At 43.5% G+C, this 57250-nt stretch carries 62 protein-coding genes and 1 riboswitch (1 of these 63 only partly in view); of the genes, 23 read left to right on the forward strand and 39 right to left on the reverse strand.

The features are described from left to right. A protein-coding gene (locus tag AS29_RS04480) for an amino acid ABC transporter permease (RefSeq protein WP_035409787.1) crosses the window boundary here: on the forward strand, positions 1-642 show its 3' portion. Its footprint begins 42 nt before the window's first position; 642 of the gene's 684 nt are visible here — the last part of the coding sequence; its start codon lies beyond the left edge, outside the window; its stop codon occupies positions 640-642. Between the two features lie 12 nt (positions 643-654). Beyond that, positions 655-1404, forward strand: coding sequence for an amino acid ABC transporter ATP-binding protein (locus tag AS29_RS04485; protein ID WP_035409790.1), 750 nt, complete (start codon positions 655-657; stop codon positions 1402-1404). A gap of 42 nt (positions 1405-1446) precedes the next feature. On the opposite strand, the gene AS29_RS04490 is transcribed toward AS29_RS04485, so the two are convergent. Further along, entirely contained in the window at positions 1447-2517 is a 1071-nt protein-coding gene (locus tag AS29_RS04490; protein ID WP_035409793.1) for a tetraprenyl-beta-curcumene synthase family protein, read from the reverse strand. Beyond that, positions 2514-3326: an alpha/beta hydrolase gene (locus AS29_RS04495; RefSeq protein ID WP_051860761.1), complete on the reverse strand. Its 813-nt coding sequence runs from the start codon at positions 3324-3326 to the stop codon at positions 2514-2516. The genes AS29_RS04490 and AS29_RS04495 overlap by 4 nt, the downstream gene beginning before the upstream one ends. Before the next feature lie 107 nt (positions 3327-3433). Between AS29_RS04495 and AS29_RS04500 the strand changes: the two genes are divergently transcribed. From AS29_RS04500 to AS29_RS04510, 3 genes are all read left to right on the forward strand, one after another. Beyond that, positions 3434-3961 (forward strand): gamma carbonic anhydrase, encoded by a 528-nt coding sequence (locus AS29_RS04500; protein ID WP_035409795.1) that lies wholly within the window; start codon positions 3434-3436, stop codon positions 3959-3961. Between the two features lie 226 nt (positions 3962-4187). Next, positions 4188-4748: a phosphatase PAP2 family protein gene (locus AS29_RS04505; RefSeq protein ID WP_035409797.1), complete on the forward strand. Its 561-nt coding sequence runs from the start codon at positions 4188-4190 to the stop codon at positions 4746-4748. Between the two features lie 35 nt (positions 4749-4783). Further along, on the forward strand, positions 4784-5926 hold the full coding sequence (locus tag AS29_RS04510) for a glycosyltransferase family 4 protein (protein WP_035409800.1): 1143 nt from the start codon (positions 4784-4786) through the stop codon (positions 5924-5926). Between the two features lie 51 nt (positions 5927-5977). Here the strand turns inward: AS29_RS04510 and AS29_RS04515 are convergent, their stop codons facing one another. The 10 genes from AS29_RS04515 to metK all read right to left on the reverse strand — a co-directional run bounded on the left by AS29_RS04515 (position 5978) and on the right by metK (position 17045). Further along, complete coding sequence (locus AS29_RS04515) at positions 5978-7390, reverse strand: dihydrolipoyl dehydrogenase family protein (RefSeq protein ID WP_035409802.1); 1413 nt, start codon at positions 7388-7390, stop codon at positions 5978-5980. 13 nt (positions 7391-7403) lie between these two features. After that, positions 7404-7985 carry a CDP-alcohol phosphatidyltransferase family protein gene (locus AS29_RS04520; protein ID WP_035409803.1) on the reverse strand — a complete coding sequence of 194 codons (582 nt, stop codon included), beginning with the start codon at positions 7983-7985 and terminating at the stop codon, positions 7404-7406. Further along, positions 7978-8640 (reverse strand): TVP38/TMEM64 family protein, encoded by a 663-nt coding sequence (locus AS29_RS04525; protein ID WP_231889903.1) that lies wholly within the window; start codon positions 8638-8640, stop codon positions 7978-7980. The genes AS29_RS04520 and AS29_RS04525 overlap by 8 nt, the downstream gene beginning before the upstream one ends. Then, positions 8624-9577: an ABC transporter ATP-binding protein gene (locus AS29_RS04530; RefSeq protein ID WP_051860763.1), complete on the reverse strand. Its 954-nt coding sequence runs from the start codon at positions 9575-9577 to the stop codon at positions 8624-8626. The genes AS29_RS04525 and AS29_RS04530 overlap by 17 nt, the downstream gene beginning before the upstream one ends. A 3-nt stretch (positions 9578-9580) precedes the next feature. Further along, a complete protein-coding gene (locus tag AS29_RS21690) occupies positions 9581-11239 on the reverse strand; it encodes an ABC transporter permease (RefSeq protein ID WP_231889904.1) in 1659 nt (552 codons plus the stop codon). Continuing rightward, on the reverse strand, positions 11220-12452 hold the full coding sequence (locus tag AS29_RS04540; RefSeq protein ID WP_035409807.1) for an ABC transporter substrate-binding protein: 1233 nt from the start codon (positions 12450-12452) through the stop codon (positions 11220-11222). The genes AS29_RS21690 and AS29_RS04540 overlap by 20 nt, the downstream gene beginning before the upstream one ends. 118 nt (positions 12453-12570) lie before the next feature. Further along, positions 12571-13713, reverse strand: a complete 1143-nt coding sequence (gene msrB, locus AS29_RS04545; RefSeq protein WP_442854515.1) for a peptide-methionine (R)-S-oxide reductase MsrB — start codon at positions 13711-13713, stop codon at positions 12571-12573. 2 nt (positions 13714-13715) lie between these two features. Next, positions 13716-14759, reverse strand: coding sequence for a sensor histidine kinase (locus AS29_RS04550; protein ID WP_035409809.1), 1044 nt, complete (start codon positions 14757-14759; stop codon positions 13716-13718). Further along, complete coding sequence (locus AS29_RS04555) at positions 14756-15445, reverse strand: response regulator transcription factor (RefSeq protein WP_035409811.1); 690 nt, start codon at positions 15443-15445, stop codon at positions 14756-14758. Before AS29_RS04555 ends, AS29_RS04550 begins: the two co-directional genes overlap by 4 nt. 406 nt (positions 15446-15851) lie before the next feature. Next, positions 15852-17045: a methionine adenosyltransferase gene (gene metK / locus AS29_RS04560; protein ID WP_035409813.1), complete on the reverse strand. Its 1194-nt coding sequence runs from the start codon at positions 17043-17045 to the stop codon at positions 15852-15854. A gap of 215 nt (positions 17046-17260) precedes the next feature. Further along, positions 17261-17390, reverse strand: a riboswitch (SAM riboswitch). Positions 17391-17602: 212 nt separating this feature from the next. On the opposite strand from metK, the gene AS29_RS21260 reads away from it, so the two are divergent. Together AS29_RS21260 and pckA are read left to right on the forward strand one after the other, a co-directional pair. Continuing rightward, entirely contained in the window at positions 17603-18127 is a 525-nt protein-coding gene (locus AS29_RS21260; protein ID WP_156505867.1) for a hypothetical protein, read from the forward strand. A 411-nt stretch (positions 18128-18538) separates the two neighbouring features. Next, positions 18539-20125, forward strand: a complete 1587-nt coding sequence (gene pckA / locus AS29_RS04565) for a phosphoenolpyruvate carboxykinase (ATP) (protein ID WP_035409817.1) — start codon at positions 18539-18541, stop codon at positions 20123-20125. Positions 20126-20184: 59 nt separating this feature from the next. Here the strand turns inward: pckA and AS29_RS04570 are convergent, their stop codons facing one another. From AS29_RS04570 to AS29_RS04580, 3 genes are all read right to left on the reverse strand, one after another. Further along, positions 20185-22656 (reverse strand): alginate lyase family protein, encoded by a 2472-nt coding sequence (locus tag AS29_RS04570; RefSeq protein ID WP_035409818.1) that lies wholly within the window; start codon positions 22654-22656, stop codon positions 20185-20187. A 167-nt stretch (positions 22657-22823) separates the two neighbouring features. Further along, positions 22824-23066: a DUF2584 domain-containing protein gene (locus AS29_RS04575; protein WP_035409820.1), complete on the reverse strand. Its 243-nt coding sequence runs from the start codon at positions 23064-23066 to the stop codon at positions 22824-22826. A gap of 42 nt (positions 23067-23108) precedes the next feature. Then, the gene (locus tag AS29_RS04580; protein WP_035409821.1) at positions 23109-23900 is read right to left on the reverse strand and encodes an alpha/beta hydrolase family protein; all 792 of its coding nucleotides are present in this window, start codon (positions 23898-23900) and stop codon (positions 23109-23111) included. A 150-nt stretch (positions 23901-24050) separates the two neighbouring features. On the opposite strand from AS29_RS04580, the gene AS29_RS04585 reads away from it, so the two are divergent. Genes AS29_RS04585 through AS29_RS04595 form a run of 3 tightly spaced genes read left to right on the forward strand, consistent with a single transcriptional unit; the run spans position 24051 to position 26598 of the window. Further along, the gene (locus tag AS29_RS04585) at positions 24051-25013 is read left to right on the forward strand and encodes an ABC transporter substrate-binding protein (RefSeq protein WP_197491576.1); all 963 of its coding nucleotides are present in this window, start codon (positions 24051-24053) and stop codon (positions 25011-25013) included. Positions 25014-25028: 15 nt separating this feature from the next. After that, the gene (locus AS29_RS04590) at positions 25029-25799 is read left to right on the forward strand and encodes an ABC transporter ATP-binding protein (RefSeq protein WP_035409825.1); all 771 of its coding nucleotides are present in this window, start codon (positions 25029-25031) and stop codon (positions 25797-25799) included. Continuing rightward, positions 25786-26598, forward strand: a complete 813-nt coding sequence (locus AS29_RS04595; protein WP_035409827.1) for an ABC transporter permease — start codon at positions 25786-25788, stop codon at positions 26596-26598. The genes AS29_RS04590 and AS29_RS04595 overlap by 14 nt, the downstream gene beginning before the upstream one ends. Positions 26599-26628: 30 nt before the next feature. Here the strand turns inward: AS29_RS04595 and ytkD are convergent, their stop codons facing one another. The 3 genes from ytkD to AS29_RS04610 all read right to left on the reverse strand — a co-directional run bounded on the left by ytkD (position 26629) and on the right by AS29_RS04610 (position 27968). Continuing rightward, a complete protein-coding gene (gene ytkD, locus AS29_RS04600) occupies positions 26629-27102 on the reverse strand; it encodes an RNA deprotection pyrophosphohydrolase (RefSeq protein WP_035409829.1) in 474 nt (157 codons plus the stop codon). Between the two features lie 68 nt (positions 27103-27170). Then, entirely contained in the window at positions 27171-27506 is a 336-nt protein-coding gene (locus AS29_RS04605; RefSeq protein WP_035409830.1) for a hypothetical protein, read from the reverse strand. Between the two features lie 63 nt (positions 27507-27569). Beyond that, positions 27570-27968 carry a phage holin family protein gene (locus AS29_RS04610; RefSeq protein WP_035409832.1) on the reverse strand — a complete coding sequence of 133 codons (399 nt, stop codon included), beginning with the start codon at positions 27966-27968 and terminating at the stop codon, positions 27570-27572. 117 nt (positions 27969-28085) lie between these two features. On the opposite strand from AS29_RS04610, the gene AS29_RS04615 reads away from it, so the two are divergent. Continuing rightward, on the forward strand, positions 28086-28289 hold the full coding sequence (locus AS29_RS04615; protein ID WP_035409834.1) for a hypothetical protein: 204 nt from the start codon (positions 28086-28088) through the stop codon (positions 28287-28289). Between the two features lie 113 nt (positions 28290-28402). Here AS29_RS04615 and AS29_RS04620 read toward each other — a convergent pair whose 3' ends face one another. The 5 genes from AS29_RS04620 to AS29_RS04640 are packed head-to-tail and all read right to left on the reverse strand — an operon-like array spanning position 28403 to position 32102. Continuing rightward, positions 28403-28846 carry a MarR family winged helix-turn-helix transcriptional regulator gene (locus AS29_RS04620; RefSeq protein ID WP_035409836.1) on the reverse strand — a complete coding sequence of 148 codons (444 nt, stop codon included), beginning with the start codon at positions 28844-28846 and terminating at the stop codon, positions 28403-28405. 35 nt (positions 28847-28881) lie between these two features. Continuing rightward, complete coding sequence (locus AS29_RS04625; RefSeq protein ID WP_035409839.1) at positions 28882-29229, reverse strand: hypothetical protein; 348 nt, start codon at positions 29227-29229, stop codon at positions 28882-28884. 16 nt (positions 29230-29245) lie between these two features. Further along, positions 29246-29770, reverse strand: coding sequence for an NAD(P)H-dependent oxidoreductase (locus AS29_RS04630; protein ID WP_035409840.1), 525 nt, complete (start codon positions 29768-29770; stop codon positions 29246-29248). A gap of 27 nt (positions 29771-29797) precedes the next feature. Next, complete coding sequence (locus tag AS29_RS04635) at positions 29798-31420, reverse strand: DHA2 family efflux MFS transporter permease subunit (protein ID WP_035409842.1); 1623 nt, start codon at positions 31418-31420, stop codon at positions 29798-29800. A gap of 43 nt (positions 31421-31463) precedes the next feature. Next, a complete protein-coding gene (locus AS29_RS04640) occupies positions 31464-32102 on the reverse strand; it encodes an efflux RND transporter periplasmic adaptor subunit (RefSeq protein ID WP_035409844.1) in 639 nt (212 codons plus the stop codon). Between the two features lie 349 nt (positions 32103-32451). On the opposite strand from AS29_RS04640, the gene AS29_RS04645 reads away from it, so the two are divergent. Beyond that, positions 32452-32913, forward strand: a complete 462-nt coding sequence (locus AS29_RS04645) for a MarR family winged helix-turn-helix transcriptional regulator (protein ID WP_035409846.1) — start codon at positions 32452-32454, stop codon at positions 32911-32913. Positions 32914-32955: 42 nt separating this feature from the next. Here the strand turns inward: AS29_RS04645 and AS29_RS04650 are convergent, their stop codons facing one another. Continuing rightward, complete coding sequence (locus AS29_RS04650) at positions 32956-33396, reverse strand: Dps family protein (protein WP_035409848.1); 441 nt, start codon at positions 33394-33396, stop codon at positions 32956-32958. 141 nt (positions 33397-33537) lie between these two features. Here AS29_RS04650 and ytzI point away from each other — a divergent pair, with 141 nt between their 5' ends. Continuing rightward, a complete protein-coding gene (gene ytzI, locus AS29_RS20935) occupies positions 33538-33696 on the forward strand; it encodes a YtzI protein (protein WP_082883732.1) in 159 nt (52 codons plus the stop codon). 98 nt (positions 33697-33794) lie between these two features. Next, entirely contained in the window at positions 33795-33938 is a 144-nt protein-coding gene (locus AS29_RS21265; RefSeq protein ID WP_156505868.1) for a lmo0937 family membrane protein, read from the forward strand. Positions 33939-34134: 196 nt separating this feature from the next. Here the strand turns inward: AS29_RS21265 and AS29_RS04655 are convergent, their stop codons facing one another. The 5 genes from AS29_RS04655 to AS29_RS04675 all read right to left on the reverse strand — a co-directional run bounded on the left by AS29_RS04655 (position 34135) and on the right by AS29_RS04675 (position 37281). Continuing rightward, positions 34135-35073: a manganese-dependent inorganic pyrophosphatase gene (locus tag AS29_RS04655; protein ID WP_035409850.1), complete on the reverse strand. Its 939-nt coding sequence runs from the start codon at positions 35071-35073 to the stop codon at positions 34135-34137. A gap of 161 nt (positions 35074-35234) precedes the next feature. Then, positions 35235-35570: a hypothetical protein gene (locus AS29_RS04660; protein ID WP_035409851.1), complete on the reverse strand. Its 336-nt coding sequence runs from the start codon at positions 35568-35570 to the stop codon at positions 35235-35237. Positions 35571-35600: 30 nt separating this feature from the next. Then, entirely contained in the window at positions 35601-35870 is a 270-nt protein-coding gene (gene rpsN / locus AS29_RS04665) for a 30S ribosomal protein S14 (protein ID WP_035409853.1), read from the reverse strand. 144 nt (positions 35871-36014) lie between these two features. Next, on the reverse strand, positions 36015-36464 hold the full coding sequence (locus AS29_RS04670; protein ID WP_035409856.1) for a FixH family protein: 450 nt from the start codon (positions 36462-36464) through the stop codon (positions 36015-36017). A gap of 343 nt (positions 36465-36807) precedes the next feature. Next, positions 36808-37281, reverse strand: a complete 474-nt coding sequence (locus AS29_RS04675) for an S-ribosylhomocysteine lyase (RefSeq protein WP_035409858.1) — start codon at positions 37279-37281, stop codon at positions 36808-36810. Positions 37282-37460: 179 nt separating this feature from the next. Between AS29_RS04675 and yidD the strand changes: the two genes are divergently transcribed. Further along, a complete protein-coding gene (gene yidD, locus AS29_RS04680; RefSeq protein WP_035409860.1) occupies positions 37461-37700 on the forward strand; it encodes a membrane protein insertion efficiency factor YidD in 240 nt (79 codons plus the stop codon). On the opposite strand, the gene AS29_RS04685 is transcribed toward yidD, so the two are convergent. Continuing rightward, positions 37681-38241 carry a beta-class carbonic anhydrase gene (locus tag AS29_RS04685; RefSeq protein ID WP_035409979.1) on the reverse strand — a complete coding sequence of 187 codons (561 nt, stop codon included), beginning with the start codon at positions 38239-38241 and terminating at the stop codon, positions 37681-37683. The two genes, yidD and AS29_RS04685, sit on opposite strands and share 20 nt — an antisense overlap. Before the next feature lie 388 nt (positions 38242-38629). On the opposite strand from AS29_RS04685, the gene AS29_RS04690 reads away from it, so the two are divergent. Together AS29_RS04690 and AS29_RS04695 are read left to right on the forward strand one after the other, a co-directional pair. Next, positions 38630-39604, forward strand: a complete 975-nt coding sequence (locus AS29_RS04690) for a metal ABC transporter substrate-binding protein (RefSeq protein ID WP_035409862.1) — start codon at positions 38630-38632, stop codon at positions 39602-39604. 623 nt (positions 39605-40227) lie between these two features. Continuing rightward, a complete protein-coding gene (locus AS29_RS04695; protein ID WP_035409865.1) occupies positions 40228-41859 on the forward strand; it encodes a M4 family metallopeptidase in 1632 nt (543 codons plus the stop codon). A 47-nt stretch (positions 41860-41906) separates the two neighbouring features. Here the strand turns inward: AS29_RS04695 and AS29_RS04700 are convergent, their stop codons facing one another. Both AS29_RS04700 and AS29_RS04705 read right to left on the reverse strand, forming a co-directional pair. Beyond that, positions 41907-42164, reverse strand: coding sequence for a type B 50S ribosomal protein L31 (locus tag AS29_RS04700; protein WP_035409867.1), 258 nt, complete (start codon positions 42162-42164; stop codon positions 41907-41909). Between the two features lie 184 nt (positions 42165-42348). Next, on the reverse strand, positions 42349-42996 hold the full coding sequence (locus tag AS29_RS04705; RefSeq protein ID WP_051860764.1) for a pentapeptide repeat-containing protein: 648 nt from the start codon (positions 42994-42996) through the stop codon (positions 42349-42351). 264 nt (positions 42997-43260) lie between these two features. Between AS29_RS04705 and AS29_RS04710 the strand changes: the two genes are divergently transcribed. From AS29_RS04710 to AS29_RS04720, 3 genes are all read left to right on the forward strand, one after another. Then, a complete protein-coding gene (locus tag AS29_RS04710; RefSeq protein ID WP_051860765.1) occupies positions 43261-44622 on the forward strand; it encodes a cytochrome ubiquinol oxidase subunit I in 1362 nt (453 codons plus the stop codon). A gap of 35 nt (positions 44623-44657) precedes the next feature. Beyond that, positions 44658-45704, forward strand: coding sequence for a cytochrome d ubiquinol oxidase subunit II (locus AS29_RS04715; RefSeq protein ID WP_035409869.1), 1047 nt, complete (start codon positions 44658-44660; stop codon positions 45702-45704). Positions 45705-45769: 65 nt separating this feature from the next. After that, the gene (locus AS29_RS04720; protein WP_066098953.1) at positions 45770-45931 is read left to right on the forward strand and encodes a DUF1540 domain-containing protein; all 162 of its coding nucleotides are present in this window, start codon (positions 45770-45772) and stop codon (positions 45929-45931) included. A 557-nt stretch (positions 45932-46488) separates the two neighbouring features. Here AS29_RS04720 and AS29_RS21270 read toward each other — a convergent pair. From AS29_RS21270 to AS29_RS04750, 7 genes are all read right to left on the reverse strand, one after another. After that, positions 46489-46662 carry a hypothetical protein gene (locus AS29_RS21270; protein ID WP_156505869.1) on the reverse strand — a complete coding sequence of 58 codons (174 nt, stop codon included), beginning with the start codon at positions 46660-46662 and terminating at the stop codon, positions 46489-46491. A gap of 130 nt (positions 46663-46792) precedes the next feature. Next, entirely contained in the window at positions 46793-47902 is a 1110-nt protein-coding gene (gene menC / locus AS29_RS04725) for an o-succinylbenzoate synthase (RefSeq protein WP_035409871.1), read from the reverse strand. After that, a complete protein-coding gene (locus AS29_RS04730; protein ID WP_035409873.1) occupies positions 47899-49359 on the reverse strand; it encodes an o-succinylbenzoate--CoA ligase in 1461 nt (486 codons plus the stop codon). Before AS29_RS04730 ends, menC begins: the two co-directional genes overlap by 4 nt. A gap of 93 nt (positions 49360-49452) precedes the next feature. Next, complete coding sequence (gene menB, locus AS29_RS04735; protein ID WP_035409875.1) at positions 49453-50271, reverse strand: 1,4-dihydroxy-2-naphthoyl-CoA synthase; 819 nt, start codon at positions 50269-50271, stop codon at positions 49453-49455. 13 nt (positions 50272-50284) lie between these two features. Beyond that, on the reverse strand, positions 50285-51088 hold the full coding sequence (gene menH / locus AS29_RS04740) for a 2-succinyl-6-hydroxy-2,4-cyclohexadiene-1-carboxylate synthase (RefSeq protein ID WP_035409878.1): 804 nt from the start codon (positions 51086-51088) through the stop codon (positions 50285-50287). Next, positions 51081-52832, reverse strand: coding sequence for a 2-succinyl-5-enolpyruvyl-6-hydroxy-3-cyclohexene-1-carboxylic-acid synthase (gene menD, locus AS29_RS04745; protein WP_035409881.1), 1752 nt, complete (start codon positions 52830-52832; stop codon positions 51081-51083). Before menD ends, menH begins: the two co-directional genes overlap by 8 nt. Beyond that, on the reverse strand, positions 52819-54231 hold the full coding sequence (locus tag AS29_RS04750; protein WP_035409883.1) for an isochorismate synthase: 1413 nt from the start codon (positions 54229-54231) through the stop codon (positions 52819-52821). Before AS29_RS04750 ends, menD begins: the two co-directional genes overlap by 14 nt. 247 nt (positions 54232-54478) lie before the next feature. Here AS29_RS04750 and AS29_RS04755 point away from each other — a divergent pair, with 247 nt between their 5' ends. The 3 genes from AS29_RS04755 to AS29_RS04765 all read left to right on the forward strand — a co-directional run bounded on the left by AS29_RS04755 (position 54479) and on the right by AS29_RS04765 (position 57082). Beyond that, positions 54479-55414 carry a 1,4-dihydroxy-2-naphthoate polyprenyltransferase gene (locus tag AS29_RS04755; protein WP_035409885.1) on the forward strand — a complete coding sequence of 312 codons (936 nt, stop codon included), beginning with the start codon at positions 54479-54481 and terminating at the stop codon, positions 55412-55414. An 86-nt stretch (positions 55415-55500) separates the two neighbouring features. Then, positions 55501-56244, forward strand: a complete 744-nt coding sequence (locus AS29_RS04760; protein WP_035409887.1) for a TraR/DksA C4-type zinc finger protein — start codon at positions 55501-55503, stop codon at positions 56242-56244. A gap of 373 nt (positions 56245-56617) precedes the next feature. Then, positions 56618-57082 carry a TspO/MBR family protein gene (locus AS29_RS04765; protein WP_035409889.1) on the forward strand — a complete coding sequence of 155 codons (465 nt, stop codon included), beginning with the start codon at positions 56618-56620 and terminating at the stop codon, positions 57080-57082. Positions 57083-57250: the final 168 nt, after the last annotated feature.

Below are 57250 nucleotides of genomic sequence, written 5' to 3' on the forward strand. Positions count from 1 at the left end.
ACCGAATCCTTTTTTCCGCTTTTAAAAGCAGGAATTGCCTTTACCATTCCTCTGACCCTGATCACTTTTGCCCTTGGTCTGATTTTAGCGTTTTTCGTTGCCCTAGCCCGCATGTCCAATATTCGGATCCTTACGGCCATATCAGGCTTCTATGTCTGGGTTTTCCGGGGAACACCGCTGCTCGTTCAGCTGTTTATCCTATTCTTTGGACTCGGAAGCGTTGGGATTACACTGGATCCATTCACAGCCGCGGTCATTGGATTTACCCTTAACAAGGGGGCTTACACCTCGGAAATCATCCGGGCTGCTATTCTCTCTATTCCAAAGGGCCAATGGGAAGCAGCCTATTCAATTAATATGACTAGAGCGCAGGCAATACGGAGAATCATTCTTCCGCAGGCGGTGCGTGTATCCATTCCTCCGCTTGGGAACTCGTTTATTAGTCTTGTTAAAGATACATCGCTTGCAGCAACCATCACGGTTACGGAAATGTTCCAAAAGGGGCAGCAAATCGCGGCCGTATACTATGAACCGCTTTGGCTGTATATCGAAGTAGCCTTTATCTATCTTATTTTCAGCACCGTACTTTCCTGGCTGCAAACCAAACTGGAACGCCGTTTTGAACGCGGCATTGCCAAATAAGGAGGGGCTGTCATGATTAGAATAAGCAATCTTTATAAACGCTTTGGGGAACTCGAAGTTCTAAAAGGGATTGATTTGACGATTGAAAAAGGGAAAACAGCTGTCATTATCGGTCCTTCCGGTTCCGGCAAAACGACTTTGCTGCGCTGCCTGAATCTGCTCGAGGTACCGAATGCAGGAACAATTGAGCTTGGTACGGAAACCATTCAGTTCTCGGAAAAGCAAAAGCTGAAGACAAGCACGGTGGCAGGGTTCAGAAAGCAAACCGGAATGGTCTTTCAAAGCTACAACCTATTTCCGCATCTAACGGCTGTGCAAAACGTGATGGAAGGCCAGGTTGTGGTTAAGGGATTGTCTAAAGACGAAGCAAGGAAGAAGGCCCTTCTCCAGCTTGAAAAGGTTGGCCTTTTGGACAGAGCTGACATGTACCCTCATCAATTGTCCGGAGGTCAGCAGCAGCGTGTTGGAATTGCCCGAGCTATGGCGATGGATCCGGATGTTCTTCTGTTTGATGAACCCACCTCAGCTCTTGACCCTGAGCTTGTCGGAGAAGTGCTGAAGGTTATGAAAGACCTTTCAAATGAAGGGATGACCATGGTCATTGTCACTCATGAGATGCACTTCGCGAGAGATGCAGCGGATCTTGTGATCTTCATGGACAACGGGATTGTTGTGGAAACAGGCTCTCCTCAGGAAGTATTTGATCAAACGAAAAATGCCCGTACCCTTCAATTTCTGAATAAGGTACAGGCAACTATTTAAGAGCAAAAGCTGCAGAAGCAAAATTCTGCAGCTTTTTTTGATTCACTGAGCGGTTATTTTCTGGAACGTGCGATAGGCTCTGCCGTTCAGGTAGAAAAACAGAGACGTTCCGCCGCCTCTTCGCAATAACGTTCTGGCAAGCTTATTCAGCTCTTTTCTGGACGTTACTTTCCGGTCAGAAAGGTACACGCCGAGCAAGCCTCTATTGATCAGCTTATGAAATCCTTCATGAGGAATTCCTTTTAAACTGCTGTCAGCCTTTTCAATAAAATGCTTGAGGCGCTTCATCATGCTCTCCTCTGTTGGATAATAGCTGCAAAAGTTCAAATCTCCCCCTGCACGATCCTCTTCCTGATCAATTAAGTAGTCAAGAAGAATATGAAGTCCTTGAATATAAGGGAAATAGCTGTCACGGATCTGCTTGGCCAAATGCTGATCGTAGGAATTTTGGAAGCCGTATGCTACAAGGCAAAAAATGCCGAGGGTTGAACCGCTGCAGGCAGAGAATTCGTACCATTCCATCTCAGGAAGTGCGCTTCGATGGTGCTCGAACCATGTTTCAAGACGCGGCACTCTCTCTTCAATTTGGACATGCTTATGTACTTGGAGATCGCAGTAATACCCGGAAAGCTCAAGCAGCGTGTCTTTTATATGAGGGTAACCATCTATCTTTCCCAGCTGTCTTTGGCATGTGATGACAAGATCATGCAAATACCCGCCATCATCCTGATCCTCCCGGAATGAATAATAATTTTTCAGTTCCGCCCCGACCGTAAGTGCGTCCGGCATGGACTGATGCAGCATCCTGAAATCATCTGGATCGAGCGATGTGCTGCGGTCGCATAGATTATCCAAGTAATCACTGATCGTCTGGTAGGCAACAATAAACTCGACACATTCTTTCATATTCGGCCCTGCCAATATCGCAAGAATTCCCCCGCCTTCACAGTGGAATGATTTTTCAGTGATACTTGCCAAAGCCTGGCTTCTCAGCTCTTCATTTGGAATGGATTCAGCCTTTTTCTTCCACTCATCCAAACAAAGGTGGACAAGAGGAAATACATTTTTGTACACCTTTTTCATAAGTGAAAAGGGAGATGTCGGGATGGTCATGTATTTTCACTCCAATTTTCTTTCGGCAGCTCCGGAAGATGATTTTCGGCAAAAGCGTGGGCCATTTTAAACACTTGGTCACGATCAGGTTCATTGAAAATTTCGTGATAAAACCCTTTCCATTCCTTGTATGTTTTCTCAGTGGCATCCAAACGGTTAAACCACGATTTAACGGCGTTCTTATCCACTATTTTATCATCGCCTCCCTGCATAAGAAGGACCGGTACATCCGGGAATTTATTTTGTTTGTCGTTCGCCTGGTCCACTGCATGTACAAGTTCCCTGTACCAGCGGACGGAAACTTTCGTTACATAAAGGGGATCATTTTCGTCAATTTCAATAACCGACTTATTGCGTGTCGCCATTTCAATGGACAGATTGGAATTCATCAGAAGTGCGGGATATACCACATTCAGACCCTTTGAAAGAACATCCAATGCCCGATTCGGCTTATGCATTAAACCAAGGCAGGGCGATGAAAGAATCACGCCGGCTAGGTTGTGTTCTTTTTCCTGCAGGGCTCTGATTGCAATCAGGCCTCCCATACTGTGTCCGAGAAGAAACAAAGGAAGATCATACTTATCTGCTTCCGTCAGCCATAAACTTAGCTCATTTATGTATTCATTAAAGGACTGAATATGTCCTCTTCTTCTGGTTGAGGTTCCCTGTCCCGGCAAGTCCCCCATAATGACGTTATAGCCCGCGCATCTCCAGTTTTCAATCAGCCATTTATAGCGTCTGTGATGCTCGGCTGCGCCATGAATCATGACAATTACTCCCTTAGGACGGTCTGCTTCCCATTTCCACATAAGAATCCCTCCCTTTCTCACAATTTTCCTGCATCTCCTTACAAGGAGCCTTTGTTTTATTATAATGTAATTAGAATTCCCTAATTACGTGAAAGGATGTTTAGTAAATGATCTATCCATATAACCAATACATACCTGAAATATCAGAAAGTGCTTTTATTGCTGATTATGTAACCATTTCCGGTGATGTCAAAATCGGTGATGAGTCAAGCATCTGGTTCAATACGGTGATCCGGGGGGATGTAGCACCAACCATTATCGGAAAACGGGTAAATATCCAGGATCAATGCTGCCTTCATCAAAGCCCCGGCAATCCATTACTTATTGAAGATGATGTTACCATCGGCCATCAGGTCATTCTCCACAGCTCCATTATCAAAAGAAATGCTTTAATCGGCATGGGTTCCCTAATTTTAGACGGAGCTGAGATCGGGGAAGGCGCCTTTATTGGAGCAGGAAGTCTCGTTCCTCCCGGAAAAAAAATCCCTCCCAATACCCTGGCTTTCGGACGGCCGGCTAAAGTAATCCGTCCCCTGAACGACGAGGATTTGAAGGATATGGCCCGCATCCGCAGAGAATACACGGAAAAGGCGCAAATTTATAAAAAGGCCACCCCTATTCAAAAAGGGAAGTAAGCTGCTGTTTTTAATCCCCCGCTGACGGTAGATTGATTATATTTTATCATGGCGGGGCATGACTTCAAAAGAATGATGCCCTCATCCATTGGAAAATCAGGTTTTTCACGTCTTCTTAAAGGAATTGAAAAAAAAAGATTGAATTTCTTTACAAATTCTTATTATTAACTAAATAATTCTAAATTAGAATAGTATAAAAGGCGTTTGTAAAGGAGCATCTGATTATATGAAAACCAAGCTGATTGCAAACATGTATGATTTCGAATGCAAGCTCTTCCGAAGCGTCAACAGACATTTTGACCGCAAGTTTCTCAACTTGTACTTTCGGAATATCACGCATGTTGGAGGAGCGACTCTAACCATTTTAGTCTGCTTAGCCATGATTTTATTTGCGCAGGGCCCTGTTAAATGGGTAGCGATAGCAAGTGCGGCATCTCTTGCATTAAGCCACATTCCAGTTGCCATAGTAAAAAAAATGTATCCAAGAAAACGGCCGTATATTTCACTTTTGGAGACGAAGGTGCCTGCCAATCCATTAGAAGATCATTCTTTTCCATCCGGACATACAACAGCTATTTTTTCCGTCATTATCCCTTTCTTGCTTTTCATGCCCAGTCTTGCCTTGATTCTGATCCCTTTAGGAATTAGTGTGGGGCTTTCCCGTATCTATCTTGGACTTCATTATCCTTCTGACGTGCTGGCAGGATGCCTGCTTGGCACATCTACAAGCATCATGACATTTATGATGGTCAGCAAGTGGTTCCCGAATCTGCTGCATTTCACTTAATTATTCGGTTCGACTTTAATGTCTGGAGGGGTTCGATGAAAATCGCATTGTTTACTGATACGTATGCTCCCGATGTCAACGGTGTAGCCCGTACATTAAAACGGTTCACAGACTACCTTGAAGCGAACGGCCATGAATATCGTGTATTTGCACCAGAGAGCACGAAAGAAAGTTTATTTTCCAGTCACATCCACCGTTTTGCGAGCTTCCCTTTCTTTTTATATCCTGAATGCCGTGTTGCCTGGCCCAATATGCTTCAGGTTAAAGGAGAGCTTCAAAAATTCCAGCCTGATCTCGTCCACATTGCCACTCCCTTCAACATCGGTTTATGCGGAATGCATTATGCAAAAAAATTAAACATACCAATCGTTGGCTCCTATCACACGGATTTCGATCAATATCTTGAGTATTACGACCTTCAGTTCTTTTCAAAAATACTTTGGAAATACATGCATTGGTTTCACAGACCATTTAAAAAGCTTTTTGTGCCATCTCCCGAAACCCTTGAACAGCTAAAGATACAAGGGTTCCCCAATTTGCGTATTTGGGGGAGAGGGGTAGATTGTTCCGTGTTTTCTCCAAGTTTAGAGGGTTTTGATGCTCATGAGCAATACAATATTAAAGAACCATTTATCCTTTCCTATGCAGGCCGTCTCGCTCCCGAGAAAGACATTCAGACATTGATGGCCGCTGCGAAAACGATGCCTGCCCATCTAAGGGAAAAAGTTCATTTTCTTATCGTGGGAGACGGTCCATCCAAGCTTGAAATGATGAAGGATGCTCCTGAAAATATGACATTTGCCGGTTATGTCAGCGGCAGAAATCTTGCAAAAATTTATGCTTCTTCTGATTTGTTCGTCTTCCCATCTCCTACAGAAACCTTTGGAAATGTTGTCCTTGAGTCCCTTGCCTGCGGAACCCCTGTTATTGGCGCGAACTCCGGAGGCGTAAAAAATATCATTTCTCAAGGAAAAAACGGGCTGCTGTGTGAACCGCGTAACCCTGAAGCATTTATTGATGCCATTTCCTCTTTGCTTGAAAATCACCGATTACGGGAGGAAATGTCCCGTAATGCAAGAACCTATGCCTTAACCCAGACCTGGGACAGCATATTCGATGGACTTTTAAACGATTATGAAGAAGTTATCATTCATCCTGAAGAAGTTCGCTACGCTTAATCACCACCATAAAAAAGGCCCCGGCTCTTCACCAGCCGTGGCCTTTCTTTATTAGCGGAACCACTTAATGTATCTGGCCGCCCATTTTTTCAAGCCCCCGTCAAAGAGCTTTTCCCTCCAATATAAATCTGCAGCCGACTGGATGCCGGCTGCCCGGTTCGGATAGGGGTATACCATTCCCGAAAGACTTCTCAGCTTTTTCCCGCTGCTTTTTGCAAAAACAACGGATTGCATCCAATCCCCTGCCCCCTGGCCAACAGCGTGGGCACCCAGGATCTTTCCTTTTTGATCCATAATTAATTTGACAAATCCGGTTTCCTGTTCGGTTACAAACCGATCCACTTCATCCAAAGCTTTTTTATAAATGGTCACATTGCCATGCTGTTCTTTTGCTTCTTTTTCCGTTAACCCAATGTGAAAAACCTCCGGCCTTGTATAAACGTTCCACGGCATATGATCATATGAAATCTTTCCTTTTACACCAAATAGGGCATTCTGTACAATGGTTTTCCCCTCTTGGCCTGCTGCGTGCGTGAAAAGATACTGTCCGATTACATCTCCTGCCGCGAAGATGTTCTTCTGGTTCGTCTGGAGATAACCGTTCACTTTTACATGACCTTTATCATCCAGGTCTACTCCAGCTTTATCCGCTTTCAGTCCTTTTGTATTCGGAACGCGCCCCATAGCTAAAAGAATTTCATCGGCTTCAAGTATTTCTTCTTTTTGATCTGATCTAAGATGCAGGACCTTATTCTGTCCTGAAAGAGAAACCTTTTCCACTTCTGTATTTGAGCGGATCTCCAATTCTTCAGACAGCTTAGCGGTTATGAAATCTCTGACATCCTCATCCTCTTTAGCAAGGATTTTTGAAGAACGGTCTATGATGGTGACCTCGCTGCCGAGTCTCGCGAAGGCCTGTCCCATTTCCACGCCAATTGGCCCTCCGCCTATAATAGCCAGCCTTTTCGGGAAAACCGGCATAGAAAAAATGGTTTCGTTCGTTTGAAAGCCAGCTTCCTTTAATCCATCAATATCCGGGATGAGCGGACTTGAACCCACCGCGATAACAAACCGCTTTCCCATGAGCTTTTGTCCGTTCACTATCACTTCTTGCGAGCTTGAGAATTCGGCAGTACCGTGAAAAATGTCTACTCCAAGCTGTTCAAAGCGGTCATCCGAATCATGATGCTGAATGGTTGAAACAGCTGTCTTTACGGCATTCTTGACCTGATTAAAATCTGCGTTCAGCTCATATCCGTGTCTGGCGGCTGCATTCCTTCCTATGTAGAATTCATTCGCCTGATGAATCAGTGCCTTAGACGGCACACAGCCTACATGCAAACAATCTCCGCCGAGAGTATCCCGTTTATCAATAAGAGCAACCTTTGCGCCAAAGGAAGCCGCACCGGCAGCAGCTGTTAATCCGCCGGAGCCCCCTCCAATGACAATTAAATCATACTTCATTTCTGCTTCCCCCCTACTTGAGTAATCGTTTCGCTTCAAACAGTCTTTGAAAAGCTGTAAACATTTCAACAGCGAAGAAGAGCAAGGTCATCCAAACAAGCTGGCCGCTGAAGATAATCATCAGTGAAAAAAGGATAAACCCTTCTGTCCGTTCCGCCACTCCTGCCTGATAGTAAAAGGATTTCACACCTTGTTTTTCACTAAGAGCACCCACGGTCAAAAAGATCGTCATGGAAATAATAATGGAAACGCTTAGTAAAAGAAGAGCCCACTGCGCTTCGGGGTAAGCGAAGGCAAGGCCTAAAATTACACTGATCTCCACTACCCTGTCAAACGTAATGTCAAGAACGGTTCCCCAGGCGGAAGGCTTCGTTTTTCTGGCCATTGTTCCATCGACCGCGTCCAGAAAGCCGGAAATCCATAAAACCGCTACTGCAAGCAGAGGCTGCCCCACATACACAAAAACCCCAGATGACAATCCGATTAAAAATGCGATTCCTGTTACTTGATTCGCAGTGAGCTTCCACCTCAGTAAAACAGAGGCCGTCCCATCAATTGCAGGCTGCACATATTTCCTTCCATGCGTATCAAGCATCCTTCTTCACCTCATTTTCCTCATTCGAAAAGAGCCATTTCTTCATTTTTTTTCTAAAGAGAATAGGAATGATGGCAAGTATGATAAAAATGCCAATGGCAATAAAAATGATCATTTTATTATCTGATGTAAAACTCGAGCCAAGGAAGCTGTAGGCAAACGTACCAGGTATGATTCCAATAATGGTCGCGAGCAAAAAGGAGCCCCAGCGAATGGTCGTCAGGCCGGCCGCATAGCTGATCAGGTCGAAATTTACGATTGGCAGGATCCTCAGCACGAGAACATAGAGAAAACCATTCTTTTCGATGATCTTTTTTAAAGAACTGATCCATTCGGAATCTGGAACCATTTTTCTGCCGAAGGTACGAGAGAGAAAGAATGCAACCAGTGCGCCTCCGCTTGCACCTGCCATTATATAGATCATTCCGGAAATGGGACCGAATGCGAGCCCTCCCGCCAGTGACAGGATCGAAGCTGGAAAAAGGGTCAGAGGACGAACTGTATAAAGCAGAATATACACGACGGGCCCAGCCGCACCAAGTGATAAAATCCATCCCTTAATCATTTCCGGACTTACGTTCAAATAAGTCTGATTAAACCATATGAGAAGGCCGGCGGCGATAGCAAGCAGCAGCAGTCTAGCTATTTTTTTCAAGGAAAGCAGCCTCCTCAGCGTTTCTGCAGATGTAAACAGTCTGCCCTTCTTTTAAAGGAAGCGATGATGGCAGTGTGATCCACTGTTCCCCGGAGTCCATCGCAATTCTGAAAAAAGACTGACCGTATTTATATAATTCCCCTTCAATTCTGCCTTTCCAAGCATGCTCAGAAGGGACTTCAGATATCCGGAGCTTGTGAGAAGGAATAAATTCCTGCTTTTGCATCATGCCATCTCCATAGAAGGATGCCGCCTTTTCATTTGCCGGCCGCAAATAAATCTCTCGTGCTGTCCCCTTCTGAAGAATGGCTCCTTCATGCAAAATGGCAATCTCGTCGCCGATCATCGCTGCTTCTTCCATATCATGTGTAACAAAAATGGATGTAATGTTTTGCTCCTTAAGCAGGCTTTTCACCCAAATTCTCAATTTATCTCTCAAAAGAGGATCCACGTTCGCAAATGGTTCGTCCAGCAGCAAAAGCTTCGGCTCAAGCACCAGGGCTCTTGCGAGTGCAGCCCTTTGCTGCTCCCCTCCGGACAGTTCATCCGGGTACTGATTGGCCGCGTGCAGCATTTCAGTCTTTTCGAGCATCTTTTTTACTTTCTGCTCTCTTGCTTCTTTTTTTACTTTATGAATCTTAAGACCATACTCTACATTTTCGACAACGGTCATATGAGGAAACAGCAGCGCCTGCTGAAAAACGAGAACCACCTCTCTTTTTCTTGCGGGAACACGGGTTACATCCTTTCCGTTCAAGAAAAATTGACCCTCATCCAGGGCTTCTATCCCTGCCAGGCACTTAAGGAGGGTGGACTTTCCTGTCCCGGAAGGCCCTATAAGAGAAAGGATTTCCCCCTTCTGAATAGAGAGGTGAATTCCGTCTAAGATTTTCTTCTTATGAAATCGCTTCGTACCATTGAAAACTAAATAAGACATTTCTCAAAACCTCCCTTTATATGGAGCAAGGATCCGGTACACCGCTTCAAATGCTATCCAAACTCCGATGGGAATGATGGCAAACAGCAGTGAGAAAGCGGCCATAACTGCTGTATCCGCCTGTTCAAAATAAGGAAAATAGACAAGAGCAAGCGTCAATACACTCCCTCCGCCTATTAAGCTTGTTAAAATAAACTGGCCAAGCGATATAACAAAAATCAGGAATGCAGAGGAACGGAATGAAGAAAGCAGGAGCGGAAGATGGATGGACATAAAAATCTCCAATCCTGATGCTCCAAGCGTTTTAGCCTGCTGCTCAAAGCTTTGCCCCATTTGTTCAAAGCCTGCTCTGAATATTTTGATGGTATACGGAAGAGTTGGGAGAAGCTGAATCAGCACGACCCCGCTCCACTCATTTGCCAAACCGAGGCGGATAAACGCTATATGCAATCCCATTGCAATAAGCAATGCAGGAATTAGAATTGGAGCGAGAAGAATTGTCTCCGCGAGCGTCTTTCCTTTAAATTGCCGGAAAGCCAAAGCCCGTGCCGCTGGAATGCCTGCTGCAAAGTTCAGCAGCACGACAGCCGTTCCGATACCGACTGATGTCCATATGGACTGTACAAGCAGCGGATCTTCTGCAATCACCCTCCAGGCTCTCCATGTAAATTCCGAATTCAAGAGATGATTCCGGTCTCTTTGCATCACACTGCTAGCGATTAGAGCACCAATCGGAAGAAATACGAAGAGTAAATAAATGCTGAGAACAGCGGCGGAGCCTTTTTTCCTGAAAACGGTGATTCCAGAACTGGACGGTACCATTCTTCTTTTTCTGCCCCATAAAAAATAGAAAATAGCAGTCACCAATATAATTAAAACGGTGACGGTGATCATCGCCGCATATGCCAATGGGCGCTGTGACCAATCCCCGTTGTAAAACCAGTCAAAAGCCAAAACAGAAACCATCTTAGGGAATGTGATCCCAAGCAGTGCCGGTACCTCATAAGCTGTCAGGATAAAAGCGAATAAGATCAGAAAGGTCTCAATAAGGACAGGGAACACCACTGGCCATTCTGCCGTTTTAAAAACGTCCCACCGCGATCCCCCAAGTGAGGTAATGACGTCCTTCCTCCTGCCATCCATAGAAAGATAGAGGGGCAGGAGCATCAAAATCACAAAAGGAATTTCCTTCGTGACGTACGTAAGGATTATTCCTATCCCCCATTCGTCTCTGATCAGGACGGGAAATTGCCCGGGCTGCTGCAGAAAACCAATCTCTGTCAGCACCTGAGGAATCCAGCCCGTCTGATCAAGCAGCAGCAAAAGCATGTATCCCCAGACAAAATGGGGAAAAAGAATGGGGGACCAGGCAAGCAGCTTAAAAAAAGGACGCCTCATAAATGGGGCTATTTTTCTCGTAATCCATAATCCTGCTGCAATGGCGAGCAGCGATGAGATCAAGGCAAGTGAAAAACTGTATAAAAAGGACATTCGAAAGCTTTTCCCATTCCAGATCTCTGCATAGGCTTTTAAACTTATATTTCCATCCATTGCTGCACTTTCATACAGTGAAAAAAGAATTCCGGACAGGAGCAGGATTCCCGATAAAACAAGAGCCGGTATAACCGCACCCGGCACCGATCTATTTTTGAACCACTTCATTCGTCCAGTTCTCCTTTAACCAGTTCACATACCGTGAATCAATCTCCGGAAGGAAAGCATCTTTTAATTGCTCCGGCTTCAACACGCTGTCTCCCCGCTTAATTTCATCGTATTCAGCCTTCTGCTGATTGGATAGCTTTGAATAATCCAAAGCCGGACTCTCCCCCCAATATTCCGGTGAGAGCTTTTTGATTTGTGCTTCCGGTGAAAGCAGGAAATTTATTGACGCTAATGCCCCCTCTTTATTTGAGCTATTGGCTGGTATGGCGAGGAAATGCGTATTCCCAATCGAGCCTGATTCAAGAACAAAGGACCGGGTTGATTCAGGGAATACGCCTTTTTCAATAAGACTCTCTGCGCGGGCCTCATTATAGCCCATTGTCATGGCAACCTCCCCATTAGCGTAGAGCTTATCAAGCTCGGTCAGATCATTCGGATAGAGCTTTCCCTTCTTCCAGAGATAGGGCTCCAGCTCATTTAAATCCTTCCAAAGCCGGTCACTGCCTGTTTTTGCAAATTTTTCATCATATCCTTTATCGAGAAGACCCTTTGCCCCGCCTGCTGATTCATAAAACAAATGTCTGATAAAAGCATTTCCTGTGAAATCTTTCGGATCAGGGTAGGCGAACTGGCCGGGATTGGCTTTCACCCATTTCTTTAAATCCTCTATCGTTTTAGGCGGATCCATAATTTTAGATGAATCATAATGGAAGACAAACTGCACTTTCCCCCATGGTGCTTCATAACCCTTTGTTTCCAGACCGAAGTCATAAAGGTTTTCAAGGGATTTTGTATCGTAGTATTTCGTGTAATTCGGCAGTTTTTCAGTAATCGGGCCAAGAAGCAGATTGTTTTGCTTGGCGTTCTTAAAGTTCTCTCCATTCAGCCAAACAATATCGATCGTTCCTTCTGTCTGTCCTGTTCTTTTCTCTGTTTCCAGTTTTTGAAGAATTTCAGGGGTATCCATTGGAACTCTTTCTAAAAGGATATTGTTTTTTTCTTTGACCGCCGGTTTCACGTACTCATCTATATAAGCATTGATCCCAGGGTCACCGCCCCACATGAAGAGCCTCACTTTTCTCCCCGCAGCCTCTTTTTCAATATCCGACCAGCTGGATGCAAGAACTTTTTGGCTGTCCTTTTCTGTATCGGCCTTGGAAGAGCAGCCTGCTAATGCCAGTATAATCATAAATAAGACCAATAATCGCTTCATGCACAATCCCCTTTTACGTTAAGATAGACAGATATTAATACCCCAAGAGACCTATATTGAATCCTCAATCAGAACATCAAGCATCCAAAAGGCCGGCCATTCAAGCCAGCCTTCCATTTCACTTAAATTCATCTGCGAATTCTCCATAGCCTTTTTTCTTAAGATCTTCCTTTGGAATAAATTTCAGCGCTGCAGAGTTCATGCAATAGCGGAGTCCTGTAGGCTTTGGCCCGTCATCAAAAACGTGCCCAAGATGAGAGTCAGCGTACTTGCTTCGTACCTCTGTCCTTGTCATAAACAGACCGTTATCCTCTTTTTCAACGATATTCCCGGGAACAAGCGGCTTGGTGAAGCTTGGCCAGCCGGTTCCAGAATCGAATTTATCCTTTGAACTGAACAGCGGTTCACCAGATACGATGTCTACATATATTCCGTCGTCCTTCAAATCATGATAGGCATTGCTGAACGACCGCTCCGTCCCATCCTTTTGGGTCACCTTGTATTGCTCTGCAGAAAGAGTTTTTTTCAGCTCTGCATCAGAAGGCTTTTTAAAATCCGCATAGCTTGAGACAGCTTTTGATTTTTCCTTTATTTTCACTTCACGGTCTTTCCCCCAGGCTTCATCTAAAAACTGGTCGCGTCCTGAATTGTTTCTGTAAAATTTATATTGAACCGAGCTCTTTTTATAATAATCCTGATGGTATTCTTCAGCTTGATAAAACGTATCCGCGCTTCTGATTTCAGTCACGAGCTTGGAATCGAACCTTTTCGATGCCTGCAGATCTGCTTTGGATTTTTCTGCTGCTGCTTTTTGCTCCTCGCTGTGATAGAAAATAGCGGACACATACTGATCTCCTCTGTCTACAAATTGACCGCCGCTGTCTGTCGGATCGATCTGCCTCCAAAATACTTGAAGCAGCTCATCATAGGAAATTTTAGAAGGATCGTAAACAACCTGCACCGCTTCAACATGTCCAGTGGAGCCTGAGGAAACCTCTTCATAGGAAGGATTTTTCTTTTCTCCGCCTGTGTAGCCTGAAATGACTTCGTAAACGCCGTCCAGTTTTTCAAACGGCGGTTCCATGCACCAGAAGCATCCTCCTGCAAAGGTTGCTGTCGCTTTTGTTGAATCAGCCTCCACCGCTTCAACAGGCTGTGTTCCATAGGACCGTTTCGTAAAATATTCCCCCAAATTCGGGGCAACCACAAACAAAATAGCTGCAATACCCGCTATGACAATAATCGGCACCCAGATTTTCATGGTCATTCTCCTTTCTGTTTTAGCGGAAGCGAAAACCAAAATTCACTTCCTTTGCCCTCTTCGCTTCTAACACCCATCTCTCCATGATGGAGAGCGATAAATTCTTTTGCAATCGCAAGGCCTAGCCCTGACCCCCCCAGTGCTTTGTTTCTTGACTTTTCTGCTCGGTAAAACCGTTCAAAAATCCGCTTCTGATCGGATAATGTTATTCCCTGTCCCTGATCCTTCACGGAAAATAGGACGGATTGGTCCGCTTGCTTTACTCTAAGCAAAATTACACTGCCAACAGGCGAATGGGCAACTGCATTTTGAATAAGGTTCGATAAGACTCTCATAATCTGATCTCTGACAATTGGGACTGCCGGTATTCCATTCTCCATAAGGACTTCTGGCTGCACTTGTTTTTCTTTAAAAATAAGCTCAAACTGCTGGAGAACATCCAGAACAAGCTGATCAGCATGGACGGTTTCAGGACGGAATGGTATCTGCTTGCTATCAAGCTGGGACAGTTCGAATAGCTCTTGAATCAGCTTGCTTAAACGATTGGATTCCTTTTTAATAGTTTCAAGGTACTCATTTCTCTCCTGCTCACTTTTCACTACGCCATCCTGAAGTGCTTCAACATAGGACAAAATGGAGGCAATTGGTGTTCTCAGATCATGCGATACATTGGCAATCAGCTCCGTTTTGTAAGCCTCCGATCTCTTTACTTCCTGAAACATGTGATCCAGCTTCTTCGCCATTTCATTAAAATGGCTGCCAAGCTCTTTAATTTCAGCGGGACCTTTTTCAGAAACCCTGACCGCAAACTGGCCCTCTGACATTTTCTTCGATTCAGATTTCACCTGGTTTACAGCTTTCATAAGCGGACCCGTTAGAAAAAAATGAGCCAGAGCAGAAATGGAACCCGCAGCGAAAGTAATAATCGTCAAGATTAAAATGGATTCATTAGGGATCGACATCTGCACAAAACTAATCAGCAAAAACATCAGGATCAGCAGTGTGCTTAAAAAATTTGCCAAGATGAGAAGCGTTCTGATTTTCATACCGGCTGCTCCAATTTATAGCCGATTCCCCATACCGTTTTAATATACTGAGGTTCTGCTGGATTGAGTTCAAGCTTCTCTCTCAGTCTCCGGACATGTACATTGACGGTATTTCCATCTCCTGAAAAATCATATCCCCACACCTTTTCAAGCAGCTGGGACCTGGAGAATACTTGAGACGGGTGACTGGCAAGCAGCCAGAGCATATCAAACTCTTTGGCGGTCATCTCTATGATTTTTTCACCCGCTTTAACTTGTCTTGTCGATAATTCGATGGAAATAGAGCCGACTGTAATGGACTGCTTTTCTGCGATTTTGTATTTCGAGGTCCGCCTTAACATGTTCTTCACTCTTAATACAAGTTCTCTGGGGCTGAACGGTTTGGTTAAGTAATCGTCCGCCCCTAAGGTTAAGCCAAGGAGCCGGTCCCGTTCCTGTCCCAGAGCCGTGAGCATGATGATTGGAACATCCTCGTCCTCCATTCGGATTTCCTCTGCAGCAGTCCAGCCGTCCTTTTCAGGCATCATGAGATCAAGAACGATCAAATCTGGTCTTCCCCTTTTCCACTGCTCGACCGCCTCAAATCCATTGACCGCTGAATCAACCCTGTAGCCTTCTCTTTCCAGATAGCGCCGGCAAACATCGAGAATAGCAGGTTCATCATCAACAAGTAATATTTTCTGCATGTGTATTGACCCCTTTGATCTATACTTTCTTTATCCAACAGAGTGTCTTAGAAAAAAGCTCTTACTTTACTATATCCCAGCCAGCCAATCTCGCCTAAGAATCATGCTCTCTGCTCTTAATCGCATCATAAACCCGGAAAATTATGAAAGGATAAGGAAATGATTAAATAAGTATGAACAATTCATTTTTTTATGGAAATGCTTCAGCTCTGAAGCAGGATGACTGCTGCCATTAACCCTAAACTGGCTGATCTTTCTAACAAGAAAACGTGATAAATGGATAAAAAGATCATTTTTATTATCTCCAATCTCTTGAACATAAAAAAACGTCCGGAACGGTTACGTTCCAGACGTTTTTGCTTTTTATAGCTGCTGTCTTAAGCAAGTCTTCCCATACGGGAATTGATTAAAGGACTGAGCGAAGTGCTTCTGCTTTGTCTGTTTGCTCCCATGGAAGCTCAACATCTGTACGGCCGAAGTGACCGTATGCAGCAGTTTGTTTGTAAATTGGACGGCGAAGATCAAGCATTTTGATAATGCCTGCAGGGCGAAGATCAAAGTTATTGCGGACCGCTTCAACAAGAACTTCCTCGCTTGCTTTGCCTGTTCCGAATGTATCGATGGAGATGGATACCGGCTGTGCTACCCCGATTGCGTACGCAAGCTGAACTTCACATTTGTCAGCAAGCCCGGCAGCAACGATGTTTTTCGCAACGTAGCGAGCTGCATAAGCCGCAGAACGGTCAACTTTTGTAGCATCCTTACCAGAGAATGCTCCACCGCCGTGACGAGCATATCCGCCATACGTATCAACGATGATTTTACGGCCAGTAAGACCTGCATCACCTTGAGGTCCTCCGATCACGAAGCGGCCAGTCGGATTGATGAAATATTTCGTGTTCTCATCAATCAATTCTGCAGGAACTACAGGTTTGATAACAAATTCTTTAAGGTTGCGCTGAATTTGCTCCAAAGAAATTTCAGGGTGATGCTGTGTAGAAATAACAATTGTATCTACACGAACCGGTTTGTTGTTTTCATCATATTCAACCGTAACTTGCGTTTTACCGTCTGGACGAAGGTATGGAAGAATTTCTTCCTTGCGTACTTCTGTCAGACGGCGCGCCAATTTGTGTGCAAGTGAAATAGGAAGAGGCATTAGCTCCTTCGTTTCGTTGCATGCAAATCCGAACATCAGCCCTTGGTCACCCGCTCCAATTGCATCAATCTCAGCGTCTGTCATTTGGCCTTCACGTGCTTCAAGTGCCTGGTCAACTCCCATTGCGATGTCAGCTGACTGCTCATCGATCGAAGTAAGAACTGCACATGTTTCAGCATCGAAACCGTATTTTGCGCGTGTATAGCCGATTTCCTTAACCGTTTCACGAACAATTTTAGGGATATCGACATAAGTCGAAGTCGTGATTTCTCCAGCTACAAGAACAAGTCCTGTTGTAACAGATGTTTCACAAGCTACACGTGCATTCGGATCGTTGGCAAGAATGGCATCCAAAATGGAGTCTGAAATTTGGTCACAAATCTTATCCGGATGTCCTTCCGTAACGGATTCTGATGTGAAAAGATGGCGTTTAATCGACATAGTAATTCCTCCTCTGAAAATTAAGCTGTTCTATTGGTAAGGTTCAGTTATGTACTTCCCCTCTTTTTTTGAGACGGAACTCGTTCCCATTACTTATCTTTCGCTTTAATTTAAGAATCTTTCCCTTACAATAGCCTTAAAGGAAAAAGATTCCAGACTGCATAAAAAAACCCTTCCCACTTAATAGAGGAAAGGAGTTGATTTTCAGCCTTTCACTCTTATCGCTCAAGGACTACAGCCTTGCGTCAGGTTAGCACCTTTGCATGAGTGAAAACATTACGTTTTCAAGTCTTGCAGGTTGCTGGGCTTCATAGGGCCTGTCCCTCCGCCAGCTCGGGATAAGAGAATCCGTTCAAGGACATATATTACCCCAAATTTCCCGCAAATGTCAACAAAAAATGACAAGCTTTCTCCCAAAAAAGTCAGGGCAGCAGGAAAGATGGGCTTATGATGGATTCAGCTATGGATTTATTTTAGTTGGGTGTGAGTTTTGCTTTTTGTTCGGCGGGGCACCATTTGAGAGGATTTGGGCCGTTTTCTGGCGGGTTTGGCTTCGTATGTGGCCGGTCACGATCGCTTTTCGCTTTTCGGCCGATCAGATCGGTTTTCCAGCGGATCCCTTCGCTATTTCGGCCAAACTATTTTTTCCAGCCGGTCTGGTACGTTTTGCAGCCAGTCCTGCTTCGTTTCCGGCCGATCAGCTCAGTTTTCCAGCCAATCCCATCACTTTTCCAGCCAAACTATTTTTTCCAGCCGATCTGGTACGATTTCCAGCCAGTCCTGCTTCGTTTCCGGCCGATCAGCGCGGTTTTTCAGCCAATCCCATCACTTTTCCAGCCAAACTATTTTTTCCAGCCGGTCTGGTACGTTTTCCAGCCAGTCCTGCTTCGTTTCCGGCCGATCAGCGCGGTTTTTCAGCCAGTCCTGCTTCGTTTCCAGCCGATCAGCGCGGTTTTCCAGCCGATCCCTTCGCTATTCCGGCCAAACTATTTTTTCCAGCATTGCGTACTATCCGAACGTGCGTATACGCACCTGCGAAATTTACCAAACCATGTCGGATAGTCGATATATTGAGAAAATAGACGATATAATTTTTTTTCGGTCGATATATTTAAATTTTGGTCGATATAATTTTTTTTCGGTCGATATACTCATATTTCGGTCGATATATTGTGTAATGCTTCTCAACCACTCAAGTTTCCCAGCCGATTTAAAACCTTTTCACCCGATCCCACTTCATTTACGGCGAATCAGCACGCTTTTCAGCTGATTCCGATCATGTTCCGGCCAATCAGCCCCGTTTTCCAGCCGTTCCCGCTCCGTGTCCAGCCCAATCAGTCCCGCTTCCAAGCCAAATTTATCAGGATCTGGTTAAACGCGGTGGCACTTTCCAAGTTCGAGCGTAAAATACATCAATTAGTATAGACTATTAACTTAAATGTGTTATACTAATTATGAGAACTACTTAATCACAAGCAAAGGAAGGTATGGGGATGAATTCACTTGCGGCAACAAACGGGCTTTCGCTTTTACTTGAAGGGGAGAATGTTTTTCAAAACTTATCGGTACCGCAGCTAGTTGAAAAAATTCTATCAAGAAACGAAGCCGTTCTTACTTCAACCGGTGCCATCCGTGCAACGACTGGAGCTTATACAGGGCGTTCGCCTAAAGATAAATTTATTGTAAAAGAAAATATCGTAAATAGCAAAATTGATTGGGGCAGTGTGAATCAGCCAATCTCAAGCGAGACATTCGATAAGCTTTACAATAAGGTTCTTTCATACTTAAAAATGCAGAATGAATTGTTTGTGTTTGATGGGTTTGCCGGTGCAGATGAAAGGTATCGCCTGCCGATCAAAGTAGTCAATGAGTTCGCCTGGCACAATCTTTTTGCAAATCAGCTGTTCATCCGTCCGGACGGAGAAACAGCTTCAAACAATATCGAGCCTTTTACCATTGTATCAGCACCAAATTTTAAAGCAGATCCTTCTGTAGATGGAACAAATTCAGAGACCTTCATTATCATTTCATTTGAGAAAAGAACCATCCTGATTGGCGGGACGGAATACGCAGGTGAAATGAAAAAGTCTGTTTTCTCCATCATGAACTATCTGCTTCCTGAAGCCGGCATTTTCCCAATGCACTGCTCGGCAAATGTGGGCCAGGAAGGCGATGTGGCCCTGTTTTTCGGATTGTCCGGTACAGGGAAAACGACTTTGTCAGCTGACCCGAACCGCAAGCTGATCGGAGACGATGAGCATGGCTGGTCTTCAAGCGGTGTTTTCAATATTGAAGGCGGATGCTATGCAAAATGCATCAGCCTGTCCAAGGAAAAGGAACCGCAGATTTTCAATGCGATTCGCTTCGGTTCTGTTCTTGAAAATGTTGTAGTGGATGAGGAAACGAGAATAGCGGACTATGACCATGCATTTTACACGGAGAATACGAGAGCAGCCTACTCTCTTGATTCCATGGATAATATCGTGCTGCCAAGCATTGCCGGTCATCCGAATACGATTATTTTCCTGACAGCGGATGCATTTGGTGTGCTCCCTCCAATCAGCAAGCTTACGAAGGAGCAGGCCATGTATCATTTCCTAAGCGGCTATACAAGCAAGCTTGCAGGAACTGAGCGCGGAATTACCTCTCCGCAGGCTACGTTCTCTACCTGCTTTGGATCTCCGTTTTTGCCGCTTCCTGCACAGCGCTACGCTGAAATGCTCGGCAAGAAAATTGAAGAGCATAATGCAGATGTCTATCTTGTTAATACAGGCTGGACTGGCGGGGAATACGGTACAGGCAAACGCATGAAGCTTGAGTACACGAGAGCAATGGTTCAGGCTGCTCTTGAAGGAGATCTTGCTTCAGCAGAAATGCTGACGGATCAGATTTTCGGCCTTCAAATTCCTGCACATGTTCCCGGTGTGCCGGATGAAGTGCTTATCCCATCCAAAACATGGGCAGATCAGAAGGCATATGAAGCGAAAGCAAAACAGCTGGCTGAAAAATTCAACCATAACTTTACGAAGTTTTCTTCCATCAGAAAAGATATCGCTGAACTTGGAGGACCACTCGTTTAATAAGGAGATCCATCTAAAAGAGGAGCATCCGAATACCCCCGGATGCTCCTCTTCTTCGTTTATTTTTGAAAAGCCATGATGTAACGGCCTTGGGATACCGTTTTCCATGCTTTTCCGTTAACTGAAACAGACGTGATCGTTCCTTTGTTAAAGACAAGTGTCGTGTTTTCAAGTGTTTCTGCTTCTTTCAAGGTTACTTTTAACTCTCCGTTTGCAGCAATACTCGCGCTCAGGTTATCATCAAAACGATAATCTGCTCTTTTCCTTGATGCTGCCTTAGCGGCCGTTAATTTTCCTGCTGTTTTTTCCTGATGATTCTGGAAAAAATGATACGTTCCGGATGGGCTGTCAGCTCTTATGCCATATTGTCCGACTCTCTTTCCAGTTACAGGTGGTGTATTCGGCTTTGTATAAGGCTGGAGAATGGTGACAAATTGTGCTGCGTTCCCCGTTACTCTTTGGATTATCGTTGGAGTCAGCTGACTTGGCGATGTAGAGGGACCTGGACCATCTGCTGTGAATACAGATGATTTTTCAAATGGGATGGAGAATGTGCGAAGTCCTTTTCCATTTTGATCCCAGGAGCTTCTCCAAGGAGACTCGATGCTCCCAGATCCTTTTGGGTTTTTCAGGTGTTCATAGCCTCCTCCCCTTCCGATCGGGCTGCCAAGCGGCTGAAGAGGCAATTCCGTTTCAAATTCCCCCAGGCCATGCAATGCCAGGTCATACTGATGGGTTTTGGCGTCATCTTTAACGAAAAACCAGTCCAGCATAAATTCATCTTCCATCCACATGCTTCTTTCATACGTGACACCTTCATATGCGCCATCTGCCGCTGCATACATATATTTAAAATTCGGACTGCTGGAGAAAATCGGCATTTCTCCCTTTGTTTCACTTTGTGATTTTCCATCAATCGTAACCGTATTATGGCTGATGGATTGCTTATACCATCCCCTGTAAAGCGGATGAGTATATCCAGGTGTGCCAAAGTCAGGCGCCAAAAGCATCCCTGCTCCATATAAATCGATATTCAGCTTATCATAATGCCCGTGAGAGCCTCCATGTTCTCCGTAATCCATCAAAACATAGGACTGCTCGTCTCTGGAATCCGGGTGTCTTAATATAGCCTGGCCAATGCTCGTAAGCTGAAGGGATTCTGTTGGCACTTCAGCGGCCTCTTCAATGCTGTCGCTTCCGAAAAATAGAGCAAAATCACCTGTACGGCTCAATTTTTCGTATTTTGTATGGAGAAACCAGGCATAGCCCGTATCTTTATATTTTGAATAGGCAAGCTCATAATCATTATATCCGCGGGAGGATGTATAGCTCGTGATCGTGCTCCCGAATTTTCCACCGTCATTATTCGCAGGCTGAACAAAATTCGGATAGCTGTATAAAAGCGGGATATCAAACATTTTTTTAAACTTTTCAATACTGTACAAGTCGTAGCCCCAATGGGACGCCGTTTGCGCCAATATACTAAGCGGAGCCAATGCATACGTGTGATAGGCCATGGACCCCTCCCACCAGAATCCATCCTCGAGAACGGCTTCATCCATTAGGAAGTAAAATCCGCGCTTTCCGTTAATGGCTTCATCAAGAAGCTGCTTATTACCCGCCGCAGCACCAATCATTCCAATGGCTGCATTGTGCCATGCCTGCCAGTTGGATTTGCTGTACGGATTTTGCTTCAATGTTTCAGCAATCGGGAAAAGCAATTCTTTCTCAACTTTTTCCTTTTCTTCCGCCGTGAAGGATCGGCTGCTGTATAGCAGGTCATAGCTTGAAGCCAGATCCACGGCACTAACCGCTTCGTCCAAAGATTGATAGTACCATCTTCCGCCCTTATCCTGCTTCGCAAAATCTTTATACATGTCCGCATATTGGAGCAATAGGTGCTGTGCAGCTTCTGCATAGGTTTCATTGCCGTTCAGAGCGAAAGCTGTTGCGAAAATCTTAATCTGTCTGACTCTTTCATTATGCTCGTAGGCTAGCCGTCCGGCTTCAATCTTTTCTCCTTCATATATTTGTTTATCGCTCGGGCAATAGTTTTGTCCATTCTTGTATTCGAGCGGCGTTCCATCCTTGCACACATACCATGAAGCATAGCCTGCAGGTTTTCGGGGGATGGTTTGATCAAGCTTAAGAAAGGAATTTGATTCGCTTTCAAGTCTCTTTAAATAATTTTTTGCCCATGTATCGTTTACAACTCTCTTTTTTGCTGTTTGAAGTTCTAATGCACCGATAAAGGATTGTGGTCTTGGATTAGCAGTTTGAGTGTTCATAACTGGAGTATACCCTGGGGCAGCGGTTGATGAACCGGGATGATTTACTGGTTTTGTATAGCGAATCGGAGCTGTTTTAAACTTTTCTGCTCTGGCTGAAACTAAAGACTCATAGCCAGGGGAATGGACGAACGCTTCGTTCAGCCTTCCTGAATCAGGATTTGATGCAGCGGCAACGGATGTGGAAGGGATAAGCAGCAGGGACAATACGAAAAGAACACCCTTAAAGGGTCGAAAAGTCAAAGTCATTACCTCCGAATTTTTGTGTCTTTCTCACTATTACATATCGACTAACTTACGGTATTATTTCACAATTTTTTATAAAAAAACGGGATTTTTTTCTTACTTTGATTTCCGCTGCTTCAGAGCCCGTCAGTCCAAAAATAAAAGAGTCCCATTAACAGGACTCCTTAGTTCGTTGAATTTAGTTTTATAAGCTGATAGGTAAGAATGGTCTTGCTGTTTTCCCATTCTACTTTATTGATGACCGCTCTCCCGCTTACTTCTCCCTCTTTTGTCTTTCTCACTTCTACTGGAAGATCCAGCGGATATAGTCGGTATCCATCCTTTTGGAGGGTAAATACGTTTTCTTCCATCCGCTTTTCTCTGCCCTTCGTTACAATCATCGTATTCAATTCAAGGGGCATTCCCATCTCAAATCTCTCCTTTTGCACAATTAGTATTAGTTTACCATATCAGACAGACGGCTGCCTTTTCATCCATTGTGTCAGTCTTTCAACCGTCTCCCTGTTTATATGCGGAGGAAAGTAATGCGTAAATTCCTCAAAGTACCACGCTTCAGCACTCTTTCCCAATTCAAGGGCCCGCTTTTCAAGAAGATATGAATGTTCAACGGACACGTTATGATCTTTAACTCCATGGATGATGAGCAGCGGAGCTTGTAATTTTTCCAGATTGTTGAGCGGTGTTCTATAGGAATAAGCGTCAGGCCGTTTATTTGGACTGCCTCCTATCACCCTTTTCATCATTCTCCTTAGATCCTCGCGTTCCTCATAGGTGAGGATCATGTCTGAGACGCCGCCCCATGTGACGACCGAACAGACATCACTTCTTTCATTTCCGGCTATTAGCGCCATAACTCCGCCTCTTGAAAATCCAAATACGTGGATTCTTTCTTCATCCGTTTTGGGATTCCTCATCAGAAGATCAATCGCTGAAAGAGCATCCTCCCTGTCTTCTCCTGCAAAATCTTCATTTCCTTCTCCACCTTGATTTCCCCGATAAAATGGAGCCATTACGACGAAGCCCTCTGAGGCGAATTGGACAATTCGGCCTGGCCGAACCATGCCTACTCCCTTTATTCCGCCTCTTAAATACAAGAACCCATCATAGGTTCCCTCTTTTTTAGGCTCAGCCAGCAGTCCTTTCACCTTCAGACCTCCTGACCAATAGGTGACAAGGTGCAGGTCAATATCAGGGTGTGGTGATGGATATTTCTGTTTATCTAAAATATCTCCATTTCTCATCTGCATCCCACTTTCTTATATAGGCATTCACACATTTTTATCTTTTTCATAGTTTATCTTAGATCAGATTATTGCGGTACGCGGCCTATTCTCAGGCGCAAAACCGACCAAAAGGAGGAACCGGATTTGAAAAAATGGTTCATCAGCTTAATGGCGCTTGTCCTAATAGCATTACCACTTTCAGCCTGCACGCAAAACAAGGTCCAGAAAATTCGAGTAGCGGAAGTGACCCGGTCTATTTTTTACGCTCCTCTTTACGTCGCTATCTCTAAAGGCTTCTTTAAGGATGAAGGTCTTGATGTCGAACTGACCACCGCATTCGGCGGTGATAAGACCATGACCGCACTTCTGTCTGGAGGAGCCGACGTTGCTCTTGTTGGTTCAGAAACTTCTATTTATGTAGAAGCTCAAGGATCCAAAGACCCGGTCATTAATTTCGCGCAGCTCACACAAACCGATGGCACCTTTCTTGTGGCAAGAAAAAAAACTGATTCGTTTGATTGGGATGATTTAAGAGGAAGCACGTTCCTTGGCCAGCGAAAAGGCGGAATGCCTCAAATGGCCGGAGAGTTTGTTTTGAAAAAGCATGGTATAGATCCGCAAACCGATTTGAACTTGATACAAAATATCGATTTTGCCAATATTGCCAATGCCTTTGCGTCTGGCACCGGGGACTATGTTCAGCTTTTCGAGCCGACGGCAAGCATCTTTGAAAAAGAAGGCAAAGGACATATTGTCGCTTCCTTTGGTACTGAATCCGGTCTAATCCCATACACCACGTTCATGTCCAAGGAAAGCTTTATTAAGAAAAATGGCGACTCGGTCCAGAAATTCACAAATGCAATTCAGAAGGCACAGAGCTGGGTAGAAAAGCACTCTGCTAAAGAAATTGCCGATGCCATTACCGAGCATTTTGAAGATACGGATCCTTCATTAATCGAAACGGTTGTCAGCAGATACAAGGAGCAAGGTTCATTTGCTAAAGATCCCATCCTTGACGAGAAAGAGTGGGAAAACCTTCAAAACATTATGAATGAAGCAGGCGAGCTTCCGAAGCATATCGATTACAGCAAACTTGTGAATACACAGTTTGCAGAAAAAGCTCCAAAATAGTAAGGAGGTTATAGGATGGCGTTCCTGTCCATACAAAATCTGTCTCATTCCTATTTTACAAAAGACACCATCGCAACCGCCCTAGAGGGCATCAGCCTGACCGTCGAAGAAGGAGAGTTTATCTCCTTTCTCGGCCCAAGCGGCTGCGGAAAAACCACTCTTCTTACCATTGTCGCAGGTCTGCTTCATCCAACAGAAGGAACGGTCCTGATCAGAGAAGAGCCAATTAAGGAAATGAGAAGAAAAATTGGTTATATGCTGCAGCAGGATTATCTTTTTCCCTGGAAAACCATCGAGGAAAATGTTCTGATCGGTCTTAAAACTCAAAAAAAGCTGACTCCGGAATCTGAAAAAAGGACCTTATCGCTTCTTCAGGAGATGGGGCTCTCATCAGTCGAAAAAAAATATCCACGGCAGTTATCCGGAGGGATGCGCCAGCGTGCGGCACTGATCAGGACATTGTCCACCGAACCTGACCTTCTGCTCCTGGATGAGCCGTTTTCAGCTTTAGATTATCAAACGAAACTCAAGCTTGAAGATCTCGTACAGCTCACGCTTCATGAATATGGGAAAACCGCTTTGCTTGTCACTCATGACATTGGCGAAGCAATTGCCATGAGCGACAGGATTTTTCTTTTTTCTGCGAATCCGGGGAAAATCGCTAAAATGTTTCCTATTCCCCGGGAAATTCGAGAACTGGCCCCTTTTGAGTCCAGGCAGCATCCTCTCTATAACGAACTATTCCAATCGATATGGAAGGAGCTGGATCAGCTTGAACAAGGTTAAAACTCATTTGGAGCAGCTTCATGACCATTATCTGGATCGGTTAAAGCGCGAAAAAATGGTCGTCCGTTTATACCAGCTCCTTATTTTTGCAGCATTTTTCAGTATCTGGGAAATCTCAAGCAAGAATAATTGGATAGATCCGCTTATATTCAGTGCACCATCAAAAATATGGCTGCTCTTTTTGGAGAAGTGGCAGGATGGAACGTTATACGCAAACGCCAGTGTCACAATTTTCGAAACGGTTCTTGGGTTTATTCTAGGAACGCTTGCAGGAACCCTCCTGGCTGCAATCCTTTGGTGGTCGCCAAGGCTGTCCAGGATACTGGATCCCTATCTGGTTATATTGAATGCTATGCCTAAGGTTGCGCTCGGCCCAATCTTAATTGTTGCAATCGGTCCCGGCTTCTTTTCCATCGTAGCAATGGGAGCGATCATTTCTGTCATTATTACCACCATCGTCGTTTACACATCCTTCAGGGGATTGGATCCGAATTATTTAAAGGTGCTGCAAACCTTTGGCGCCTCAAGGCTACAGCTTTTTAAAGAAGCCGTCCTCCCTGCTTCCTTTCCAGTCATTATTTCCTCCTTAAAGGTAAATGTAGGATTATCCTGGGTCGGGGTCATCGTAGGAGAATTTCTCGTATCATCCAAAGGCTTTGGATACATGATTATTTATGGCTTTCAAGTGTTCAATTTTACTCTGGTGTTTCTTAGCCTTCTGCTTATCGCCGTGTTTGCTACGATTATGTATCAGCTTGTCGATTGGCTTGAAAAAAGGCTGATTAAAAATTCGGATTGAAATAGGCTTGCCGGTTTGCGGCAAGCCCTTTTAGTCCTGTATGTTCCCTATAATCCGTTTTAAAGACTGCTGCAGCACTTCATCTTTCATAATGAAACTAAAACGCCTGTCCTGCTGTATATTATCAGGAAGTTCATCCAGAAGGACGGGACCCTTTGTTTCCATGTAATCATCCAGATGAATGAGTTCGGAAACGGCCGCATAGTAAATATTTTTTATAATTGTTTTTTCTTTTCCGGAAACACGATACTGCCCCATGTACTGGAGAGACGACACAATACCGCCTGTTTCCTCTTTTACTTCTCTAATTGCCGCTTCGTCTGCCGTCTCATTTTCCTCGACCTTGCCGCCGGGAAATTCATACCCGCGGTCCCCATGGTTGGTTAAAAGCCACTTATCCTGAAAGCGGCATACGACCCATACATGCTTCGGAAGGCTGGAAAATGGATTCTTTTCAAAAGATAGCTGAACCTGATTGTGGTAATAATCCTTAAAACGATACATGTGATCCCTCAATTTTCGACTTTTCCAATTCTATTTTATCACAATGGGATGACATTGTATAAATTCTGCTAGGTTTGATCCTCAATATTATTCAGAATCTTCTGCTCATCGATATGCTGCTTCGCCTCTGCATCCCCTAGTTCATAAATCATTCTATAGATATTCATGTTCGCCTGATCGACCGCATCATTAGGCCGGTCGAAGTGGTAAGGCAAATAGGGTACATGCGTCCTGAAAAAGCCTTTCCAGTCTGATGCATACTGCTGCTCAAAATAACTCCTCAGCTCAATGATTTGATCATCTGTCGCCTCAATACGGTAATCCCATACAGATGAATCAGACAGCTGTGATATTTCTCCGCTTCCAACTGTCACATAATACGTTTTCTTTTCAAAACCTTCCATAAACAATCACACCTTCAAGCCTTTTCCCTTATTTTGCAGCATCTTCATGCTTTTATTCGGCACTCACTTCTTCATTTTATTTTTAAGAAGATCAAGTGCGTCTTTCACAAATTGAGGAACCGGCAAGCCGCTGCTTGAAACGTGTGTAATAATATAAAGCATTTCGTAAAAAATATAAAAGATAATTGTAAAATCTTTTATGGAGAATCCCATCGGAATAACCTTGTCCAGTAAATTAGCAACAGCAACCATAATCAGAATCAGTGCTTTTTTGGAAATCTCAATGGAAATATCCCGTAATGACAATCCGCCATTTATCGACTTCGAAATCGCAAAACTAATAAATTCAATAACCATTAGAGCAAAAAGAACATACATCATCTGCTCTAATTCTCCAAGTAAAAATGTCAGAACCGTCATGGTGAAAGAATATAACGTCATGACATCTGCATCCTTGCTCACTTCATCCCTCCTTTCACTAGAGGTATAGTTTATGCTATTCATTACGGCCAGAGGGGTATGGACAAACATAAGAGTTAATGAAAAAGGGCTTATTTCTCAATAAAAAGGAGGCTTACCTTGGACTGGAAAGAACATTTTACAAAAGACATCGCCATGAACTTTCGAACCGATACAGAAGACTTGGAAGCTGCAATTGAAAGTTATGTAAACGGACTTTCAGAAGCAGAGGTTTTTCAGCTCACTAAAAACATGGATGCTGAGGACCTTAGAGATATCCTGGCTCAATCTATCCTGGATAAAGTAGAAAAAGAGACAGAATAACAAAAAAAAGCACATCCCTCTTTCGGATGTACTTCATAATGAACGATATAGGGCTGTCTGGATGATGCCTGCAGAATTTAGCATTCCACCATCATCCTGCCTTTAAAAAGTGCCTATTTCACGAAAGTATTCTGCTCAAGCTTATCAACTAAACAGAAAAAATCCGCAAGCTCCTTCTCATCAAAACAAGAAAAAAGTTCAGACGCCAGTTGATTGTGCGTGCCTTTAGCTTTCATCAAAAGCCGTTCTCCCTCAGCCGTAAGGGTTATGCGGATTTGTCTTCGATCGGATTCCAGATGGATTCTGTTCAGCCAGCCTCTTTTATGGAGCTGATTCGTTCCCATTGTGACAGCACTTGGCTTCACTTTTAATTTTTCTGCAAGCTGAGTTGTTCCCATTTCTCCATCTTTTCCAAGCAGCCATAAGATTTGCAGCTGGAATGGAGTAATCCCAAGCGGCTCGAGATTCTCCTTTACCAGCAATGAAACCTTTCTTTTAAATAAAATGGTCTTCTCCTGAACCCGCTCCAGCCATTCCATTTCCTTCGGATTGAACATGGCCCCACCTCTTTCCTAAAGGGCAGCCGCAGAATTTACTGCTGCTTCCCTTTATTCAATGTTTGCAAGGCTTTTCGATACGCATCATCATCCATTTTAGAATCGTGCGCTGCTTCCTCGCCCTCTATATTCTTAAATTGGGATAACGCTTTACGGTATGCATGATCATTCATATTGTTAGATTCCGAAGGAGCAGGTTCCGGTGAAGCAGCAGGTGCAGGATTTGTTTCTTTTTCATTCTGCTCTGCAGGCTGGCTGCCGTCCTGCTGCCTGCTGTTTGGCAGCTCGTTCCTGCCTTTCGACCTGGACATTGCCTTCGTATTCGCAATTATAATGACGGCAAGCAATATGACCGCAACTACTATTAATAAACCGCCTAACATCTGCACTCACCTACTGTTATTTTGACATGCGTTTCGTAACTTCTGCTACTCGTTCACCTAAAGCCATCCCTAACGCACGATCGCTTGCAGAAATGACTTCAGTGCTTTCTACAGGACACGTAATACCGGCTCCATAATAGGAACCGTAGAGAGCATTCTCAGGAGTGTTTCCCGGAAGTCCTGCAATAATCATCCCCTGATGAAGCATAGGAGTAATCAGGTTTAACAATGTGGCTTCAAGACCGCCATGGGTCGTTGCCGTTGTGCAAAAAACGGCTCCCACTTTATTGATCAGCTTTCCTTCTGCCCAAAGATAGCCCAGTTTATCAATCCAAGTCTTTAATCCGGCACTGATGGTACCGAAGTGACCCGGACATCCCCATATGATGGCATCCATCTCAGGAAGGTCATATACATCTGCGTCCTTGACGCTTTTTAGATAAACAGTGGCTTCTCTGGATTTTTCAGCACCTGCTGCAATTGCTTGGGCAAGAGCTTCCGTATGTCCGCCTTCACTGTCGTATACGATACAGATTTTCATTATAATTCCCCCAACTCTTCCGGCTGTTTATGAATGTACGTTTTTAGGTGCAGGGAGCATCCTTATTTCTTCTTGACGCTTAGAAACAGAAGGTTTTTCCGAAACCTTTTTGTCTTTCCTCACATCTCTCATAAAGAATGCAAGCACAAGTCCAATTAGTGAAATACCTGCTGCCCAGAAAAATGCGTCATTAATTCCGTGAATCGTCGAATCCTTGACCACTTTGGCATATAAGAGCTGAACAGCTTGCTGCTGCGCCTCTTCAGGTGACAGGCTCATCATCTGAGCAATTTTTTGTGTAAATTCACTGAACGCTTGGGCAAAGAATGGATCAGAAGTATTCATCTGACTACCCTGCGCTTCCAAATGGTAATCCGTTCTGTTTGAATAAATGGTTGTAAGGAAACTGATTCCAATGGAACCTGCCACCTGTCTAAATGTATTGGCCATTGTTGAACCATGGCTGCTAAGTCTGTCAGGAAGCTGATTTAACCCGGCGGTCATGATCGGCATCATAAGGAAAGACATTCCGAATGTGCGAATCATATACAAGACCAGGATATGATTATAGGTCGTATCCATTGTGAGCTGAGTAAATTCATATGTCGTAACAGTTGTAATCACCATTCCAATAATTCCGAGTGGTCTTGGCCCGAATTTATCGAATAGAATACCTGAAACAGGTGACATGATCAGCATGACAATTGCACCCGGAAGTAAAAGCAGTCCTGAATCCAGCGGTGAATAGCCCCGAATGTTCTGCAAATAAATGGGAAGCAGGAACATCCCTGAAAACAGGCATATTGTAATCGCAATGTTGATAATACTCGATAAGGTAAAGATTGAATATTTAAACACTCTTACATCTAAAAGAGGGTCTTCAGATTTAAGCTGTTTAATTGTAAAAACAACTAGAAGAATGATTCCAACACCCATTGATGATAAAACAACAGGGTCTGTCCATCCATCATTTCCCGCTTCACTAAATCCGTACAGCAATAAACCCATACCCGCTAAAGAAGTGAAAATCGATAAAATATCCGCTTTTATATTCTCTGGAGGTGTGATGTCTTTTAATCTAAAGAAAGCAATGATTAATACGATGGCTCCAAGTGGAACCATTCCGGTAAAGAGCAAATGCCAATCATAATTTTGAACCACAAAACCTGATAGCGTCGGCCCGATAGCCGGGGCAAACATCATCGCGAGTCCAAAAATCCCCATCCCTTTCCCGCGCATTTCCGGAGGGAAAATAAACACAATAATCGTCATCACGAGCGGAGCCAATACTCCCCCGCCTATTGCCTGGATCAGCCTCCCCGTCATCATCACCGGGAAACTTCCAGCCAATCCGCAAATCAAGGATCCTAATGTAAAGCAAAACATAGCGAATAAGAACAATCGTCTTACTGCAAAACGCTTAATGAGATAAGCGGATAATGGAATCAGCGCTCCATTTACAAGCATATATCCAGTAAGAAGCCACTGAGCTGTATTGGCCGTTACACCAAACTCTGTTATGAGATGGGGTATGGCTACATTCAGCAGCGTTTGATTCAAAATGGCAAGGAACAAACCGAGCATTAATACAATCAGCAGCGGCATATGCTGCCTGACGCCGCTCTCTGATTTAGCTGCATTTTGTGTCATCACTCATTTCCTCCTTTCCTTAAAGCTTTCAGAAACATCTGACTTAGTTTTTAGAAATTTTCACTTCAGCGTTCATTCCTGGAAGCACTTGTTCAGAATAATTCGTAATAGAGATTTTTACAGGTACGGTTTGAGTTACTTTTGTATAATTTCCGTCATCATTGGATTTTGGCATTAAAGAGAAAATGGAGTTGGTTGCATACCCGATTTTTTCAACCTTGCCTTCAATGACTGTCCCACCGTCACCATCAACCGTTACATCTACATCGTCCCCAACCTCGATATCCTGCAGCTTATCTTCTTTTAGGTTAGCTGTGATATACAGTTCACTGAGGTTTACTTCACTTGCAATGGTTTGGCCAGGCTGTGCCATTTGATCATTATCCATTTGTTTTTTAATAATGGTTCCGTCTGCAGGAGCCGTTATTGACTGAGTGCTATTTGCAGCACCGATTTTTGCAATTTCGGCACCCTTTTTGATTTCGTCGCCTTCTTCAACATTCATACCGGATACTTTTCCGGCTGCAGGGGCCTTAATTGTATGAAGGTCACCCGCCACCTTTGCGTTATCAGTCGTTACATAATTGGTCTGCTGGAAGTAGTAATAAACGCCTCCTGCGACTAGTGCAAGAATCACAACAATCCCTACAAAATTAATCAAAATCAGCCGTCCTCTGGACATAAAAAATTCCTCCTTGTTTCGTATTCGATCTCACCATTATAAAAATACTTCATGATAAAGTTACTTTTTAATAAAGGTATTTACGATTCGTAACTTTAACATATTTTTTCGTATTTTTACAGTAAAAACATTTGCCTTACTTTACATTGGATAAAAGTTGAACTAAATTTATAGAAGAAAAGGGAAAGAAATAGAAGACATTTGCCTTGAACAGCCCCGGAAAAAAAATATAAGTACTTATCCTTTGATGGATGGGTGACGGGCAAGGCTCAGGAGCTCGAACGAAGTTATCTTCGGTCAGGCTATATACTGTGAAAGCTTACTTCATTATTTTAAAAGGGGAACCTTCATGAAAAACAATTTAAGCAGTCAGCTGGAAAGGCTGGATGAGATAAAAGATACCTTATTTATGCATAAGCGCCAGCTGATCGAGATGAAAATTAAAGAAATGCCGTATAATCTGACCCCCACTAAGTACCACATCCTTAAATTCGTCTTCAAACAAAAAAAATGCAAAGTAGCAGAAATTTCCCAGAAATTACTTTTAACATCGGGGGCTACCACCACCCTTTTAAACCAGCTGGAGGACGATTTACTCCTTAAAAGGGCAAGAGATAGCCAAGACCGGAGAATTGTCTGGATTGTCCTCACAGACCAGGGAGATCAGTTTGTAGCAAGTATGATTGAGCAGCGGAATCTCTTCTGGACGGAAATGCTTTCCGTCCTGAATAGGGAGGAAAGGGAAGAGTATTTTAGGATTTTGAATAAAATCGAAGCCGGTATTCTTCAAAAAGACGCCGCCGAAAAGTAAGACCATTAAAAAACGGAACCCCTTAGGGTTCCGTTTTTTCGTTCATTTTCCGAGATACGCTTTCAGCATCCAGTTGTGCTTTTCAAGACTTTGGTGAATAGCAAGAAGCATATCCCCTGTTGTTTCGTCTCCTACCTCAGCGGCAAGCTCCATCCCTTCTTTCAGTTCTTCAGCAACCTGCAAAAAGTCCTTATGCAGCTGTTGTACCATCTGCTCAGCTGTTTCGCCGCCTTCTGCTTCTTGGATACTCGAGAGCACGAGGCACTCTTTCATGGTAGCAGCAGGTTTTCCTTGAAGGGCAAGCAGCCGCTCTGCCAGCTCGTCAATATTTGTACCCGCTTCATTGTAAAACTCTTCGAATTTAGCATGAAGTGTAAAGAAATCTTTTCCTGTTACATACCAGTGGTAATTATGCAGTTTTACATAAAGGACGGTCCAATTGGCAACCTGCTTATTGACCGTGTCCAGCAATTTTTGAGACATTATGCATTCCTCCTTCGATGATAAATATGCTAAGAATCTCCCTCTTTATCATGTCTCGAAAGGCATCCCAATATCCTTTCTGCATGGTACTATAAAGGAAAGCGTTCTCAATATGGATTGTTCAGTAAGGAGGAAACAATCATGTACTTATGGATTCTTGGAATTTGCATCATTATTGTTTTCGTTGTATTAGCCTTAAGTGTAGTTACAACCAATAAAGCATACAAATATGAACACACTATTGACCCCATGGAGGAGGAAATTAGTCCTCCAGTCAATAAAAAGGACTCTGCTGAATAGTAGAGTTTTTTTATTTCGAATGGGTTCAGTATGTTTTAATCTTCGAAGTTCGGGGAATCTAATACATACAACCACATGTTCGAAAAGGAGAATGAACGATGCTTTGGACGATTATTTGGATTTTGCTGATCGTTTGGCTAGTCGGCTTAGTTTTCAAAATAGCCGGAGCTGCAATTAATCTGATTTTAATCATTGTACTGGCTTTGATTGTAGTCAAATTTGTTAAACGGAAAAGGCTGTAGATGCCATTTAAAATACGCGCACTTATTCAACTGGCGCAGCTTCGGGGCTGCAAGGGTGTTTGAGAGGAAGGGCTTACGCTGTGTAGGTGCTGCAAAAATACTTATGAACAGAACCGAATGGATTCGGTTCTTTATTTATGTTCATTACAAATGCAGAGAAGAAGGCCCTCCTGATTGCAGGAGGGCCTTTCATTTATCAGCTGTTTGTTGAGCTGAATGTTTCAGTTAATATTGGAACGATTTGCTTTTTGCGGGAGACAACGCCTTTTAGCAGCGCTCTGCTATCCTCGATCTTCACATTGTATGCTCGTTCTACTGCTTCAACTTCTCTTCCAGAAGCAAGAGCAATGGAATCACTTTCAAGAATATCTGTTACGACAAAAAGAAACAGATCCAAGCCCTTTTCAGCAACCACATGTGCAATTGCCGCTTCAATTTCGCTTTGACGAACCAGGATATCATTAGGATCCACTGCATTTACTTGAGCAATTTCAACCCGGCGTGTTCCCATTTGGAATTCCTTTGCATCCAAAGAAATGAGTTCTTCCACCGTTTTGCTGCTTAAATCAGCTCCGGCTTTCAGCATTTCCAATCCGTAGCTTTCGAGGTTCACCCCGGCAATTTCAGCTAGTTCTTTTGCTGCTGCAATATCCTGCTCCGTGCACGTAGGTGATTTGAAAAGCAAAGAGTCAGAAATGATGGCTGAAAGCATGAGACCCGCCGTATCCTTTTCAATCTCTACGCCGTTCTCTTTATACATTTTATTTAAAATAGTCGTGGTGCAGCCCACTGGCTCAGCACGGTAATACAATGGATCGCTTGTCTCAAAATTTGCAATACGGTGATGATCAATCACCTCAAGAACGCTTACTTCTGTAATATCATCCGCACTTTGCTGACGCTCATTGTGATCAACGAGAATGACATGGTTAACCTCTGCCGCTACTTTTTCTACTAAACGCGGTGCCTGTTTATTAAACGTATCTAGCGCATATTGTGTTTCACCATTAATTGAACCTAAGCGAACAGGCTCCGCGTTCATACCAAGCTTATTCTTAAGCTCTGCATAAGCAATGCTTGAACAAATTGTATCTGTATCTGGATTTTTATGACCGAAAACCAATACTTTTTCCATCGTATCCTGCTCCTTGCTGTAGATAGAGTTTTTTGCAGCGTCCGCATTGAACCCTGCTTCCGTTCTCTATTCTATCACATCTTTCTTATTTTTTCGGCAGGGGATTTTCTGCATTGGACGAGTCAATTAGTACCTCAAAGCAGCTCAAGTACCGTTATGGTTTAAAGAATACAAAGAAACTGAAGTCGGTTGGAAGGCTGGCTATCCGAGTAATCCAGCCACTTGTATTTTTCAAGTCTTTTATCCAAACCAGCCGTTATTTCATCCTCAATGTCATGCATCAACTTCAATAGGCCATCAATGGTCATTTGGAATTGGTCTGCAGCCTGCTGATGGGGTGAACAAACTGTCAGCATCTTTAAAAACTGTTCCTTCGTCTCACTTTGCTTTGCCAGTTCGTCTTCAGCTCTTACTACGTAGCGATACACTTCTCTTTTTTCTGCAGGCAATCCGGCTACAATATCGCGAACCATCATTTCCATCAGGTGATCATTCATGTTCATACTCCTTTTCACATGCTGACAAATTTACCAGCTGGCTTTTTTCACACCTGGCAGCTGTCCTTTATGTGCAAGCTCGCGAAATGCGATCCTGGACATATTGAATTTACGAAGGTATCCTCTGGGCCTGCCTGTCAGCTCACAGCGATTATGAAGTCTCGTTGGAGAAGAATCTCTGGGAAGCTTTCTCAGGCCCTCGAAGTCTCCCTTCTCTTTCAGTTCCTGTCTTAACGCAGCATATTTTTTAACAGTGGCTTCCCTCTGCTTTTCTTTTGCAATCATTGATTTTTTTGCCATTTTCCTTCTTCCTTTCTTTAATCAGTTTTCACTGGCTATTATATGACTGTTATACCTTAAATCGAAATCATTACGTTTTAATTATTAAATCTTATCCCTCCCACTTAAATCAAGCAGTAATTAAAAAAACCCCGCTTGGCGGAGTTAATGGTGATGGCCTGATTCTTTCTCTTCTTTATCATTTCCGTTATCCGCAGCATGTCCTACTATTAGCTTAACCTTAGGCATCACATGCATATCTCTTGCTGTTACGTGGGTTTGCAAATAATAAATTCCATCCTCTTTAAACGCCTTTGAAATGGAATAGACCCCATTTCCGCTATGTTCTGCTTTCACCATTTCGCTTTGTTCCTTCGAACCTGACTCCCAGATCTCAAACTCGACCGAGCTTGCATCCTGGACCATTTCCTTTCCCTGCGTCACTTTCACTTCATATTCTTGAGTTTCATTTTTGCGGATTACTTTCGGTACACTGATTTTTGCATTGACCATTTCTGGGACATCGGAAGCTTTACTGCCTGCTGCCCCGCATGCTGCCGTCAGAAATAAAACGGCCGAAAATAGTACAAGCAATGTCCAATTTTTCCATTTCATAAGTATCCCATCCCGTATTCGACTTTCTTCTATTATAAGAAAGACTGTAAGCGGTTTCTATAGAAGATGGGAAAAAATTGATTCATAAGAAAAGCGGAGGGCGCTTGCTCAGCTGTGAGAGACGGTGGAGCCCCCGACCGAGAGGCGCCCAAGTTAGGTTGTTCAGCTAAAGGCGCGACGTCCTGTCGCAACGCTGAACGGGCCTTCATCGTGAAGGCCCTCGACCGAGAGAGCGAAGCGGCCGAACAGCTAGCGCCAGGAGCTGGACAAAAGTAAAAAATTCATACGTTCTTATCTTTTAAAAAAAGCCTGACAGCGGATTGCTGTCAGGCTTTTCAAATGATTAACCGAATACTTTTTCAAGCTCTTTCTTATCCTGATCAAGCCAGAACTTCATCAGTCGCTTCGCTCCATCCAAATCATGAAGCTTCGCTTGACCGCATTGCTTTTCATTTGCAGCTGGAATTTCGTCAATTTCAATAGCTGACTTTAATGTATCATCAAGAAGATCTATAATTTCCTTAACTGTCGGCTCTCCGCTGACTACAAGGTAGTAACCCGTTTGACAGCCCATTGGAGAGATATCAATAATATCAAAATGATCGTACTTTTCTGCATGATCACGAATATTAAAAGCAAGCAAATGCTCAAGCGTATGAATCGTATCAGGTTTCATTGCCTGTTTGTTCGGCTGGCAGAAACGGATATCAAACTTATTAACAACACCATCGGATCCTACTTTATGGACGCCGCAATGTCTTACGTAAGGTGCTTTAACTGCATTATGATCAAGCTCAAAACTTTCTACTGATGGCATATTTTTCACTCCCAGCTTATTTTCTATGAACCTATTGTAACAATTCCGATAAGAACCATCAACTTAATTGGCTTTGGTGTTTTTTTCTGTTCTTTGCTTTTTTATTCCCCATGGCGTAAATTTATAACATTAAGGTACGGCGTTTACGCGTTCTTATCATTAATAAAGGGAGGCGTATCATGAAAACATTGTTTTTGAAGCTCATTCGATTTTATCAAAAATTTATCTCTCCATTGACTCCGCCTTCTTGCCGTTTTTACCCTACCTGCTCAAATTACGGTTTAGAGGCCATTCAAAAGCACGGAGCTATAAAAGGAAGCTGGCTGACAGCCTTAAGAATTCTTAAATGCAATCCTATGCATCCAGGCGGGTTTGATCCGGTTCCAGAGAAGAAAAAATCTACTCATACCCATTTGTAATCAAATCAAGCTTGCCCGTTCCAGGGTCAATCACCAGTCCATGAACCCTAACATCGGCCGGAAGCAGGGGATGATTTTTTATTACATCTACACTATGTAAAACACTATCCTGTACTTTATCAAAGCCCTGAAGCCATTTATCTAAATCTAAGCCAGAGTAGCGAAGCAGATCAATTTTTTCTTGAGAGATGCCTCGTTTTTTGGTTTTCTCCAGGAAGGACGCTGCATTCAGTTTGCTCATCCCGCAGTCATGATGACCGACAACACATATTTCTTCAGCCCCAAGCTCATACACAGCAACCAGCAGACTCCTCATAATACTTCCAAACGGATTCGCCACTATAGCCCCTGCACTTTTTACAATCTTCACATCGCCGTTTCTAAAGTTCATGGCATTTGGAAGAAGCTCCACCAGCCTTGTATCCATACATGTAAGAATTACGAGCTTCTTATCAGGAAATTTGCTTGTTTCAAATTTTTCATATTGTTTGGTTTCGACGAATGTCTGGTTGTGTTCTAAAATGTTATCAAGTATCTTCACTGTCATCTGCTCCTTTGCATTCATATCACATCCAATATAGCATATACCATTGCAATCATGTCTATTTCATATATCACGTTTGATACTAAAATGATTAAAATGCGAACTCCCTGCATTTGACGAACGGACTGCAAGAGCGATTTTTTCTGCTGTCATATTTTTTTCGGATGCTCGTTTATCCTTAGCGGCAGGCAGCGCCAATTGCATGAGGACTCGAACCTGCAGGACCTTGCGTTTCGTCAGCCTTGTTTTACTTCAAAAAAGCGTTCTAGTAGAAAAGTGACGATATTTACTAAATTTCTAGCTATTGCCGGTTCTCAAATCGTAACCTTTACGATATAATGGCGAAGGATATTAGGAACTGTTTTATTTCGAGAGGAGAAACACAATGAGAAAAATAGTTTTTGCTTTAATTTTGCTGCTCGCTGCGGCCTCATCACTGGCGGGTTGTTCATCGAGTGGTGAGACGAACGAGGCGAAGAATGGCAAATTGAAAATATATACGACGATTTTCCCCCTTGAAGATTTCACAAAAAAAATTGGCGGCAATTTAGTGGAAGTTGAGAGTGTGTATCCCCCTAACACGGATGCACATTCCTTTGAACCCTCCACTAAAACCATGGTTAAAATTGCAGAGGGCGATGCTTTTATTTACACAGGAGCAGGCATTGAAGGGTTTGCTGATAAAGCGGCTGAGACACTAAAGAATGAGGATGTTGAAATCGTTAAGGCAGCAGAAGGCATTGAGCTCGCTAAAAGTGCAGCTCATTCTCATGAAGGAGAAGCAGGCCATGATGAACATTCGGAGGAAGCCGCGCATGAAGGACATGAACATGGAGATACCGATCCGCATGTTTGGCTTGATCCAATCCGCTCCATCCAGATGGGCGAAAACATTAAGAATGCACTCGTTAAAAAACACCCTGAAGGCAAAGAAACCTTTGAGAAGAATTTCGCAGCATTAAAAGCAGACCTTGAGAAATTGGACAAGGAATACAAGGATACCCTTTCTAAAACGGATAAAAAAGAAATTCTCGTTTCCCATGCAGCATATGGCTACTGGCAGGAACGCTATGGGATTGAGCAAATTAGTGTAATGGGCTTATCAGCATCAGATGAGCCCTCCCAAAAGCAAATCAGCGCCATTATTAAGGATGCTAAAGCACATGGGATCAAACATGTCATTTTCGAAAAAAACATCAGCAGCAAGCTATCAGAGATTGTGCAGAATGAAATTGGCGCAACTCCTTTAACTGTAAGTAATTTGGAATCCGTAACGGAAAAAGATGCAAAAAACAGTGAGGATTATTTCAGTCTTATGAGAAAAAATTTAGAAACCATGAAAATCGCATTGACCGAATAATGAAAGTTAAACCGCGACGCCTTCCGGCCTCGCGGTTTTTTAAACGAATATAGCTACGACTATACTCCCGTCCTCCAAATAACGGTTCCAATGTCAATTGAAAACGCATACTCCGTGTCGATATTGACTTAAATGAGCAGACTCTTCCATCCTGCGATTGAAAAAACGAGTAATCTGCCATTAATTCCTTATGCAAGCAACCATCTGAAGACACAGTTAACGGCCTATAAATGTCGATTAAAAACGGTAAACCCATAGGGATGATAGGTCTTTTACCCTTTGCAAATCCTCTCGTATTTCATCCTGAATTTACCCCTCTTCTAAATTACTATATTAGAAAACGGATTCACTTTCGCTTTAAAGCATATAATTGAGAAGATTTTTCAATAAAAAAATCAATTTCCTAAAGGATTTTTTCTTAAAATTTTCATATTTTCTTATATGCAGAATTATATTTTGTTACATAATCTTCCGCTTGAATCCTATTCCCTATAATGATCAATGCTATATGAGTCCTATTAATCATTTTGAATTTTTAGAAAACTTTTGATATGTTTTTCCTTCATATGGTGCTACTATTCTATTTGTAATACACAATTTCATATTTGGAGAGGGGAATTCGTTTGAACAAAAAGTTTGCTGCAATAGTTATTGGTACTGCATTAACATTAGGCTCCGCCCTGCCGTCTGCATCTGCTTTGACTGGTCCAAAAGACAATAATTTTCAAGAGAAAGCACAGCTTGTCCAGAAGCAATGGCTGAAAGACAAAGGCAGCCCATCTTTTCATGCCGGTATTAAATCCTCTATTAAAGTTCAAAAAGAAGCAGATGCAAGAAGCTTCCTTAAGCAAGACAACTCAATAAAGATCGATCCCTCCAATGAACTGACTCTCTTGAGCGAAGAAAAAGATGAACTTGGATTTACCCACTACAAATACATTCAATCGGTAAATGGTGTACCGGTGGATGGCGCTGTATACATTGTTCATACGGATAAAAACGGTACAGTAACTGCTGCAAACGGTGCTTTGCATGATGATGTTAAAGCACAGGTTAAGAGTACAAAAGCAAAAATCTCCAAATCTAAGGCTGCAGATTTGGCATGGAAATCTATTAATCTATCTAAAAAAGAAACCGAAGCTGAAGAACAGTCCATTCCTCAAGGTCCTGTCAAGAAAAGCAATGTGAAAAGTTCAAATGAAAAAGGCGAGCTCGTTCTTTACAAGAAAAACGATCAATTCCACCTGGCTTATAAAGTTCAGCTTCAATTCATTAAACCATACGGGGCCAACTGGCAAATTTACGTTGATGCAAATACAGGAGAAATTATTGATTCTTACAATGCAGTAGCAGATGCAACCGGGTCCGGGACAGGGGTGCTTGGAGATACGAAATCCCTGAATACTTACTTTTCAAGCAATACTTATTATCTGTATGACATAACAAAACCGATGAATGGGGTAATCGAGACGTTCACAGCGAGAAACGGTTCCGCCCTTCCTGGTTCCTACTCCGTTGACAGCGATAACGTTTTTAATGCTTCCAATCAGCGTGCAGACGTAGATGCTCATTACTATGCAGGAAAAGTGTATGATTACTATTACAACACACACGGGCGCAATAGCTTCGATGGCAACGGCGGCACAATCCGCTCGACCGTCCACTATAGCAGCCGCTATAACAACGCATTCTGGAACGGAGCCCAAATGGTTTACGGAGATGGCGACGGCACAACCTTCACTGCTCTTTCCGGATCGTTGGACGTAGTAGCCCATGAACTTACACATGCTGTGACTGAAAGAACAGCGAACTTGCAATATCAAAACCAGTCTGGTGCATTGAATGAATCCATGTCGGATGTATTCGGATATTTCCTTGATCCGGCTGACTATCTATTGGGTGAAGATGTTTACACTCCTGGCAGATCCGGGGATGCTTTAAGAAGCCTTTCCAATCCGGAGGCTTATGGCCAGCCAAGCAACTTCGCAAACTATGTATATACTTCTTCTGATAATGGCGGGGTTCATACCAACAGCGGAATTCCGAATAAAGCATTCTACTACACAAATCAAAGCATTGGAAAAGCGGCAGCAGAAAAAATCTACTACCGTGCATTAACAAGATACCTCACTCCTACAAGCAGCTTCAGCAATGCCCGTGCAGCCCTTCTTCAATCTGCTGCAGATTTATACGGCAGCGGAAGCAGCACATACAATGCCGTTGCAAATGCTTGGACACAAGTAGGCGTCAACTAACCCGTACTATATGAAAGCCCGCTTCCATTCTTGGAAGCGGGCTTTTTTTATTCTTCTTCTTTTTGCATATTGTATTTTTTCATAAAACGATCGGCGCGGCCGCCTTTATCAGCAAACTTCTGTCTGCCAGTATAGAAAGGATGAGTATCTGCAGTCGTTTCCATTTTAATGAGCGGATAGGTATTTCCGTCCTCCCACTCAATTGTTTCATTGGAACCTTTAGTTGAGCCGCTTAAAAATTTAAATCCGCTATTCACGTCCATATAGACGACTTTTTGGTAGTTTGGATGTATGGCTTGTTTCATGTTTAATACCCCTTTCTTGTAAATCGTAATGTTTACGTTTTAATAATAACAAATGCCTGGGACTGTGTCAATAAAGCAGCTTTTTTGACTTGGCAAGCTGAACAGGATTGATGATCAGGCAGCACAGCTTCCTGCAGCAGCCCAAAAAGAAGACGCCTTTTTATAGAAGAGCGTCTCTCAATCCTTATTCTTTAATACGCAGCCCCAGCAGCGCAGCAAAACCGATTGCCTGCTCAGAAGAAACGACGCAGCCCTCCAAATTCCCCGGCTCTACACTCAGCTGATCATAATGACAGCTGCTTATGTCTATTCCTTTCAAAGCAGTGCCAGTAAAATCAGCGCGGTTCAAATCACATTGTTCAAATATGATCTTATTAAATCTGGCATCGTAAAAATTCACATTTTGCAGAGATGACCGTTCAAACTGAATGTGTTTTAAACGGGCATCCACAAAATCAGCCAAATTTAACAGACAGTTTTCAAAGGTTACATTTCCGAGATTAGCCTCCGAAACATTCAGCCCCATTAGTTTGCAGTCCTTAAAAACGACTCTGTTTAGATTTCCCTCGCTTAAATCAACATTGGACAAATCACAGTTTTCAAAAACAGCATCTGTTAAATCAATTCTTTTAAAAGAAGCATTTACCAGACGGACATGATTAATTACTGCTTTGGAAAGAGTTAATTTATCAATTTCCGCATAATCAGCCTCGGTGTTTGAAATCAGACAGTTGCACATATATGGGTCTTCATCATTAAATACGTCTTGAAAATTTCCCTCTTTAAGATCTTTTGGGATTTTTGGACGTTCCATTTTAAAATTTAAGGTCACGAAGCATTAGCACCCTTCAAAGGAAAATTTTAAAAAACATTAATGAAAACATACCATAGCAAGGGGTTTTCATATAAGTCTTTATTTTGGTTAGTCATTGTGTTCTCAGAAGGAGACGATTCTTTAAGTACTCCGTTTTTCAGGTCTGGCTTTATATGAATCCAGCCATATCAGCTGTCTGCTTTTCTAGAGTGATAACACGAATAATGATTGGTAAAAAGCGGATAATAAGGAAAGGAAATCAGATAGGAAAGGCGGATTGTCATGACAGATTTAGTGTTTGCTCGCTCTCTTTTTGGAACGACGATGGGATTTCATATTATCTTTGCAACACTCGGGGTAGGAATTCCATTGATGATCTTTTTTGCTGAAATCATGTTTCAGCGTACGAAGGATATTGATTACTCGATTATGGCCAAGCGCTGGACAAAGGGTCAGGCTGTTCTCCTTGGAGTGGCAATTCCTACCGGAACTATTGCAGGAACGCAGCTGACGCTTTTATGGCCAGGCTTTATGGAGGTAATTGGACGAGTCATGTCCCTTCCTTTTCAAATCGAAATTTATGCATTTTTCATTGAAGCTCTGTTCATGTCCATCTACGTTTACGCATACGACAGAATCGGACCGAAAACAAGACTTCTTAGTGTATTTTTTATTTTTCTCGGCGCCACAGCATCAGCCGTTCTGATAACGAATGTTCATGCTTTCGAAGGGACTCCTGCAGGCTTTAGAATTCAAAATGGAGAGATTGTGGACGTTGATCCATGGGCGGCATTTTTTAATCCCAGCTTCCTTGTTTCCGCTGCTCATGTAGCGTTTTCAGCCTTTATGACCGGTGCTTTTATGATCACCACAATTGCAGCCTATAAAATGCTGAAAAATAGAAAAAACGAGCGGCTATTCACCTTTCACCGAAAGGCATTTATTATGAGCCTTCTAATTGGACTCGTGTCCTCCTTTTTAACTGCTATTAATGGGCACGAATCGGCTCAAATGCTTCATGAGTATCAGCCTGAAAAACTAGCCGCTGCAGAAGGCTTGTTTGAAACCCAGGACCATGCGCCGCTTGCAATAGGCGGATTCACTGATAGAGAGGCGCAGGAAATAAAATATGGGATTGAAATCCCCTGGGCGCTGAGTTTTCTTGCTGGCAACAGCTTTGATACAGAAGTAAAAGGCCTTAACGATTTCCCGGAGGAATATTGGCCTCCATTATTCGTTCACACCCTTTTTAACGCAATGGTATTAATCGGCAGCGCACTGATCGGACTTTCACTATTCGGTCTTGTGTGGAAGAAATTCGTAAAGAGGCCTTTCCCTAAATGGTTTTTATGGGTCTGCATTCCAGCCGGACCCCTATCCCTTCTTTCCATCGAATTCGGCTGGATTTTTGCGTGTACAGGCCGTCAGCCGTGGGTGATCTACCGATTGCTTAAAACGTCTGAGGTCGTGACCAAATCCGGAAATATTGGAACGCTGTTTTTATGCTTTACTGTTGTGTACGCCATATTAGGGACCGCCGTTCTTCTTGTCCTTCTTTATTACTTCAAGCGGAATACCGTTGAAAAAGATCTTGCGGCTGCTCAAGGTAATTCCGGTGAAGGAAATGGTGTAGATGTTTATTAAAGCGCTGGAGCGACTACATAAGGAGGCAGCACAAAATGGGCGTATCCGCTGATGCACTACTCGCGATCACAGTCCTTTGGGGTTTTATTTTTATCTATGCTGTAATGGGAACAATGGACTTTGGCGCAGGCTTTTGGTCGATGATTTACTTAAATCAGAAAAAGACAAAAGCAACCAATATCGCAAACCGCTATTTAAGCCCGACATGGGAAGTAACAAATGTTTTCATCGTGGCCATAGTCGTGGCTGTATTCAGTTTTTTCCCGGGGGCAGCCTATATTCTTGGAACCGTCCTGCTCATACCGGGAAGCATGATTCTCTTACTTCTTGCAATCCGAAGCGGCTTTCTCGTCTTCTCCCATATTGCAAAGGATTATGAACGTGCCTTAACCTATATTTCAGGAATTTCCGGGTTTATCATTCCAGCCCTATTGATTTCCATATTGCCTATTACGCACGGCAAGTACATCAAAGTAGTGGATGGTGTGCACCAGCTTCAAATTGGTACGGTTTTCACAAGTCCCAATGTTTTCGCCTTTATAGGATTTGCCGTAAGCAGCACCTTATTTCTCTCATCCCTGCTGCTTGCCGACTATTCACGCAATCTTGCCGGAGAAGAAAAAGCCTATGAAGTTTATCGGCGAGACGCTCTGATTACTGGCCCGATTTCACTTGTCATGGCTTTTCTTATCATGCTGACGCTTCGTACTGAAGCGAATTGGATTTACAGTAACATGATGGAATACCTGCCGGCTCTAATTGGATCTGTTGTGATGTTTTTACTTGCAGGTGCGGCTCTGTTTATCCCATCCAAAAACAGAAACACCCTGGGAAGACCGAGAATCGCCATGGTCGCTGTTTTATTGCAATATTTTTTCGCGAGCTATGCCTACGGACGCGCCCATCTTCCATATATGATTTATCCGGATATTACACTCGACGCAGGATTCACTGATCCCAATACATTTCATGCTCTTTTTATCAGCTACATTGTAGGGTTTGCCATTCTATTCCCTGGCTTCATTTTCTTCTGGAACTTATTTATGAAAAACCCCAAAACCGCAGAGGAAAATGAATCCTGAAGATAACAGGTATGCACTTGGAGCCAAAGTGAAAAAATAAAAGGAAAGTGAAGGAGGAATAACTTATGTCCCACCAAAAAATTCAATGTGAAGTAAACAATTGCACCTATTGGGGGCAAGGCAACAACTGTACGGCCGATGCCATCTATGTAGTCAGCCATGCAGGCGATCGCGCAAGCAATAGCGAAGAAACAGACTGCAAAACATTTAAACCGCAGGATCTTTGAGTAAATCCGGCCTTACTTGGCCGGGTTTTTTATTGCGGAACGGGCTACAGTGAGGGACTTCACCAAAGTAAAAATGGCTAGTTCGGCTGGAAAATTGTTTTGGCTGGAAAGTCCTAGATTTTGGGTGGAATCAAGTTCATGTGCCGTTTCCGGCGGTTGCCCGCTGCTTTCCAGCTAAGACAGAGTAGGAGGTATCTGCGACCTGCATTATTTATTGACTTTTTACGTTAATTGCTGAGTATTTCCTGTTAATTGCTGACTTTCTCCTGTTAATTGCTGACTATTTCCTATTAATTGCTGACTTTTCCCTGTTAATTGCTGACTTTCCATTATTTCAGCCGTTCACACCACGGTTCCCCCCGTTATCCGGAACTTTCCAACCCGCGTTAATCCGCTGATAAATTGACGTTAACATCTCAAATCCGTTCAAGTTCGGCAAGTAAAATCGTTTCAGGAGTGAAGCCCTGGGTTCGACTGCAATGCTGTTTAAGATGAATTCCAACAAAAAAACACCAGTAAATCGTACTGGTGCCAACAGATGAGCGCTTTTGGATGGGTTATTGGGTTAGAGTTTGCTGGGCTTGAAGCAGCAGGTCTTGAATTTCGTCTTTGGAGAGCTGAGTCAGCTCCTGGACGGTGTCAGGGGAGACATTGCGTTTTAACAGCAGGGCGGCTATAAACCTTTTCCTTTTCAGCGGATCGTGATCACTGGATCCAGCACAAGCATTCATAAAATAGGGATCCCTCCTTTCCACGAAAGTATAGCGCTGAAAAAGGCTTGGGGCAAAGCAGCATATTGCTTTTATCTTCCTTTATTTAGCGTTTTTACTTGTAAAAAAATAATAACCCCGGCTTAGGAGGTTATTTAGAAAACGTAAAAATCTGTTTTGTATATTTTTTTAATAGCTGCCGGTTTACTTCAAATCCGATTCCTGGACCTTCGGGAACGATAATTTCTCCGTTTTCTACGATGACTTCAGGTACAATGATGTCTTCATGCCAATATCTTGACGAGGACGATATATCCCCTGGAATGGAGAAATTTGAAAGCGACGCGGCGGCAATATTATGGGCTCTGGAAATTCCCGTTTCAAGCATTCCTCCGCACCAAACTGGAATTCCCTGTCCCTGGCAGATATCGTGAATTTTTTTTGTCTCAGCTAGTCCTCCTACCCTGCCTGGTTTAATATTGATGATTTGGCAGCTGCCCAGGTTTATTGCTTTTCTGGCGTCATCTGCCGATTCAATACTTTCATCAAGACAGATCGGAGTTTGGATTTTTCTTTGCAAAACAGCATGGTCAATGATATCATCCGCAGCTAACGGCTGTTCAATCATCATTAATTCAAATTCGTCCAGTGCTTTCAACAGGTCTGCCTGATCAAGTGAATAGGAGGAGTTCGCATCTGCCATCAATGGCAAATTAGGATAAACCCTTCGAATTTCCCTGATTAATTCAATATCTCTTCCAGGCTTGATTTTCACCTTGAATCTTTTATATCCGGAAGCAAGTGCACGTTCTATTGAAGCAAGCATTTCTGTTAAAGGGGCCAGCCCAATTACGATACCAGCTTCAATATGCCGTTTCGTTCCTCCCAATAGGTTTGATAAGGACTGCCCAGTTTGCCTGCCATACAGATCCCAGCAAGCCATTTCAAGAGCCGCCTTCGCCATCCGGTTTCGTTTCAAGCTTGAAAAGGAAGCACTTACTTCATTTGGGTGGGAGTAATCTGTGTTCAGACAAATTGGAATCAGAAAATCTTCAAGCATATGCACACTCGTCTTAACCGTTTCCTCTGTATACCAGGGAGAGGAAAAAGCGACACCCTCCCCCCATCCGGCTATGCCCTGTTCGTCTTGAACTTCTACGATCATGCTTTCCCTGTTTTCTACTCTTTCAAGACTTGATTCAAACGGTTCAACAAGCTTCATTTCCGTCAGATGCAAGGTTATTTTTTTAATTTTCATCATTGCACCATCCCTTTCAATACATGTCTTTGAAGCTTGCGGGAGGCGTTTCTCGGGAGTTCGCTTACAAATGTAATCCCTTTGGGCACTTTATATTTTGCCAATTTTTTAGCGCTGAAGTGAAGCAGTTCATTCGCAGTCAGGTTTTCTGATGCTACTACGAATGCGTATGGAACCTGTCCCCATTTTTCGTCTGTAACTCCTGTAACTCCTGCTTCCTTTACCAAAGGATGCTCCATCAGCACCGACTCAATTTCTGCAGGATATATGTTTTCGCCGCCTGAGATGATTAAATCTGAGCGCCTGTCCAGAACATAAAGGAAACCATCCTCATCCATTCGCCCGATGTCACCCGTATGAAGCCAGCCGTTTTCAAGCGCTCTCGCTGTAGCCTCTTGCTTGTTCCAATATCCTTTCATGACGTTCGGGCCTTTAACCATAATTTCACCCGGCTCGTTTGTCCATGCTTCATCTCCGGATTCTTTCACAATTTTTATTTGGCACGGGAAAAGCGGTTTTCCGGCAGAGCCTAATTTTCGAAGCGAATCTTCCATGGAGAGTGTTGCAAACTGTGAGGAGGTTTCCGTCATACCATAGGTTTGAACGACAGGAATGTCCTTCTCTTTGCATTGATTCAGCAAGGACGCAGGCGCTGGCCCCCCGCCTAAAAGCATGCAGCGGAATGTTTTTGGATAGGAACGCTCCTTAAGGTTTTCCAGCATCCCGTCAAGCATCGTACTCACCACTGAAATAATACTGGTTTTATTATGGATGATGGATTGGTTAATGGTTTCGGCATCAAAACGCTCATGGAGGCTAACGGTCATTCCGTAAATAACACTTCTGAACAAAATAGAAAGCCCGCTTATATGAAACAAAGGCACTGCTGCCAGCCATTTGTCTTCCGTATGCAAACCAAGGTTTAGTGCAGAACCAACGGCGCTCCAATAGTGATTGCCGAACGTTTGCATGACCCCTTTCGGTTTTCCTGTCGTACCGGAAGTGTACATAATGACTGCAGTTTGATTTAAATCGTATTCTTCCTCGTAGACTGCAGGTTTTTGTAATAAACGTACGGCGTCCATTAAGGATAATTTTTTATTTTCATTTACTGGTACGCGGTCATAATATTCCGGAGATGCAATGATGAGTTTTGCTTTCGAATCGAGAAACTGATACTCCCATTCTTCTTCTGTAAGCCTTGTATTTAAAAGGACTGCAGTTGCCCCGCAATAAAACACTGCATGAATAATTTTAACCATTTCTGCACTGTTCCCCATCAGAATGGCAATATGATCGCCCTTCTGGATTCCAAGGCCCTCTAAAGCGCCAGCCCTTCCCAGCACTTCTTCATGCAGCTCTAAAAAAGTTAAGGATTCTTCCGCTGTCTCTAAAGCAATCCTCTCAGGTGTCATATACGCCCGCTGCTTCAGCCAGTTCGGCATAGTCGTTGTTTCCATGGTTCTGCCTCCTCTCTTAATGGTTATCCAAACTAACCAAGCTTTTAATACAAAGACAGGCAGCCGGTTAAGGGCTGCCTGTAAAGCTTCGGTTTAAGGAAAACGAGGGAATTGCTTGAAATCAGGATCGCGTTTTTCTTTAAACGCATCTCTTCCTTCTTTCGCTTCATCCGTTGTGTAATATAAAAGAGTGGCATCACCGGCAAATTGCTGAATTCCTGCAAGACCATCTGTATCTGCGTTAAATGCAGCTTTAAGGAAGCGGATAGCAGTCGGGCTCTTTTCAAGAATTTCCTCACACCATTGAACGGTTTCTTTTTCAAGCTGTTCAAGTGGTACTACGGTATTAACAAGTCCCATATCCAATGCTTCCTGTGCACTGTATTGACGGCAAAGGAACCAAATTTCACGGGCTTTTTTATGGCCTACGATTCGTGCAAGATAGCCTGAACCGTATCCGGCATCAAAGCTTCCCACTTTAGGTCCTGTTTGTCCAAATACGGCATTATCCGCTGCAATCGTCAAATCACAGACGATATGAAGAACATGTCCTCCTCCTATTGCATAGCCTGCTACCATTGCGATAACCGGTTTAGGAATAACACGGATCAGTCTTTGCAGGTCAAGAACATTCAGACGAGGGATTTGGTCTTCGCCTACATAACCGCCATGGCCGCGTACTTTTTGGTCTCCGCCTGAACAGAAGGCTTTTTCACCGGCACCTGTCAGGATTATAACTCCCACATTGGAGTCATCTCTTGCATAAGCAAAAGCATCAATAAGCTCCATTACCGTTTTTGGACGGAATGCGTTATGTACTTCCGGGCGGTTAATGGTGATTTTTGCAATTCCATTGTACGTTTCATAAAGAATATCTTCATACTTACGTTCTGCTACCCATTCAAATGACATTCTGAAAACCTCCCTATTGTTTTAGAAACCCATTTACTATTGTACCAAAAATCTTGGGTTGTTCCACATGGATTGCATGGCCTGCATCATTTACTTCTATATACTGGCTATTTTCGAACAGTTCGTCCATTTCTCTTCCTATTTTGCAAAACTTGGCATCAAGCTCTCCAGCCAGTATAAGGACGGGAAGAAGGCATTGGTGTAGTTGTCCCCACCAGCTATACTGAATACCCGTACCCATCCCCCGGAGACTGTTGGCAAGTCCTATCGTGGTATTTGAAAGACGCTGTTCCCGAATAGCCCGTATTTTTTCTTGCGGAAGAGCTGCCTGACTTGAAAACAGCGGCAGCTTTTCCCATGCATCAACAAATGAAGCAACCCCGCCTGTTGTTATTTTTTCTGCTAAAAGTCTGTCGCTGTTTATTCGCCTTGTTCTCTCCTCAAGCGTCTTAAGACCCGGAGAGGCACTTTCAAGAATCAAATGTGACACTCTTTCCGGAAACAGCATGGAAAAGTTCAATGCTGTGCGGCCACCCATTGAATAGCCGGCAACAGCTGCTTTGTTAATATCCAGCTCATCTAAAATAACAGCTAGATCCTTGCATACTTCGTCCATTGTATAGCGTGCTTCTTCAGCAGGTGCCTCCGTCTTCCCATGACCGATTAAATCAATTAGAATGAGTTTCCTGCCTGTGAGTACTGGGATCATTTCTTCCCAGTCGCTGACTGCACCTGTAAATCCATGCAGGAGCAAAAGAGGAGAACCCTCACCGATGACTTGGAAATGATAGCTCACACCTCTGATTGTTTTAATCATAGCTTACATCTTTCATTATTTCCTGGGAAACAAATTGCAGCAAATCACGATGTATTTTGACACGTGTTTTGCGGTTTGTAGGAACCTCAATAATCCGGATACCTTTTTGTCCCGCAGACGTTTTAAAAACTGACGCGAATTCTTCCCAACTGTGAATAAGAGAATATTCTGCTCCATATAATTGAGCCGCTTTTCCATAGTCCAGGCCAATAGGTGTACCGAATAATTGCTCAAAATGCTTTTCTTCGGCAGATTGGGGCAGGAATGAAAAAATTCCTCCGCCATCGTTATTCAGCAAGACAATAGTCAAAGACAGATCATTCAATTTAGCTCCCAAAAGACCATTTAAATCGTGATAAAAGGATAAGTCTCCAATGACAAGAACGGTAGGAGATTTAGAAGCTGCCGCCACTCCCAGGCTTGAGGAAACGACTCCATCAATCCCGTTGGCCCCTCTATTGGCGTAGAGGGTAATATTCTTATCTGTTACTCCAAAATACGTATCAGCATCCCGTATGGGCATACTGTTTCCTACAAATAGCTGGGAATCATCCGGCATAAGCTCCATCAGCTTGAGGAATGCTTTTCCTTCAAATAAATCGCCGCCCTCGTCAAGTAAAGGCAGATGATTTCTGTAAATTTGATTGGCATGCTTCCACGCCAAAGCATACTCATTATTTTTTCTTATGCTGATTTCGGCTGTAAGCTCTCGGCAAAAGGCCGCTTCATCAACAGAAAACATTTCTGCAGCTGCTAAAGTAGGATCGCGCCACTTGCCGTTTTGGTCAACGACAATTTGATAAATTTCAGGTGAATCTCTGAGCATAAGAAACAGCGGCTTAGAAACAGGCATGGCCCCCAGCCGGATGACCGCTTCTGGCTTTAGCCTCTCTCTTAATGCTTCATCTTTTAATATGGAATCATAATTCTCAATAATCATGTCTTTCGAATGAGGACCTGTCCTCATATTGGAAAGCGGGTCTGCAAGCACCGGAAATCCCGTCGCTGATGCAAGAGCTGCCACCGCCTCCTTGTATTCTTGCCCATGAATTTCCCCGCATACAATCATTCCCTTTTCCACACCGCTCAGTGACTCCATCAGCCTTTTAATTTCTGAGCCGGCAGCCATCGAGACTGTCTGTCCTTTACGAGCATGCTTTTCTCTCGTTCCTTCTTCCCGCCACAGGAATGGAAGTCCGAGATTAGGAATGAGGGGCTCTCTGAATGGAAAATTCAGATGAACCGGTCCCATTGGTACGGCTGCTGACTGGCTGTATGCCCGTGCCGCGAGAGTTCTGGCATAGCGGTGCATAAAGGGCTGATCCTCTGGGATTGCTGCATCGGTAAACCATTTGACATAGCTTCCGTACAGTTCATTTTGATTAATGGCTTGAGGAGCTCCAACATCTCTCAATTCATGCGGACGATCTGCAGTCAGCACGACTAAAGGAACATTTGAATAGTGAGCTTCTACCACTGCAGGAAAGTAATTGGCAGCAGCTGTACCGGATGTGCACAATAAAGCAACGGGCCGCTGCAGGCGCTTTGCCATTCCCAGAGCATAAAAACCGGCGGATCTCTCATCAATTTGGAGATGAGTCCTTACTTCAGGGTGCTCTGCAAGCAGAATGGCAAAGGGCGTTGATCTTGAGCCCGGGCTGATTACGGCATCGGTTATCCCCTGTGCTGCAAGCTCATCAATAAATCCTGCAGCATAACGGGTTAAAGAATCACGTCCTGTCATATTTCAGGCCTCCTAAAGCTGAAAGCATCGGCCTTAGCTTCATTTTTGTCTCTTCATATTCCATCTTCGGATTTGAATCTTTAACAATTCCGCACCCTGCATATAAAACAGCGGAATTTGCCTTCACAAGACTTGAGCGGATCGCAACAGCAAACTCGCCATTTCCTTCTGTGTCAAGCCATCCAATCGGCGCGGCATACCACCCGCGGTGCATCGGTTCAATTTCTCTGATCATGCTCATTGCTTTTTCCTGAGGCAAACCGCCAAGTGCCGGGGTTGGATGCAGGTGTTTAACGATATCAAGGAGCGATGATTGGTTATTCAATACTCCTTCGATCGGTGTATATAAATGCTGAACATTTTTGGTTTTATAAATTCCCGGTCCATTTGGACATTGAAGATCAGAGCAATGATTAAGAAGAGCTTCTCTTATCATTTTTACGACATATGCATGTTCTTCCAGGTTTTTTTGATCCTCAAGCAGTTCACGCTCAAGCAGCTGATCCTCTTTATCTGATGACCCGCGTTTTATTGTTCCGGCAAGACATGCAGAACGGACGTGCTGATCTTTTATTTGCACAAGCCTCTCCGGTGTAGCTCCAATAAAGCTTGAGCTGCCGTTTTCAAAAATAAACCGGAAAGAGGATTGCTGCTCATTAATCAGTGTTTTCAGGGCTCCCTGGACATCAATCGGCGTTTCAGAATCAAGGGTAATGTCTCTTGCAAGGACAACCTTATCAAGTTCTCCATTACGAATGGATTCTGTCGCCTTTGTAATAGAAGCGAGCCATTCTTCTGTATGGTGCTCATTCATTTCGAATGGCGCAGGAGTGCTGCCAGCTGTAATTTTACCGCGGCAAAGTTTCTTTACATACAAGGCCCGTTCAGTGAAGTCAGCCTCTGCCTCTTCCACTGTTTCATTAGGCAGGATCACCTTTGCAATTGTGACCTCAGGTTTCTGGCCTTTTTTCCATACACCTAAAAAACTCGGAAGAACAAACCTGCCTTCTTTATAAGGCTCCCAGAGATGGTTCTCATTTTTAAAAGGATCAAAGGAAAATCCGCCCATTAAGATCGGGCCCTTATCAGAATTTGACGAATCTGTATATTTTTTAAAGCGCTTCCATTCGGTTTCAATCTCCGTAAATCTTGCATTGGACTGTTCAGCTGTATCTATAATCCATTCATTTCCCGCTCCAACCATCGTCTCATCTGAATTAGGCGACATCCAGAATGTTCTCTCGCCTGAATAAAGATCTTCCGCTGCAGCAAAAAAATGAAGGGGGTTTATATGTGGTACAGGAATGGTTCGGCTGACGATAACCTGCTGCCCCTGTTTGGCATCATCAACAGCTAAGGCTAAAGTCTCCCTGAATGTTTTGCGCATTGTGGTAATCACCTTGCATACCCCCGTAATCCGTAAAAATCGCTTTTTCTAACATACACCCGCATAAAGGGTGTGTCAATAGAATGAAACAGGCATATTCTGCTTCTTATCCTTATTATAATACGTTTTGGAATCCGAATAAATCGGAAACCCTTGAGAAGCAATGACAGTAAGGATTCATTGACAGTAAGTGTCTATTTAACTACACTTATAGTTGAAGAAGATTGTCTTCTATTGTGAACTAAAGGAGAGAAGAGAAATGCACCCTGATACACAACCGCATTCAGCTCCTTCCATAGAACCTGATAAAAATTGGCGGATTTGGTGGATGCTTTTACGGCCTCACACCTTAACGGCAGCCTTTATTCCGGTAGCGATTGGAACCGTAATGGCCATGAAGGAAGGATCATTTAACATTTGGCTGTTTTTATCAATGCTCGCAGCCTCAGTACTCATTCAGGCAGCCACTAATATGTTTAATGAGTATTTCGATTACAAAAGGGGCCTTGATAACGAAAACTCCGTAGGAATTGGAGGAGCAATTGTCCGGAATGGTGTTAAGCCGAAAACTGTTCTTAATTTAGCTTTTGCCTTTTTCGGGATATCAACCTTACTCGGCATTTATATCTGCTTCCAATCCAGCTGGTGGATTGCTGCTATTGGTACGCTATGCATGATTGCAGGCTATCTTTATACAGGCGGGCCTCTGCCTATTGCCTATACACCGTTTGGAGAACTGACAGCTGGTCTTTTTATGGGAGTCGTCATCATTTTAATTTCATTTTATATCCAAACAGGAACAATCAGCATGGAAGCATTTCTCATTTCATTGCCTGTATCTTTATTGGTTGGAGCCATTCTGCTTTCCAATAATATCAGGGACTTGGACGGCGATAAAGAAAACGGACGCAAAACGCTGGCCATTTTAATGGGACGTAAAAAAGCAATTGATTTCCTTGCTCTGCTATTCATCTGCTCTTATATCTTTATTGTTGCCTTTATTATTGCAGGGACCGCATCTTTTTGGAGTCTTCTTGTCTTCCTGAGTGTGCCAAAGTCAGTCTTTGCTGTTAAAGCTTTCAGAGGAAAAAGTCTTCCAATGGAAATGATGCCCGCTATGGTAGCTACAGCACAAACCAATACACAGTTTGGCCTGCTGCTTGCTGCCGGACTATTTATCAGCTATCTATTCTAAACACGGTCCTTGACCGTGTTTTTTTTTGCAGTTTGCTCATACTAAGTACAGGATTCCAAATTACAATGTATGGAGGGAGAACCGCTATGCTAACCGATCACCAGCTGAATGCCTTCCGGGAACAACTTCAGACTGCGAAAACAGAGCTTGAACAAAGATTCGGCGAGAACGGTCACTTTGGCCTTGAAAGCGGACATCCGCATGACACAGTGGGTGAACTATCCAGCTATGATAATCACCCTGGAGACGAAGGAACTGAGCTGTATGAGCGTGAGAAAGATGTTGCCTTAAATGAACATGCAGAAGAGGAATTGAGTGACATTAACCGGGCGTTAATGGCGATTGAAAAAGGGACTTACGGAAAATGTGAAATATGCGGCACAGATATTCCAGCTGAACGATTAGAAGCAATCCCATCTGCCACTACATGCAAAGAGCACTCGCCCAACCAGTCCATATCCTCAGATCGTCCCATTGAGGAAGAAGTACTGTCTCCTCCATTTGGAAGATTCACTTCTGACGATAAAGATTCAGTCGCATTTGACGCAGAGGATGCGTATCAGGAAACAGCAAGCTTTGGGTCGTCGGAATCTCCTTCAGATTTTGAATATCCAATGGAGGATTATGAGGATGCATACATTGAATCGGACGAGCCTATAGGTTATGTAGAGGATTACGAAAATTTTGCCGGAACGGATATCGAAGGCAAAAACGTGACCATCTATCCAAATGATGAACATGAAAAATATGAGGACGCCCTTGACGAAGAAGGCATCATGACCTCCTTTGGAGACCTTCCTGCATCTGAAAAAGAACGATATACCGATTGACACCCGGGTCTCGTTTCCTGCGAAGGATAGAGGAGCTAAAAGGCTCCCCTGAGAATAATTCAGAAACCCGGAAGCGCTCCGGGTTTTGTTTTTCGTTTCTGATGAATGAATTTTTCTGTTTACTTAACCATAATGGATTAAGCTGATGGAGCGGAAATCAGCCTAAGCCAATCCCATGTGAAAGGTGCTTTAAGTCCTTATTTTCCGGACACCGCCCATTTTCTAAGCCTATCCACAGGTTTTAAACCGCTAGCATAAGTGAATAGAAAGAAATACAGCGGTTCTCAACGAGGTCCGCCTTTAAGCATTTACCATAGATCCTGAGTTGAAGCGGGGGTTTGGTAAATGATCAGTTAAACGAGGAGGAGCGTCCATGGTACGATCCATACTTATTTTTGTTATTACATATGCCTTATTTTTAATAAGCGGATTTTTGTTTCAAATTGATCAAAGCTGGTATGATGCGCTGAATAAACCTGCTTGGACACCTGCCGGAGGTACAATCGGAATGATTTGGTCAATTCTTTTCGCTTGTATTGCGGCTTCAATTACCATCATTGATCGAAAAGCAGGGGGACTTAACAACCTTAAGCCTGCATTTTGGATCATACTAATTGTGAATTATCTCTCTAATCAATTGTTCAGCTTTTTCCAGTTCAGTCAAAAAAACCTTGGTCTTGCGACGATTGACTGCGCCATTGTTGCCATTTCTGCAATCATTTTAACTGTCTTTGCGTTAAATATTCGAAAAATAGCGGGTATTCTGCTTGTTCCATATGTGCTGTGGACTTCATTTGCCACCTTCCTATCGTTTATGTTTTACTCGATGAATTTATAATCGAGTAGGAGGGGGTGATTAACCCCCGACCTCTCACACCACCGTACGTACGGATCCGTATACGGCGGTTCGAAAGTTTATGAAACCACAATCGTTAATTGTTTTAATCCAAGTTGATTCCAGTACTTGTTAGGAAGGGCTTTGTGGAGAATGGGGTTCTTAGAATTC

This window comes from Bacillus sp. SJS, assembly GCF_000732485.2.
GTDB classification, from domain to species: Bacteria; Bacillota; Bacilli; order Bacillales; family Bacillaceae; genus Metabacillus_B; species Metabacillus_B sediminis.

Coding starts and splice junctions, on each gene's coding strand:
- AS29_RS04485 (WP_035409790.1), top strand. CDS start 655: ATGATTAGAATAAGCAATCTTTATAAACGCTTTGGGGAACTCGAAGTT.
- AS29_RS04490 (WP_035409793.1), bottom strand. CDS start 2,517: ATGACCATCCCGACATCTCCCTTTTCACTTATGAAAAAGGTGTACAAA.
- AS29_RS04495 (WP_051860761.1), bottom strand. CDS start 3,326: ATGTGGAAATGGGAAGCAGACCGTCCTAAGGGAGTAATTGTCATGATT.
- AS29_RS04500 (WP_035409795.1), top strand. CDS start 3,434: ATGATCTATCCATATAACCAATACATACCTGAAATATCAGAAAGTGCT.
- AS29_RS04505 (WP_035409797.1), top strand. CDS start 4,188: ATGAAAACCAAGCTGATTGCAAACATGTATGATTTCGAATGCAAGCTC.
- AS29_RS04510 (WP_035409800.1), top strand. CDS start 4,784: ATGAAAATCGCATTGTTTACTGATACGTATGCTCCCGATGTCAACGGT.
- AS29_RS04515 (WP_035409802.1), bottom strand. CDS start 7,390: ATGAAGTATGATTTAATTGTCATTGGAGGGGGCTCCGGCGGATTAACA.
- AS29_RS04520 (WP_035409803.1), bottom strand. CDS start 7,985: ATGCTTGATACGCATGGAAGGAAATATGTGCAGCCTGCAATTGATGGG.
- AS29_RS04530 (WP_051860763.1), bottom strand. CDS start 9,577: ATGTCTTATTTAGTTTTCAATGGTACGAAGCGATTTCATAAGAAGAAA.
- AS29_RS21690 (WP_231889904.1), bottom strand. CDS start 11,239: ATGAAGTGGTTCAAAAATAGATCGGTGCCGGGTGCGGTTATACCGGCT.
- AS29_RS04540 (WP_035409807.1), bottom strand. CDS start 12,452: ATGAAGCGATTATTGGTCTTATTTATGATTATACTGGCATTAGCAGGC.
- msrB (WP_442854515.1), bottom strand. CDS start 13,713: ATGAAAATCTGGGTGCCGATTATTGTCATAGCGGGTATTGCAGCTATT.
- AS29_RS04550 (WP_035409809.1), bottom strand. CDS start 14,759: ATGAAAATCAGAACGCTTCTCATCTTGGCAAATTTTTTAAGCACACTG.
- AS29_RS04555 (WP_035409811.1), bottom strand. CDS start 15,445: ATGCAGAAAATATTACTTGTTGATGATGAACCTGCTATTCTCGATGTT.
- metK (WP_035409813.1), bottom strand. CDS start 17,045: ATGTCGATTAAACGCCATCTTTTCACATCAGAATCCGTTACGGAAGGA.
- AS29_RS21260 (WP_156505867.1), top strand. CDS start 17,603: ATGTGGCCGGTCACGATCGCTTTTCGCTTTTCGGCCGATCAGATCGGT.
- pckA (WP_035409817.1), top strand. CDS start 18,539: ATGAATTCACTTGCGGCAACAAACGGGCTTTCGCTTTTACTTGAAGGG.
- AS29_RS04575 (WP_035409820.1), bottom strand. CDS start 23,066: ATGGGAATGCCCCTTGAATTGAATACGATGATTGTAACGAAGGGCAGA.
- AS29_RS04580 (WP_035409821.1), bottom strand. CDS start 23,900: ATGAGAAATGGAGATATTTTAGATAAACAGAAATATCCATCACCACAC.
- AS29_RS04585 (WP_197491576.1), top strand. CDS start 24,051: ATGGCGCTTGTCCTAATAGCATTACCACTTTCAGCCTGCACGCAAAAC.
- AS29_RS04590 (WP_035409825.1), top strand. CDS start 25,029: ATGGCGTTCCTGTCCATACAAAATCTGTCTCATTCCTATTTTACAAAA.
- ytkD (WP_035409829.1), bottom strand. CDS start 27,102: ATGTATCGTTTTAAGGATTATTACCACAATCAGGTTCAGCTATCTTTT.
- AS29_RS04605 (WP_035409830.1), bottom strand. CDS start 27,506: ATGGAAGGTTTTGAAAAGAAAACGTATTATGTGACAGTTGGAAGCGGA.
- AS29_RS04620 (WP_035409836.1), bottom strand. CDS start 28,846: ATGTTCAATCCGAAGGAAATGGAATGGCTGGAGCGGGTTCAGGAGAAG.
- AS29_RS04625 (WP_035409839.1), bottom strand. CDS start 29,229: ATGTTAGGCGGTTTATTAATAGTAGTTGCGGTCATATTGCTTGCCGTC.
- AS29_RS04630 (WP_035409840.1), bottom strand. CDS start 29,770: ATGAAAATCTGTATCGTATACGACAGTGAAGGCGGACATACGGAAGCT.
- AS29_RS04635 (WP_035409842.1), bottom strand. CDS start 31,420: ATGACACAAAATGCAGCTAAATCAGAGAGCGGCGTCAGGCAGCATATG.
- AS29_RS04640 (WP_035409844.1), bottom strand. CDS start 32,102: ATGTCCAGAGGACGGCTGATTTTGATTAATTTTGTAGGGATTGTTGTG.
- AS29_RS04645 (WP_035409846.1), top strand. CDS start 32,452: ATGAAAAACAATTTAAGCAGTCAGCTGGAAAGGCTGGATGAGATAAAA.
- AS29_RS04650 (WP_035409848.1), bottom strand. CDS start 33,396: ATGTCTCAAAAATTGCTGGACACGGTCAATAAGCAGGTTGCCAATTGG.
- ytzI (WP_082883732.1), top strand. CDS start 33,538: ATGTACTTATGGATTCTTGGAATTTGCATCATTATTGTTTTCGTTGTA.
- AS29_RS21265 (WP_156505868.1), top strand. CDS start 33,795: ATGCTTTGGACGATTATTTGGATTTTGCTGATCGTTTGGCTAGTCGGC.
- AS29_RS04655 (WP_035409850.1), bottom strand. CDS start 35,073: ATGGAAAAAGTATTGGTTTTCGGTCATAAAAATCCAGATACAGATACA.
- AS29_RS04660 (WP_035409851.1), bottom strand. CDS start 35,570: ATGAATGATCACCTGATGGAAATGATGGTTCGCGATATTGTAGCCGGA.
- rpsN (WP_035409853.1), bottom strand. CDS start 35,870: ATGGCAAAAAAATCAATGATTGCAAAAGAAAAGCAGAGGGAAGCCACT.
- AS29_RS04670 (WP_035409856.1), bottom strand. CDS start 36,464: ATGAAATGGAAAAATTGGACATTGCTTGTACTATTTTCGGCCGTTTTA.
- AS29_RS04675 (WP_035409858.1), bottom strand. CDS start 37,281: ATGCCATCAGTAGAAAGTTTTGAGCTTGATCATAATGCAGTTAAAGCA.
- yidD (WP_035409860.1), top strand. CDS start 37,461: ATGAAAACATTGTTTTTGAAGCTCATTCGATTTTATCAAAAATTTATC.
- AS29_RS04690 (WP_035409862.1), top strand. CDS start 38,630: ATGAGAAAAATAGTTTTTGCTTTAATTTTGCTGCTCGCTGCGGCCTCA.
- AS29_RS04700 (WP_035409867.1), bottom strand. CDS start 42,164: ATGAAACAAGCCATACATCCAAACTACCAAAAAGTCGTCTATATGGAC.
- AS29_RS04710 (WP_051860765.1), top strand. CDS start 43,261: ATGACAGATTTAGTGTTTGCTCGCTCTCTTTTTGGAACGACGATGGGA.
- AS29_RS04715 (WP_035409869.1), top strand. CDS start 44,658: ATGGGCGTATCCGCTGATGCACTACTCGCGATCACAGTCCTTTGGGGT.
- AS29_RS04720 (WP_066098953.1), top strand. CDS start 45,770: ATGTCCCACCAAAAAATTCAATGTGAAGTAAACAATTGCACCTATTGG.
- AS29_RS21270 (WP_156505869.1), bottom strand. CDS start 46,662: ATGAATGCTTGTGCTGGATCCAGTGATCACGATCCGCTGAAAAGGAAA.
- menC (WP_035409871.1), bottom strand. CDS start 47,902: ATGATGAAAATTAAAAAAATAACCTTGCATCTGACGGAAATGAAGCTT.
- AS29_RS04730 (WP_035409873.1), bottom strand. CDS start 49,359: ATGGAAACAACGACTATGCCGAACTGGCTGAAGCAGCGGGCGTATATG.
- menB (WP_035409875.1), bottom strand. CDS start 50,271: ATGTCATTTGAATGGGTAGCAGAACGTAAGTATGAAGATATTCTTTAT.
- menH (WP_035409878.1), bottom strand. CDS start 51,088: ATGATTAAAACAATCAGAGGTGTGAGCTATCATTTCCAAGTCATCGGT.
- menD (WP_035409881.1), bottom strand. CDS start 52,832: ATGACAGGACGTGATTCTTTAACCCGTTATGCTGCAGGATTTATTGAT.
- AS29_RS04755 (WP_035409885.1), top strand. CDS start 54,479: ATGCACCCTGATACACAACCGCATTCAGCTCCTTCCATAGAACCTGAT.
- AS29_RS04760 (WP_035409887.1), top strand. CDS start 55,501: ATGCTAACCGATCACCAGCTGAATGCCTTCCGGGAACAACTTCAGACT.
- AS29_RS04765 (WP_035409889.1), top strand. CDS start 56,618: ATGGTACGATCCATACTTATTTTTGTTATTACATATGCCTTATTTTTA.